This window comes from Pseudoalteromonas sp. T1lg22, from assembly GCF_002964645.1.
Classification (GTDB): Bacteria; Pseudomonadota; Gammaproteobacteria; order Enterobacterales; family Alteromonadaceae; genus Pseudoalteromonas.
The window spans coordinates 233,954-288,991 of sequence record NZ_PQBY01000023.1 but is presented as its reverse complement, the minus strand read 5'-3'; the positions used below and the strand labels follow the sequence as shown (position 1 = coordinate 288,991).

The 55,038-nt window shown below is 49.3% G+C and carries 67 protein-coding genes (2 of these 67 only partly in view); 39 read left to right on the top strand and 28 right to left on the bottom strand.

Annotated elements, in window-relative coordinates; genetic code table 11:
- Together C2M24_RS14360 and C2M24_RS14355 are read left to right on the top strand one after the other, a co-directional pair.
- On the top strand, window positions 1–613 hold the 3' portion of the coding sequence (locus C2M24_RS14360) for a DUF2971 domain-containing protein (RefSeq protein ID WP_158683779.1). 200 nt of this gene lie to the left of the window's left edge; 613 of the gene's 813 nt are visible here — the last part of the coding sequence; the start codon falls outside the window, past its left edge; it ends in the stop codon at window positions 611–613.
- Between the two features lie 72 nt (window positions 614–685).
- Complete coding sequence (locus tag C2M24_RS14355; RefSeq protein WP_105215761.1) at window positions 686–889, top strand: hypothetical protein; 204 nt, start codon at window positions 686–688, stop codon at window positions 887–889.
- 6 nt (window positions 890–895) lie between these two features.
- Here C2M24_RS14355 and C2M24_RS14350 read toward each other — a convergent pair whose 3' ends face one another.
- The 15 genes from C2M24_RS14350 to C2M24_RS14295 form a co-directional block, all read right to left on the bottom strand.
- Window positions 896–1,429 carry a KilA-N domain-containing protein gene (locus C2M24_RS14350; protein WP_105215759.1) on the bottom strand — a complete coding sequence of 178 codons (534 nt, stop codon included), beginning with the start codon at window positions 1,427–1,429 and terminating at the stop codon, window positions 896–898.
- Window positions 1,430–1,713: 284 nt separating this feature from the next.
- On the bottom strand, window positions 1,714–1,872 hold the full coding sequence (locus C2M24_RS16040) for a hypothetical protein (RefSeq protein ID WP_158683778.1): 159 nt from the start codon (window positions 1,870–1,872) through the stop codon (window positions 1,714–1,716).
- A gap of 75 nt (window positions 1,873–1,947) precedes the next feature.
- Entirely contained in the window at window positions 1,948–2,517 is a 570-nt protein-coding gene (locus tag C2M24_RS14345) for a 3'-5' exonuclease (protein ID WP_105215757.1), read from the bottom strand.
- Window positions 2,498–2,785 carry a hypothetical protein gene (locus C2M24_RS14340; protein ID WP_105215755.1) on the bottom strand — a complete coding sequence of 96 codons (288 nt, stop codon included), beginning with the start codon at window positions 2,783–2,785 and terminating at the stop codon, window positions 2,498–2,500. Before C2M24_RS14340 ends, C2M24_RS14345 begins: the two co-directional genes overlap by 20 nt.
- Window positions 2,785–3,315: a deoxynucleotide monophosphate kinase family protein gene (locus C2M24_RS14335; protein ID WP_105215753.1), complete on the bottom strand. Its 531-nt coding sequence runs from the start codon at window positions 3,313–3,315 to the stop codon at window positions 2,785–2,787. Before C2M24_RS14335 ends, C2M24_RS14340 begins: the two co-directional genes overlap by 1 nt.
- A gap of 9 nt (window positions 3,316–3,324) precedes the next feature.
- Complete coding sequence (locus C2M24_RS16105) at window positions 3,325–3,612, bottom strand: hypothetical protein (RefSeq protein WP_199775725.1); 288 nt, start codon at window positions 3,610–3,612, stop codon at window positions 3,325–3,327.
- A 102-nt stretch (window positions 3,613–3,714) separates the two neighbouring features.
- Window positions 3,715–3,918 (bottom strand): hypothetical protein, encoded by a 204-nt coding sequence (locus tag C2M24_RS14325; protein WP_105215751.1) that lies wholly within the window; start codon window positions 3,916–3,918, stop codon window positions 3,715–3,717.
- On the bottom strand, window positions 3,915–4,178 hold the full coding sequence (locus C2M24_RS14320) for a hypothetical protein (RefSeq protein WP_105215749.1): 264 nt from the start codon (window positions 4,176–4,178) through the stop codon (window positions 3,915–3,917). Before C2M24_RS14320 ends, C2M24_RS14325 begins: the two co-directional genes overlap by 4 nt.
- 51 nt (window positions 4,179–4,229) lie before the next feature.
- A complete protein-coding gene (locus C2M24_RS16035) occupies window positions 4,230–4,400 on the bottom strand; it encodes a hypothetical protein (RefSeq protein ID WP_158683777.1) in 171 nt (56 codons plus the stop codon).
- A complete protein-coding gene (locus tag C2M24_RS14315) occupies window positions 4,400–5,158 on the bottom strand; it encodes a hypothetical protein (RefSeq protein WP_105215746.1) in 759 nt (252 codons plus the stop codon). Before C2M24_RS14315 ends, C2M24_RS16035 begins: the two co-directional genes overlap by 1 nt.
- 66 nt (window positions 5,159–5,224) lie before the next feature.
- Window positions 5,225–6,007 (bottom strand): DUF2303 family protein, encoded by a 783-nt coding sequence (locus C2M24_RS14310; protein ID WP_105215744.1) that lies wholly within the window; start codon window positions 6,005–6,007, stop codon window positions 5,225–5,227.
- A 13-nt stretch (window positions 6,008–6,020) separates the two neighbouring features.
- Window positions 6,021–6,386 carry a hypothetical protein gene (locus C2M24_RS14305; protein WP_105215742.1) on the bottom strand — a complete coding sequence of 122 codons (366 nt, stop codon included), beginning with the start codon at window positions 6,384–6,386 and terminating at the stop codon, window positions 6,021–6,023.
- A 117-nt stretch (window positions 6,387–6,503) separates the two neighbouring features.
- A complete protein-coding gene (locus C2M24_RS14300; RefSeq protein WP_105215740.1) occupies window positions 6,504–6,782 on the bottom strand; it encodes a hypothetical protein in 279 nt (92 codons plus the stop codon).
- A 99-nt stretch (window positions 6,783–6,881) separates the two neighbouring features.
- The gene (locus tag C2M24_RS16030) at window positions 6,882–7,034 is read right to left on the bottom strand and encodes a hypothetical protein (RefSeq protein WP_158683776.1); all 153 of its coding nucleotides are present in this window, start codon (window positions 7,032–7,034) and stop codon (window positions 6,882–6,884) included.
- A 17-nt stretch (window positions 7,035–7,051) separates the two neighbouring features.
- Window positions 7,052–7,456, bottom strand: a complete 405-nt coding sequence (locus C2M24_RS14295; protein WP_105215738.1) for a helix-turn-helix transcriptional regulator — start codon at window positions 7,454–7,456, stop codon at window positions 7,052–7,054.
- A gap of 187 nt (window positions 7,457–7,643) precedes the next feature.
- Here C2M24_RS14295 and C2M24_RS14290 point away from each other — a divergent pair, with 187 nt between their 5' ends.
- On the top strand, window positions 7,644–8,006 hold the full coding sequence (locus C2M24_RS14290; RefSeq protein ID WP_158683775.1) for a hypothetical protein: 363 nt from the start codon (window positions 7,644–7,646) through the stop codon (window positions 8,004–8,006).
- Between the two features lie 30 nt (window positions 8,007–8,036).
- Here C2M24_RS14290 and C2M24_RS14285 read toward each other — a convergent pair whose 3' ends face one another.
- Entirely contained in the window at window positions 8,037–8,759 is a 723-nt protein-coding gene (locus C2M24_RS14285) for a S24 family peptidase (RefSeq protein WP_105215804.1), read from the bottom strand.
- 110 nt (window positions 8,760–8,869) lie between these two features.
- On the opposite strand from C2M24_RS14285, the gene C2M24_RS14280 reads away from it, so the two are divergent.
- The 29 genes from C2M24_RS14280 (at window position 8,870) to C2M24_RS14135 (ending at window position 32,933) form a co-directional block, all read left to right on the top strand.
- The gene (locus C2M24_RS14280) at window positions 8,870–9,118 is read left to right on the top strand and encodes a transcriptional regulator (protein ID WP_105215802.1); all 249 of its coding nucleotides are present in this window, start codon (window positions 8,870–8,872) and stop codon (window positions 9,116–9,118) included.
- Window positions 9,119–9,549: 431 nt separating this feature from the next.
- Window positions 9,550–10,596 (top strand): PriCT-2 domain-containing protein, encoded by a 1,047-nt coding sequence (locus tag C2M24_RS14270; protein WP_105215732.1) that lies wholly within the window; start codon window positions 9,550–9,552, stop codon window positions 10,594–10,596.
- Window positions 10,596–11,972 carry a virulence-associated E family protein gene (locus C2M24_RS14265; protein WP_105215730.1) on the top strand — a complete coding sequence of 459 codons (1,377 nt, stop codon included), beginning with the start codon at window positions 10,596–10,598 and terminating at the stop codon, window positions 11,970–11,972. The genes C2M24_RS14270 and C2M24_RS14265 overlap by 1 nt, the downstream gene beginning before the upstream one ends.
- Before the next feature lie 305 nt (window positions 11,973–12,277).
- Complete coding sequence (locus C2M24_RS14255; protein ID WP_105215726.1) at window positions 12,278–12,619, top strand: antiterminator Q family protein; 342 nt, start codon at window positions 12,278–12,280, stop codon at window positions 12,617–12,619.
- A 178-nt stretch (window positions 12,620–12,797) separates the two neighbouring features.
- Window positions 12,798–13,271 carry a lysozyme gene (locus C2M24_RS14250; protein WP_105215799.1) on the top strand — a complete coding sequence of 158 codons (474 nt, stop codon included), beginning with the start codon at window positions 12,798–12,800 and terminating at the stop codon, window positions 13,269–13,271.
- On the top strand, window positions 13,264–13,692 hold the full coding sequence (locus C2M24_RS14245; RefSeq protein WP_105215724.1) for a hypothetical protein: 429 nt from the start codon (window positions 13,264–13,266) through the stop codon (window positions 13,690–13,692). The genes C2M24_RS14250 and C2M24_RS14245 overlap by 8 nt, the downstream gene beginning before the upstream one ends.
- Window positions 13,586–13,870: an Rz1-like lysis system protein LysC gene (lysC, locus tag C2M24_RS16355; protein WP_442792520.1), complete on the top strand. Its 285-nt coding sequence runs from the start codon at window positions 13,586–13,588 to the stop codon at window positions 13,868–13,870. Before C2M24_RS14245 ends, lysC begins: the two co-directional genes overlap by 107 nt.
- A 7-nt stretch (window positions 13,871–13,877) precedes the next feature.
- On the top strand, window positions 13,878–14,147 hold the full coding sequence (locus C2M24_RS14235) for a phage holin (RefSeq protein WP_158683773.1): 270 nt from the start codon (window positions 13,878–13,880) through the stop codon (window positions 14,145–14,147).
- Complete coding sequence (locus tag C2M24_RS16350) at window positions 14,137–14,526, top strand: HNH endonuclease (protein ID WP_105215718.1); 390 nt, start codon at window positions 14,137–14,139, stop codon at window positions 14,524–14,526. The genes C2M24_RS14235 and C2M24_RS16350 overlap by 11 nt, the downstream gene beginning before the upstream one ends.
- 80 nt (window positions 14,527–14,606) lie before the next feature.
- Window positions 14,607–15,068 (top strand): P27 family phage terminase small subunit, encoded by a 462-nt coding sequence (locus tag C2M24_RS14225; protein ID WP_105215716.1) that lies wholly within the window; start codon window positions 14,607–14,609, stop codon window positions 15,066–15,068.
- Window positions 15,069–16,781 (top strand): terminase large subunit, encoded by a 1,713-nt coding sequence (locus tag C2M24_RS14220; protein ID WP_105215714.1) that lies wholly within the window; start codon window positions 15,069–15,071, stop codon window positions 16,779–16,781. It abuts the gene before it with no gap.
- The gene (locus C2M24_RS14215; protein ID WP_105215712.1) at window positions 16,781–18,019 is read left to right on the top strand and encodes a phage portal protein; all 1,239 of its coding nucleotides are present in this window, start codon (window positions 16,781–16,783) and stop codon (window positions 18,017–18,019) included. The genes C2M24_RS14220 and C2M24_RS14215 overlap by 1 nt, the downstream gene beginning before the upstream one ends.
- 2 nt (window positions 18,020–18,021) lie before the next feature.
- Window positions 18,022–18,765: a head maturation protease, ClpP-related gene (locus tag C2M24_RS14210; RefSeq protein WP_105215710.1), complete on the top strand. Its 744-nt coding sequence runs from the start codon at window positions 18,022–18,024 to the stop codon at window positions 18,763–18,765.
- A 67-nt stretch (window positions 18,766–18,832) separates the two neighbouring features.
- Window positions 18,833–20,077 (top strand): phage major capsid protein, encoded by a 1,245-nt coding sequence (locus C2M24_RS14205; RefSeq protein WP_105215708.1) that lies wholly within the window; start codon window positions 18,833–18,835, stop codon window positions 20,075–20,077.
- A gap of 59 nt (window positions 20,078–20,136) precedes the next feature.
- Window positions 20,137–20,382 carry a hypothetical protein gene (locus C2M24_RS14200; RefSeq protein ID WP_105215706.1) on the top strand — a complete coding sequence of 82 codons (246 nt, stop codon included), beginning with the start codon at window positions 20,137–20,139 and terminating at the stop codon, window positions 20,380–20,382.
- 5 nt (window positions 20,383–20,387) lie between these two features.
- Complete coding sequence (locus tag C2M24_RS14195; protein ID WP_105215704.1) at window positions 20,388–20,999, top strand: head-tail connector protein; 612 nt, start codon at window positions 20,388–20,390, stop codon at window positions 20,997–20,999.
- Window positions 20,996–21,325 (top strand): phage head closure protein, encoded by a 330-nt coding sequence (locus tag C2M24_RS14190; protein WP_105215702.1) that lies wholly within the window; start codon window positions 20,996–20,998, stop codon window positions 21,323–21,325. Before C2M24_RS14195 ends, C2M24_RS14190 begins: the two co-directional genes overlap by 4 nt.
- Complete coding sequence (locus tag C2M24_RS14185; protein ID WP_105215700.1) at window positions 21,318–21,818, top strand: hypothetical protein; 501 nt, start codon at window positions 21,318–21,320, stop codon at window positions 21,816–21,818. Before C2M24_RS14190 ends, C2M24_RS14185 begins: the two co-directional genes overlap by 8 nt.
- Window positions 21,815–22,201 (top strand): DUF3168 domain-containing protein, encoded by a 387-nt coding sequence (locus tag C2M24_RS14180; RefSeq protein ID WP_105215698.1) that lies wholly within the window; start codon window positions 21,815–21,817, stop codon window positions 22,199–22,201. The genes C2M24_RS14185 and C2M24_RS14180 overlap by 4 nt, the downstream gene beginning before the upstream one ends.
- A gap of 3 nt (window positions 22,202–22,204) precedes the next feature.
- Window positions 22,205–22,666, top strand: a complete 462-nt coding sequence (locus tag C2M24_RS14175; protein WP_105215696.1) for a hypothetical protein — start codon at window positions 22,205–22,207, stop codon at window positions 22,664–22,666.
- Between the two features lie 9 nt (window positions 22,667–22,675).
- Entirely contained in the window at window positions 22,676–23,011 is a 336-nt protein-coding gene (locus C2M24_RS14170) for a hypothetical protein (RefSeq protein ID WP_105215694.1), read from the top strand.
- Between the two features lie 44 nt (window positions 23,012–23,055).
- Window positions 23,056–23,250 carry a hypothetical protein gene (locus C2M24_RS16025; protein ID WP_158683772.1) on the top strand — a complete coding sequence of 65 codons (195 nt, stop codon included), beginning with the start codon at window positions 23,056–23,058 and terminating at the stop codon, window positions 23,248–23,250.
- Window positions 23,251–23,252: 2 nt separating this feature from the next.
- Window positions 23,253–25,367 (top strand): hypothetical protein, encoded by a 2,115-nt coding sequence (locus tag C2M24_RS14165; RefSeq protein ID WP_105215692.1) that lies wholly within the window; start codon window positions 23,253–23,255, stop codon window positions 25,365–25,367.
- Window positions 25,368–25,835, top strand: coding sequence for a hypothetical protein (locus C2M24_RS14160; protein WP_105215690.1), 468 nt, complete (start codon window positions 25,368–25,370; stop codon window positions 25,833–25,835).
- Between the two features lies 1 nt (window position 25,836).
- A complete protein-coding gene (locus C2M24_RS14155) occupies window positions 25,837–26,934 on the top strand; it encodes a hypothetical protein (protein WP_105215688.1) in 1,098 nt (365 codons plus the stop codon).
- Window positions 26,935–26,972: 38 nt separating this feature from the next.
- Entirely contained in the window at window positions 26,973–29,567 is a 2,595-nt protein-coding gene (locus tag C2M24_RS14150; RefSeq protein WP_105215686.1) for an SGNH/GDSL hydrolase family protein, read from the top strand.
- Complete coding sequence (locus tag C2M24_RS14145) at window positions 29,564–30,055, top strand: DUF1833 family protein (protein ID WP_105215684.1); 492 nt, start codon at window positions 29,564–29,566, stop codon at window positions 30,053–30,055. The genes C2M24_RS14150 and C2M24_RS14145 overlap by 4 nt, the downstream gene beginning before the upstream one ends.
- Before the next feature lie 3 nt (window positions 30,056–30,058).
- Window positions 30,059–30,454: a hypothetical protein gene (locus tag C2M24_RS14140; protein WP_105215682.1), complete on the top strand. Its 396-nt coding sequence runs from the start codon at window positions 30,059–30,061 to the stop codon at window positions 30,452–30,454.
- On the top strand, window positions 30,438–32,933 hold the full coding sequence (locus C2M24_RS14135; protein WP_105215680.1) for a host specificity factor TipJ family phage tail protein: 2,496 nt from the start codon (window positions 30,438–30,440) through the stop codon (window positions 32,931–32,933). Before C2M24_RS14140 ends, C2M24_RS14135 begins: the two co-directional genes overlap by 17 nt.
- 2 nt (window positions 32,934–32,935) lie before the next feature.
- Here the strand turns inward: C2M24_RS14135 and C2M24_RS14130 are convergent, their stop codons facing one another.
- The 9 genes from C2M24_RS14130 to C2M24_RS14090 form a co-directional block, all read right to left on the bottom strand.
- Window positions 32,936–33,352: a hypothetical protein gene (locus C2M24_RS14130; RefSeq protein ID WP_105215678.1), complete on the bottom strand. Its 417-nt coding sequence runs from the start codon at window positions 33,350–33,352 to the stop codon at window positions 32,936–32,938.
- Window positions 33,352–34,011, bottom strand: a complete 660-nt coding sequence (gene nth, locus C2M24_RS14125; protein WP_105215676.1) for an endonuclease III — start codon at window positions 34,009–34,011, stop codon at window positions 33,352–33,354. Before nth ends, C2M24_RS14130 begins: the two co-directional genes overlap by 1 nt.
- Window positions 34,012–34,050: 39 nt before the next feature.
- Window positions 34,051–34,752, bottom strand: coding sequence for an electron transport complex subunit E (locus tag C2M24_RS14120; protein WP_105200618.1), 702 nt, complete (start codon window positions 34,750–34,752; stop codon window positions 34,051–34,053).
- Window positions 34,752–35,390 carry an electron transport complex subunit RsxG gene (gene rsxG / locus C2M24_RS14115; protein WP_105215674.1) on the bottom strand — a complete coding sequence of 213 codons (639 nt, stop codon included), beginning with the start codon at window positions 35,388–35,390 and terminating at the stop codon, window positions 34,752–34,754. Before rsxG ends, C2M24_RS14120 begins: the two co-directional genes overlap by 1 nt.
- Complete coding sequence (gene rsxD, locus C2M24_RS14110; protein WP_105200616.1) at window positions 35,387–36,445, bottom strand: electron transport complex subunit RsxD; 1,059 nt, start codon at window positions 36,443–36,445, stop codon at window positions 35,387–35,389. Before rsxD ends, rsxG begins: the two co-directional genes overlap by 4 nt.
- Window positions 36,442–38,979 carry an electron transport complex subunit RsxC gene (rsxC, locus tag C2M24_RS14105; protein ID WP_105215797.1) on the bottom strand — a complete coding sequence of 846 codons (2,538 nt, stop codon included), beginning with the start codon at window positions 38,977–38,979 and terminating at the stop codon, window positions 36,442–36,444. The genes rsxD and rsxC overlap by 4 nt, the downstream gene beginning before the upstream one ends.
- A gap of 11 nt (window positions 38,980–38,990) precedes the next feature.
- Complete coding sequence (gene rsxB / locus C2M24_RS14100) at window positions 38,991–39,545, bottom strand: electron transport complex subunit RsxB (RefSeq protein WP_105215795.1); 555 nt, start codon at window positions 39,543–39,545, stop codon at window positions 38,991–38,993.
- A 2-nt stretch (window positions 39,546–39,547) separates the two neighbouring features.
- On the bottom strand, window positions 39,548–40,129 hold the full coding sequence (gene rsxA / locus C2M24_RS14095) for an electron transport complex subunit RsxA (RefSeq protein ID WP_105190380.1): 582 nt from the start codon (window positions 40,127–40,129) through the stop codon (window positions 39,548–39,550).
- Window positions 40,130–40,243: 114 nt separating this feature from the next.
- On the bottom strand, window positions 40,244–41,275 hold the full coding sequence (locus tag C2M24_RS14090; RefSeq protein ID WP_105215672.1) for a LacI family DNA-binding transcriptional regulator: 1,032 nt from the start codon (window positions 41,273–41,275) through the stop codon (window positions 40,244–40,246).
- 486 nt (window positions 41,276–41,761) lie between these two features.
- Here C2M24_RS14090 and pgi point away from each other — a divergent pair, with 486 nt between their 5' ends.
- From pgi to hemH, 7 genes are all read left to right on the top strand, one after another.
- On the top strand, window positions 41,762–43,405 hold the full coding sequence (gene pgi / locus C2M24_RS14085; RefSeq protein ID WP_105215670.1) for a glucose-6-phosphate isomerase: 1,644 nt from the start codon (window positions 41,762–41,764) through the stop codon (window positions 43,403–43,405).
- Between the two features lie 374 nt (window positions 43,406–43,779).
- Window positions 43,780–45,252, top strand: coding sequence for a glucose-6-phosphate dehydrogenase (gene zwf, locus C2M24_RS14080; RefSeq protein ID WP_105215668.1), 1,473 nt, complete (start codon window positions 43,780–43,782; stop codon window positions 45,250–45,252).
- Window positions 45,252–45,962, top strand: coding sequence for a 6-phosphogluconolactonase (pgl, locus tag C2M24_RS14075; RefSeq protein ID WP_105215666.1), 711 nt, complete (start codon window positions 45,252–45,254; stop codon window positions 45,960–45,962). The genes zwf and pgl overlap by 1 nt, the downstream gene beginning before the upstream one ends.
- Window positions 45,963–46,367: 405 nt before the next feature.
- Window positions 46,368–48,968, top strand: coding sequence for a TonB-dependent receptor (locus tag C2M24_RS14070; RefSeq protein ID WP_105215664.1), 2,601 nt, complete (start codon window positions 46,368–46,370; stop codon window positions 48,966–48,968).
- A gap of 397 nt (window positions 48,969–49,365) precedes the next feature.
- Window positions 49,366–50,073: a SapC family protein gene (locus C2M24_RS14065; protein WP_105200610.1), complete on the top strand. Its 708-nt coding sequence runs from the start codon at window positions 49,366–49,368 to the stop codon at window positions 50,071–50,073.
- 190 nt (window positions 50,074–50,263) lie between these two features.
- The gene (gene adk, locus C2M24_RS14060) at window positions 50,264–50,908 is read left to right on the top strand and encodes an adenylate kinase (RefSeq protein ID WP_105215662.1); all 645 of its coding nucleotides are present in this window, start codon (window positions 50,264–50,266) and stop codon (window positions 50,906–50,908) included.
- A gap of 364 nt (window positions 50,909–51,272) precedes the next feature.
- Entirely contained in the window at window positions 51,273–52,277 is a 1,005-nt protein-coding gene (gene hemH / locus C2M24_RS14055) for a ferrochelatase (RefSeq protein WP_105200608.1), read from the top strand.
- A 53-nt stretch (window positions 52,278–52,330) separates the two neighbouring features.
- On the opposite strand, the gene tpx is transcribed toward hemH, so the two are convergent.
- The 3 genes from tpx to C2M24_RS14040 all read right to left on the bottom strand — a co-directional run.
- Window positions 52,331–52,927, bottom strand: coding sequence for a thiol peroxidase (gene tpx / locus C2M24_RS14050; RefSeq protein ID WP_105215660.1), 597 nt, complete (start codon window positions 52,925–52,927; stop codon window positions 52,331–52,333).
- Between the two features lie 316 nt (window positions 52,928–53,243).
- Window positions 53,244–54,752: a SpoVR family protein gene (locus tag C2M24_RS14045; protein ID WP_105200606.1), complete on the bottom strand. Its 1,509-nt coding sequence runs from the start codon at window positions 54,750–54,752 to the stop codon at window positions 53,244–53,246.
- Window positions 54,753–54,766: 14 nt separating this feature from the next.
- Window positions 54,767–55,038, bottom strand: the end of a protein-coding gene (locus C2M24_RS14040; protein WP_105200605.1) for a YeaH/YhbH family protein. 1,015 nt of this gene lie beyond the right edge of the window; only the last 272 of its 1,287 coding nucleotides appear in the window; its start codon lies off the right edge, out of view; the stop codon is at window positions 54,767–54,769.

The window sequence follows — 55,038 nt, the reverse complement described above, 5'->3', positions numbered from 1 at the left end:
ATTGCAAAATACGATTTGGCCGGAGTTTAAAAGACGGCTAAAAGTGGCATGTTTTGTTTCTGAGCAGCAAAAAGACTCAGAGGAGCTTTTAAACTACAGCGGGCGTGGATTTGTAAATTCACCATTGTGGCATCATTATGCTAGTAAGGGCGAGGGCGTGTGTCTTGTCTTTAATAAAAGCATTCTATTAAAAGCGTTTGAAGAACAATTTCCTTCTAAAAGCTATCATGGAGAGATTGAATATAGGGCCATACCTGCCAACAAACAGACAACATTACCGTGGGCACAAATGAACATGGATATGATTGAAAATATAGGTTTGAAAGAATACGTAGATTGGCACATCGCCGAAAACCATAAGTCTATGTTTTTTAACAAGTCACCTGAGTGGGGCTATGAGAAAGAGTACCGTTTGGTCGTAACTTCAGATAAAGAAGGTATTTTTCTGAATATTGACAAATGTCTCGCAGGGTTGGTGTTTGGTCCCAATGCTAATTTAAGAGATAGAAGGAGGGTGTTAGAAATACCAGATAGACGGGGTTTTGGTAGTCCTATGTATAAACTTAATTATAAGAACTGCTCTCCAATTATTGACCATGAGTGGGGTAAATAGCACTTAAATTACTCTTGCTTTAGGTAACCAATAGTCAATACTTACACTGTAAACAAGACAAGGAGGTCGAGTATGCAGTATTCCTACTTCAAGCGCGGTCCCGGCAAAGGCTCACTTACGCCTTTGGCTACTCGGTGCGAGCAGGCCATTGATGTTGTGTCGCGAGAACTAATCACCCCAGGCGACATTAAGTACATTGAATCCAAGCTGCATGCCAAGTTCGTGCGCAAGATGGGTGAAATGCATTACTTATTCACCCGGTGCGCACGTTTTTAGGTTACGTTAGTGTTTAAGTATCATGCGGCTTAGCCGTTCGTTGGCGGCGCGCGCGATGGCTACCAATTGGTACGGCTGTATTGTAAAGCTTTCTTTTAGTATGTTGGGCAGCTTGTCGAACGAGGTCACCATGTCGTCTGGCCCCAGCGCTTGCGTGCGTGTGGTTTGTCCATTTTCAATGGTGAGCAAGATGCGTTGATAGTCGAGTGGGGCGGGCAGCTGCGCGTCGCTTCGTTGCTGCTCATCAAAAGCGCGGATCACCTGCAGGTGAAACTTAGGGCTGATCCACATGGCATAGGCATAAACCAGTTCTTTGCATACCCAGGTTCCCGCATTCACGCCACCTTTGTATACTTTATGGGCTAAGCCCATATTTGGGCTTAGCTCTATTTCATTAATCAGGTCATTGGTTTGTGACGTTCTAATAAACTTACTTGGCCTATGGTTAGGGCTTCCACCACTGGCTCTATGAAGGTCGTTTAGTGAATAGAGATCACCCTTGAGGCGGATCTGTTTGGATAATATGGATAAATTAGTCATGGTTGACTCCTTGGACAATGGTTTAAATCATCACCAAGGTCGCCAAACAGATGGTGATGACACGAGCAGGGTTGGCGAACCGGTTCCAAGGGACCGGCAGACCCGAAGGTCTCCCCACCCGTGCCACCATAATGTATGCGCACAGGTGTGCGGACACTAAAAAACACGCATAAATTTAGAGGCGTGTAGTGTCCTCTTGGAATATTCAGGTCGCCAAACCCGGCACCAGATTTTGCTGGTACGCGGTTAGTATGGGCTCAGCTAGGGGTATTGTCAATATCATGCTAGTCGGCCAGTAGTAGCCCGGCATTAAAGCCAATCCACATGGCGTTGATTAGCTCGTCGTGGTAACCGTCTTCGATATCAAAGCCTGCTAAGCGGCTTTGTATCTGGCTACCGAATTGCTGCAAGGCCCAGCGTTCAAATTTAGGTTTGTTTTCCATGCTTATGTTTCCTTGGTTTGATTTTGGTACCGTCATTAATGACGGTACCATCTGAGCTGATTCGAATGTTTCCTACTAAGCGGCTGCGGTCATTGGCTGCAATTTTTGGTAGATAGCTGACAGGTATTTCGCCTGGTGAATTGCGTCATCAACCGCGCTATGACGGACGCCATTAAATGGCATATCGGTTTTCGGGTCGAAACCGTGTAGGGTGCGGCCAAGGTCAACAAGTGTTCGAACATCACGATCCCCAGAATACGGCCATGGCTGTTTCATGCGGCAGGCTTTAAGCGCGTTACCCAGGATCACATTGTCGAAGGTGCAGCCATTACCCCAAACAACCCGCTCTTTCCATTCGGCGATATTGGTATCAAGCCAGGCGGTAAACTGCTCTAAGGCATTTTTGAGCACCACGGCATCTTTGCGTAACAATACCTGACGCGCTGCATCATCTTGCTCCATCCACCAAAGCACTGTGCCAGCGTCCATTTCGCCGTAATAAGCGGAACTTTTTAAGCTGACAATGGCCTCGAATTTTTCGCCAATCTCTCCCGTTACCGGGTTAAACAGACAGGCACCAATGGCGACTATGGCGGCCTTTGAACCGTTGCCCATAGTCTCCAAATCAAGCATTACGTTGTTCATAAATGTTTCCTATTTTGATTTCGCCGTGATTGGCGTGTTGTTTGACTGTTACTTGACCCTTGCTTGACTCAACCTGGTGGGCCTCAATCATCGCTTCCCAGTCGTCGGTTAGATAGTTAAAGTCTTCTGAGGTGTAGTTGCCCCCGGCAGCGGCCGCAGCCATGCTGTGTGTGATCTTTAGGGGCACCAGCTCATAGTCGTTTTTGTGCTCGACTAGCCAGTCAATTGCCTGGTGCGCATCAAGTTGCAATAACTGCTCTATTGTCATTATTGTTCCAAGCCCTCTAATCGGAGTATAAGTTCGCAGGCAGCAGCCCTTAGGTCATCCAGCGAACCGTCATTCACAATCACCTTATCCACTAAGTTTTCACCTATCCCGTCTTCTGAGCAGTGAGAGAGAATATGGGCCCACTCAGGCCTTATGATTTTTATCACGATGCCGCCCTGGTCTCGGATCAACTTAGCCTCATTCTCGAAACGAACATCGGTGATGATCAGCGCCTGGTGCGCAGCAATTTGTTTTTTGGCGGCCTGCAACCATAGCTCGCTGTTTATTAAGTTGCGCCCCCATTCTGTCCCCAGTGTCTGCATCGCTTTGCGGGGCGATACATTAAAGTGCGGATCCACTTCATCTTTCAGAGCACCGTTAACGTGATCGTCGCTCCACCCGAAAATTTCTCGGCAGGCATTCTTAATGGGCAAAGCAAAGGCGTATTGCTCAAATTGTTTAAACTCCCTCAAGAATGATGCAAATGTGTCTTTGCCACAGCGGGCCTGTCCGGTTAAACCTATAAGCATGGTTTCTTCCTATTTTTTAATTACTCTGGTGTCGTGTTCTGGGCTTTGCTCACAGTACAAAATCCAGTCCGGGTCTTCGCTATCAACCCAGTCACCTTCACCAATTTCTCGCCATTGGTAGGTGTATTGGTCAGGGTTAATCGCTGAATAAAGGGTGTGGCTGGGCTCCATATTGAGTGGCTTATGACTGGCTTCCCAGTCGGCGTAATCTGTTTCGATAAACTCATCCGGGTTACGCGTAACTTTAAGCTGCACCTGGATCTCTTCTTTACCGTCGAGCAGTACGCCCAAGGCCACTTAGTTATTGGCGTAATCACCTTCAAACATGTCTTGCAGCAGGGCCTCGATATTTTCGACGGCGGTGCCGGCTATTTCTTTGGCTGCACTCATCAGTCGCTCCTAAGCTGCTTTCTTAAAATCTGCTGGGTTTAGCGGCTTAAAGCGGCTGCAGAACTGGTCGATTACTTGCTGTGTCATGGCATCAAACACTTGCTGTTCAACGGCCTGACCTTGCTCTACCACTTGGCCGTGCTCGTTAATGATCGCCAGGCGGTGGCCGGGCGCCATAACCAGGGCGTTATTGGTTGCGCTAACTAAGCTCATACTGCCTCCTCAATTTCTTCGGCGCCGCGCCAGCCCGACAACACTGCAGCCTGGTGCCGCGAGTGGCCTTCATCGAGCAGGTCGAGATAGGTTTGGTAATCATCTTCAATGCCTGGGTAGTGGCACTGCTCGCAAAACGCAGTGGGCGATTGCTTGTTACAGCTGTTGCAGTTGGTCATAACGGCCTCTTGCTTACGTTGGTAGAACTGCCTGGTTCGGGTGCGCTGCTGGGCAACGCTATGGCGTTTAAATTTGTGCATTGCTTAGTTCTTCACTTAGTAAAATGGTGCATTCAAGGCCCACTCGGGCCGTTATAACCATGGGCGTAAGCCCATTTTTTGGCGCTGTTTATTCCATTTTTTAACCAAGGCGATGGCCTCGGCCTTGAGCTTTTCGCTAGTTAGTAACCGGCTGATCTCGTCATCATCTTTGGCTTTTTCACTGACCAGGGTTTCTAACGTGGCTTGCTCAAACTCGGTCATTAGTCGCTGCCTTGTGCCAGTGCTGCCAAGTCTTTTACATCGGTTTGCCAGTTATTGGCCTTGGCACGGCGCAGCCAGTTGCCACAGTGCTCCAAAGTGGCCTTGGTCGGGCGCAGGCCGCCTTTGGGTGCCTCAACCAGTTCGGCTTCGTCATCTTGGTTCAGCAGTATCAGGCCGCCGCGGCCGCTTTGGTGTAAATAGAGCAGGGGCGTTTGCCGCTCATCGTGCCCGGCCACCATGCCACCTAGGTGGTAGGGGTAGGTTTGGATAATGTCGGCGCCGTTACGGTAAATCTGGTTAATGCTGGCCACATTCAGGCGGTTTTCCAGCTCAGTAATGTGAGCCTGCAACTGCTTGGTGGTCTTTCGCTCGGCGCTATAGTTACGCTTGTGCTGCTCGGCGGCATCGCGCTGGCGTTCCAGACGCTGCTGATAGCTTTTTATCTTCTCGCGTAGCTTCTTCGGGGTACTGGCAATTTCTTTAAATGCGCCCAAGACAATATTAAGGTCTTGTAGTTTGGTTAATGCCTGGTCCCGTTCTCGGTTTGCCTGCGCCAGCTGTTGCTCGGCGGTTTCGGCATTTTTTAATACCACGGCAGCGCCTTGCTCATAATCTTTTATTAGCGTGCTAAGGCGGTCGTTCTCTGCCTGCAGATGTTCCAGCTCGTTCACCAGTGCATCATGATCTGCGGCCTCCTGGTTGTACGCAGCCGCCAGGCTGGTAATTGCATCTGCAACTGATAAATTCGGTGTGCTCATGTTCTCTATCCAAATTCGTAATAACTTCAATTCAGCCCACTTGGGGAAGTGAGCTGTCAGAAGTTACTAGGCTGTAGCTTCAATCATCAGCACCTTGTCGATGCCGTTGCGGATAACGGTTTTTACTTCGTTAAAGGCATCTTCAATCACTTTTTCTGGTTCAATGAGTTCGTACCAGATGGCCAGTTCACCTTCGCGCAGACGATAACGAAGGCGTGCTTCAATGCGGTATTTCTCGCCGTTCTGGAAAGGGGCAATACCAATGGCAATTTTTTCTGGTACTGTCACTGTGCCTTTGCTTTGGTTTTGCTCGCTGAATTGGAACTCGAACTCACCAGATTGCAGACGTACACCACTGCTAAATACTGCGGTGCGGATCACACTAAACTTGGTAGCTATTTCAAGGAGCTCGCCACCTGAAGGCTCGGCAAAGTCTTTGATGTTTTCCTCGATAAACTCGGCAAACCCTAACTGATTGAACTTCTTCTTGTTGTTGCTTAACCAGGTCGCCCATTCACGTGACTGTGGGCAAGCGTATTCAACTTGATGGTCGCACCAGCTGGCTTCAGTGGTGGTGTGGTAGTCCAGCATGCCAACAATGCGCTGTGAGTTATCGTTAAGCACCACTAAGCTGTCATCGTCACAAAACTTGTTGAAATAACGGATAAACGAGTCGGTCGATAACACGTTGAGATGTTTGCGGATCCGTGTTGGGTTATCTAAAAACTTCTCAACGTTCTCTAGGTGGTAACCACGGGGTACAGCTACAAATGGAACACCGCCATCTACTTTGTGTAAGTGTTGTGCAGCAGAGTTGTCGTATTGAATTCCTAGTTCTATATTTTCCATAATGCTCGGTCTCTTAGTTTTGGCCAGCGGCGTTCTTTAGCTCAGTTGGCCCAGTTGAAGTAGCAACAGTCTTTAGGTCTAAGGACTGTTGATGGGGATCATTTCTAATTAGGTCGCCATCATGCGTTGACCACATAATGGTTTGGGCACGGTCCAGCTGCGGCACCTTGTTGTTCACCGTGCTTTGAATGGTCACTGTGTCTTCACTGCCTTTCATCAGTGAAACTTTAAGCTGCAGCGTTAAGCTGCCCTGGCGGCCGGTTTCTCGAACGCCTTTAATTACTTCTGCTAACTGTTCAGTTAGCTCTTCATCCAAGCAGCCCTTTTCAAAGTAAGAAACGTGCTGGCTAAATGGAGTTATTAAGTGTCTTTCACTCATGGTGGTTTCCTCTCGTTGCTTTTACTTAAACCCAGAGCTCTAGGTTCTGTTCTATGATCAGCAGCGCGACCAGGGTGGTTACCCAGAGCGCTGCAATAAGGTTTTTCTTTAGGTTTTTCATGCCGCCAGCGCCATGGGGGCTTTGCGGGTGTTCTCAACCAGGCTTAAAAAGGCTTTGGTCAGGCACAGGTCTCGGCGCGCCGCGGCGTTAACGCCGAAGGTGGCCACGGCGGTGCGGGTTTTAGTGTTGAGCAGTACGATCACGCAGTACTGAGTACCCGACTCATACACGCACAGTTCTTCGTTACGCAGTTGTCTGTTAACCATGTGTACCCGCTGTTTGATCTGGTTGATCATCAGCTCGGCATAAGTGGGCGCTGTTGTTGTGGCTAGCATGTTATTTCTCCTGTTGTTGTTGGTTGGTTGCTTACGGCAACCACTCGGCTGGCTTGGTTGGGCAAGTGCGGCCAGCAGGCTGTGACAAAGTTATCCGGCTTAGGCTGCCTGTGGCGGCTCCGGCGGTGGGGTGTTGGCAACCTTTAGCGCCGGAACAACAAGTTCAAAGGGGTGATCTTGCTGCACCTGTTTAAGCGCATTGAGCGCGGCGGCGGTGCTTTTGGTGCCGGGAAATAAAAAGACCTTAGTCATGGTGCTCTCCTTTACCTTTAGGCTGCGAGTAAGTCGTTTTGCAGTTCGCGCAGGCGGCGAACCCGGGTCGTGCGAACTGTGCGGTTATTGCGAACAGTTCTAAAACTGCGCTCCAGATCACCATTGGCGGTGCTAAGCAGGCACAACAACAGGCACAGGGTGTAGCGCAGTACCCCTTGCTTTACGGCTTGATGCACGGTCTCGCGCATGGTGTGGGTGTTAAAGCGAAAGCCCAAATCACTGCAGGCTTTTTTTACTGTTGATACCTTTACGCCCATTGCCTCGGCAATGCGCTTTTGGGGCAGGCCTTGCGCAACAAACAACAGGGTTCTGGCCTGCTGTGTAGGCAAAGAAGAGAAGGGCTTTGTATCAACCTGAATATCTTCCAGTTGATAACCCGTTGCTGTCCGTGTTGTTTGCATGTTCACAATATCAAAAAATAACTTATGCTATTATCCTGATATAACTTTTATTGTTTGTAAATAGCTTTTGCTATTTTATTTGTGTTTTAAGGTCATCTTGTTGAGTATAGGAATTTATTTTTAATTTTTTCTTTAGGGAAATGATGTAGTGTGGTGAATGGAGATAAATAAACCGGAAGGAATCAAAATGAAGTTATTAAAAACAAGCGGGCTTTTCTTGGCTGCTGCCACCATGACTGGTTGTGTAAGCAACGCCGCCGATACAGCAACTCCTGCACCAACTAACCTGACGGGCATGTATAAGGCCTCGTTTTTTGGTGGATCTGTTGCTTGGAAAATAGAAAGTGATGGAACGGGTGTCGCGTGTGAGCAGCGCAATACTGTGGGGTCAACCCCGACACTACGCGATATGGTTATCAATGGCACTAAGGCCTACGATGTCTTTGAGTTCACTATTACCAATGTGACTGAGGATGGGTTTACTGCAGAGGGGATCAGCGATATGCAGTTTAAGAAGATCAGTAAGTTCCCTGTCGCCTGTAAAGTGTAGTTAATAGAGAAAGGCGCATAATGCGCCTTTCTACCTTAATACTGAATACCAGAACACTCGGCCTATTACTCTTACGTCTTGGGCTTCGTCACTGCTTAAGTTCTCGTCAGGATACTCATCTGAATTATAACTGCGGATTCTAAGGCCACCGCCTGGTTTGCGATTTAGCGTTTTAACGTAAAGGGCGCCATTCCAGTCTATGGCATACATATCGCCGTCTTTTATTTGGGTGTTGCCCGTATCTATACCAACCGTGGCACCATCGGGGATCACTGGCTCCATGGAATTTCCGCTTACTTTTACACAAGCGGCGCTTTGGTAATCTATCCCTTGCCGGCGTAGCGTTGCTTTAGAAAAACGCAGTTTTGGCCCAGCTGTTTCTAATTGCACTGTCGAACCATTGCCAGCTGATAACTCTACTTCCATATAAAAGGGTACTTCTACTTCGTCATCATTTAGTGGAGTGTTGTTATCCCAAGGCTCTATATCAATAATTTCCTTGATATTTGAGCTAGTTTCCACACTTGGTGCCCGGGCTGCATTATCCGGTGTGAGTGCATCATCGTCATATAAAAGCCAGTCTGCAGACACGCCTAATACCCGAGCAAAATCAGTCAGGTTTCTGGGCCGCCGTGTTCGACCATTTTCGATGTTCATCACCGAAGGTTGAGATACACCAACGCGCTCACCAAGTTGTTGTTGGGTGAGGCCTGCGTTCTCTCTGGCCTGTTTAAATCTATCTTTTAGTTCCATAAGTGCATTTTGATAACATTTGTTATTTTTAGCAAATAGCATTTCTTTTATTGTAAATAGCATTAGTTATGATACTTTATAATAAATGCTATAAACCAACCGAGGTTGCAATGAGCTTAGAAGCATTGCGAAAAGCTATTCAGGTCAGTGGCGGACAAGCCCCATTGGCCGAGAAATTAGGCAAAAAACAGGCCCATATTTCTGTGTGGCTAAATAGAGATAAGAAAGTGCCTGCCGATATGGTGCTTAAAATTGAACTGGCGACGGGCGTTCCCAGGCATGAGTTGAGGCCTGATATTTACCCGCCAGATGAATATGAGGCGGTAGCAGAGGTACTGCAGCAAAAGAAGGTCGCGTAGGTGATTCTTCATAATAATTCCCCGTGTTGTATGTGCTTACTGTAGTGGGCACACCAAAAACAAGAAATCACCGCATGTATATGTGTTTTTATACAGGTAATGACATGGTAACCAAAAGCCTAGAAATAAAATTAACGAGTGACACCTCGGCAGTTAGCAATTTGCTGGACAAGCTTACTCAGTGTCTAGAAAGCAAACCTGCCTACCTGGCTGCGCAAGTGGTGAAGCGTATAGAGGCGCTGCGAGCGCAGGGTGATTTAGTGCTTATGTTACAGACTGGGAGTCTAAATATGGAGGTGATCATGTACCCCACGCCTAGCTTTGTATATCTGGCTCAAGCCGTTTTTTCTAACAAATTTCAGGAGCTCTATCCACAAGGGTAGTACCTGGTTTGTAGTTTCAATCAGCAGTTAACAGCAGGAATAATAACAATGCAGCATGCAACAATGCAGGACTTACAGTCGGCTTTGCAGTATTTGGATCCCAATTGCCCCAGGGATGAATGGGTTAAAGTGGCCATGGGCATTAAAGATGAGTTTGGCGATGCCGGCTTTAATGAGTTTGACTCATGGAGCAGCAGCGGTGAGCAGTATAAGCCCAGCGAGGCCAAGAGTACCTGGCGCAGCATTAAGGCCGGTGGTGGTATTACTATTGCCACAGTATTTAAGATGGCGACTGACAATGGCTATAAACCCCAGCGTGAGTCGGTTGACCCAGCTGAGCAGGCCCGCCTTAAACAAGAGTTTGCCCAGCGCGCTAAAGAACGCGAAGCGCAAGCTGCAACAGAAGCCGCCGAGCGCCAGCAGTGGCATGGGGCGATCGCCAATTTTGCTACCAGCATTCTTGAGCAATTCACCATTCAAATTAAGTCCAATAAGTATTTGGCCACCAAGAAGGTGGATGCCTTTGGTGTGTACGGCATTAAAACGGCCTTTATTGCTGTGGTTCGGCCTAACTTTGTCACTGAGGTGATTACCGGCGGCAGCGAGATAAAGCGCTTTTTCGATACGTTGCCTGAGGGCGACTCCCGCGATTTCTCCTTTCTACATATTAAACGTGGCGATCTGGTTATTCCGCTTATCGATATCGAGAAGAAGGTGTGGAATATTCAGGTGATTAACGCCAGCGGTACCAAGCTGTTTTTAAAGCATGGCCGCAAATCTGGGTTGTTCCACTTTATCGGTAAGGCTAACTCGCATAATGTGCTGGCCGTTTGTGAGGGGTACGCTACTGGAGCGAGTATTCACATGGCCACAGGTTGGCCTTGCGCGGTAGCGTTGGACGCAGGTAACTTGCTGCCGGTTGCCAAGGAACTGCAGCAAAAGTTAAGCGATAAGAGTTTTATTTTTTGCGCCGACAATGATGTTCAGACCAAGGGTAACCCGGGTGTGACCAAAGCTAAAGAGGCAGCAGCTGCGGTTAATGGACTAGTTGCCGTGCCGGACTTTTCTGGTATTTTAAATAAGGAGGCTGCGTGATGGCCTCTCGCTCTTTAACAGATTGGAATGACTTGCATGTTAGCGCAGGGCTAGATGCTGTGAAGCAGCAGTTGCGCGCGGTGGTTGATAAACCCAGTGCCAATGATGGTGCTGTAGGGGATACCCCGGCGCCGCAAAACGCTGGCGCGCGACAGCGTTCGGTGGGGGATGAGCAATGGCACCGCCTTCTCCAGATGACTAAATCTGGCGCTTACCTGGCCAATATCAGCAACACTAAGCTGGTGTTGGAGAACGACCCGGCCTTTGCTGGGGTGCTGGGTTACTGCAACTTTAGCTACCGCATTATTAAGCGTAAGTTGCCGCCGTTTAGAATGGCGCGCTTGGGTGAGTGGACCGACACAGACACCGAGCGTTTACGTATTTACCTCTCTGAAACCTATGGTTTTACCCCAAAACCCAGCGATGTGGTTGGCGCGGTTCTGGTGCACTCCGAAGAGCATGCCTTTCACCCGGTGCAGGATTACCTTAATGCTGTTAAGTGGGATGGTACGCCCAGGGTGGCCACCTGGTTGCACAGCTATTTGGGTGTTGAGAACTCTGACTATGCCGCCTTGGTAGGTACCTTCTTTTTGGTGTCTGCTGTGGCTCGGGTTATGCGCCCGCCAGTGAAGGTGGACTCGGTGTTGATCCTCGAAGGTAATCAGGGCCTGGGTAAGTCGACCATGTGCCATAACCTGTTTGGCGATTGGTTTACCGATACGCCCATGGCCCTGGGTGAGAAAGACACCTTCCAGCAGATGCAGGGGATGTGGGGGATTGAGCTGGCCGAACTGGATGCGTTCAATAAGGCCGAAAACACCCGGGCTAAGCAGTTCTTTGGTTCGCAAGTGGACAGGTACCGACCGAGCTATGGCCGCATGGTGCAGGAGTTCCCGCGCCAATGTGTGTTTGTGGGCACCACGAACCAAGATAGGTACCTAAAGGACTCGACGGGTAACCGGCGCTACTGGCCGGTGATGTGTACGCGAATATGCCAGGAGGCAATAAAGCGCGATAGAGACCAGCTTTGGGCCGAGGCGCTGCACTTGTTTAATGAGGGAATGCCCTGGTGGCCAACCGATGAGTATAAGCATCTGTTTGAAGAGCAGCAGGAAGACCGCTTTGACAGTGATGTGTGGGAGGACTTGATACAAGACTGGCTCATGCGTAACCGGCGAGTGGACTACTCCAGTGCCGATATTATGGCTGAGGCTTTAAGTATGGACCCCCATGCTATGCGACCACCTGAGCAAAAGCGGGTGGGGCAGATAATGCACCGGCTGGGTTTTGAGAAGAAAAAGAAACGAGTGGGCGGCCAGCGTCCGGCTTTTTATGTGCCACCAGAGGGGTTTTGGGATGCGTTTACATCAGCCTAGTGTGACCATGACCACAGGGGGTGACCGCTGTAGGCCGCGTATTTACTGGGGTGGTCACGGTGGTCACGGTGGTCACGGTGTTTTTCCGCACACATACGCGCGCGCGGGCGAGCGGGCGGGGACGCGATTTCCCATTTCCCAAATATGTACCCTTGCTAATGTATGTAAAAACACTATGACCACTATGACCAGTATGACCAATGTAGTAATTACAAGGGTTGTAGCGGTCACACTGGGTGGTCACGGTAAAAAACAGGGTGACCAGACAAAATTAATAACGAACTGTGCGCTAACGGGGATTTAAGATGCAGCTGAATACGACGATAGACGATTTACTAAACGAGTGGGGTGCCTGGTCGCAGGCTGGCTTAGGGTTAACTTTAAATTCCCCGGCACAGACTGGATGGTCATCGCTTGATGATGACACAGGGTTGTTGATTGACAGGGCGGTGGCGATGTTAGGGATGTACGCACCGAAAACTAAAACGGTGGTGATGTTGAGCTACCGTTCGCAGCTTAGTTGCCGGCAAATTGCTAAGCGCTTGGATATTGGAGAAACCCAAACCAAGAAGTTACTTTTCAGTGGCGCTGCTTGGCTTGAGGGCCACTTAATAGCGAAAGGAATATTAATTAAATCAGCGGCCTAAATTTTAGTTGCAATCGGGCGCCCGATAACTATACTAGGTCAGGTAAGCTTAGCAAAGCTGCATCCAATAGCCCGAGGTTAACACCTTGGGCTTTTTTGTTTGTGCTTTGTGGTGCTTAATTCCTGTTGTTGTGACCCGCCTCGGCTTGTCCTGGCGGGTTTTTTATTTTGAGGCCGATATGAAACTAAGCAAACTGTTAGCCGCCGGTATGACCGGTGTACTGGCCTTGGCCGGTGTGATGGTTGCTGAGTTTGAAGGTGAGGTACGCACTGGGTATGTTGACCCAGTTGGTGTGGTTACCACCTGCTTTGGCCATACGCAAACAGCAGAGTTAGGTAAAACTTACACAGAATCTGAATGTTTAAACTTGTTTGCTGTGGACTTAGCTGTTCATAACGAGCAGCTGTTGGGCGCTGTGCGTGTGCCGCTGTCTATCAGCGAGCATGCGGCGTATTTGTCGTTCCATTACAACGTTGGTGCCGGGCAGTTCCGCAACAGTACGTTGCTGAAGTATTTAAACGCCGGCCAGCGAGTACATGCCTGTGATGAGTTATCGCGCTGGGTGTACGCCGATAGCCGTAAGCTAGGCGGCTTGGTTAAGCGCCGTGAGCTGGAGCGCCAATTATGCCTAAGCGAGTTAAGCGATGCTTAACCTAAACAACCTACTACCAGCGGCCTTAGCGGTTTCGCTGGGGTTGGTGGTGTTCAAGTATGCGGCACTAAAGACTGATCTTGATGATGCCCTACAGGCTAACGATACACTGGCCCAGTCGTTAGCGAGCCAGAAGAGTCACGCTGATTACCTGGCTCAAAGCCTGGCACTGGCCAACCAACAAAACCACAGGTTGGTTGAAGAACGTACCTTACTGAATACCCTGAGCGCCGACTACCGCCGCCAACTTAAATCTATTGAGCGTGAGCTTAGCGAATCACAAACAGAACTCGAAGCACTAAGGCTGTCACCTGATGAAACTACTAAACAATGGGCTAATGATTGTGTCCCTGGCGCTGTTGTCAGCGTGCTCAAGTACGCCACCAGTGGAGCCTGTAGTCAAAACGGTGGTACAGACTAAGTTTGAGTTTGTGCACATACCTGATGAGTACATTCAGCCTTGCGCTGTTGGCTTATCGGAGGTGGGTGACAACACATCGCTGGCCCAGTACGCGGGCAAACTGGAAGCAACAATCGATGTATGTAACGAGCAACTGCTAAAAGCGAGAGAATGGAACAATGCGAATCGAAGTAAGTGATGTCGCTATGCAGAAGGCAGTAAGTGGAGCGACCTACGGCGCTAGCTTTACGTCTTTTGTTAGTGGTGCATTGAGCCTTAACGAGTGGGCGATACTGCTCGGCATCATCTTCGCCGGCCTAACATTCCTCGCTAACTATTGGTTTCAGCACAAACGTAACCAACGTGAAGCGCGTAAGCATGAAGATGATCGCGAGTTTCATCGTGCTCGCATGGAGGCGCTGCAGCAAAGCGACCAGGCTCAGCTGCTTTGCCAGGAGAGTTTAAATGCCGACTAAGCCAGGTTCCTGGTGTAGCAAGTGCCGGTGTGTTCACCGCGACGAGCCCTGCCCCAAGCGGGTACCGTTCGAGCGTAAACGCAGTGGTGATAACCAGTCAGGTCGCGGCGGCCGAGCATGGCAAAGAACGAGAGAGTTCATCTTTCATCGTGACAACTTCCTTTGCCAAATATGTAAACACAAAGGCGAGCTGACATCTGTTGAGCTACACGGCCAATACCATGGTGTATGTGACCACATCGTTCCCATCTCTCAAGGTGGTGATGACCGGTTGGATAATCTTCAAACCATATGCCAGTCGTGCGACAAAAAGAAAACAGCACTTGAGTCTCAACATAGTTCTAACCCGGGGGTGGCAAAAGTTCAGCGCGCCCCCTAGGACACCGCCGCCTCAATGAGATTTTTATGCGGGGCAGAAATGAAAACAAAAAACCCATTTAGTGAGAATATTGATTAGTTATGGCAGGCCGGTACCCAGCAGTTGCAGAGGATCAGACCAATAAGGTCGTACAGTTCCCGAATTCTGCTGAAAACAAGGAAATTAGCGATAAAGAGGCGAAAAAAATCGCGACTCAATCGCGTCCGCGTGGAATGTCAAAACAAGAGCAGCAGGTGTGGAATAACGACATGCCTGAGTATGTGAAGATCAACCGCTTCAAGCCTCACTATATCCGCTTCTTTAAAGAGTACTGTGTAGTCATTGCGCGCATGGAAGCGGCTCTTATCTATCTGGAAGCCAATGGTTGGAAATATACAACCGAGGGACGTAACGGCATTCAGCACAAGACGCGCCCAGAGGCCAGCCAGTATAACGACGATTGGCGAAAGCTTAACAGCTTGATAAATCAGATTGGCGGCAGCCCTGCCACCGACCAGCGTTTTAATAACCTGCAGCCAGGGCTGTTCGATGACTTGTACTAAATGCGAAATAACTACCCAACATTCCAAAGAGATCATCTTGCCGATATTGAACAGTACGCGCTCAGCGTTCTGGACGGCACCCGGCCAGCCAATAAGTATGAACGGTTAGCCATAGAGCGAGAAAGTCGGGATCTGCAGCGCGTCGAAAATGACGACAGCTTCCCATATTACTTTGATGTTGAAGCAGCACTCAAAGTGATCAGGTTCATAGAAACATTTAACCACGTAAAGGGTAAATGGGCTCGAGCCAAAGGGCAGGAGTCCTTAATCAGTTTAAGCGGCTGGCAAAAATGGATCACTGCACAGGTGTTCGGATGGAAGCACAAAGAAACACTTCGCCGCCGCTTTCGTACTGCTTTTACTCTGGTACCGCGCAAGAACGGTAAGTCGACTTGGGTGGCGCCAATTGGTTTGTACATGCTGGCCAATGACGGCGAAGCGGGTGCCGAAGTGTATTGTGGCGCTACGACCCAAAAGCAGGCCAACGAGGTCTTCTCTCCGGCAAAAAAGATGGCTACTAAGCAGCCGAATTACCGCCGCCAGTTTGGTATTGAACTGTTCGCGCAACAAATTGAGCGCACTGTAGACGGCGGCAAGTTTGAACGCCTTATTGGTAACCCGGGTGATGGTGGTTCGCCAAGTTGTTATCTGTGTGATGAGTATCACGAGCATGACGATGATGACCAACGTGACACCATGATCACCGGGATGGGTGCTCGTGAGCAGCCATTAGAATGGATAATCTCGACCGCCGGCGCCAACTGGTTTGGCCCCTGTGGCCAGTATCAGAAAGAGTGCCAGGAAATACTCGAAGGCTCGCGCATAGACGAAACCGTCTTTGCCATGATCTACACCATAGATGCTGACGATGACTGGCAAAGCGAAGCGGCACTTGTTAAAGCCAACCCCAACTATGGGGTATCGGTAGAAAAGGAGTTTCTACTCAACCAATTGGCCAAGGCCAAGCAGTCAGCACGTAAACAGAACGCCTTTAAAACCAAACACCTTAACCTTTGGGTGGGGGCGCGTGAGTCATGGCTCAACCTGGAAGATTGGAAAGCCGCGGCTGATACCACGATCAGCATTGAGCAGTTCCATGGCTACGAGTGCACCAAGGGTGTCGACTTGTCGGAGTCAGACGACTTAACAGCTGACGTTACCTGCTTCCCCCAGGAGCGAGATGGCAAATTGCATTACACCTTTTTTGCCAACACCTATGTCACCGAGGCCAAGGCCGATGAAATCGACATCTATCGGGACTGGATAAACAAGGGGCACCTCAACCAGTGTGAGGGCAGCAGCATTGACTATGACGAAGTGGAACGTGGCATTAAAAACGACAATGAGCACATGCTTGTTACTGGGCTTTTTTATGATCCCGCCGGTGCCGCGCCCATTGCTCAACGAGTGCAAAACACCACTGGCATCGAGCCCATTAAAGTGGCCCAAAACTACACCAACTTTTCGCCGGCCATGCGTGAGTTTGAGAACCTGCTAAGGCAGGGTCGCATTCATCACAATGGTGATCCGGTACTGACCTGGTGTTTGGGCAACGTGATCGCCAAAGAAACCATGGACGGCAAATATATTCGCCCTGTTAAAGAGCACAAAGACAACAAAATCGATACCGCAGTCGCCATGTTGCTGGCCTTTATAGGCAGCTGGCAACCGGAAGAAGATGATGGTTCTAACCAAGAGTTTTTGGAATTCTAATGTTTAAACTCCCGTTTTTAAGTCGCAGCAAGAGCACTACACAAGTGAGCAACGCTGTAGAGCAACAAGAAGCCTCAGTGCAAAACATCAATGCACTGGCTGAGCTTTTTGGTGCCATGCCATCACTTGCCGGACCGGTAGTCACGCCCAAAACATCGATGAAGGTATCCATTGTTTTTGCCTGTGTCCGGCTTATTGCCGGCGCCATTGCCCAAATGCCGGTGCATATTTTTGAGCAAGGTGAGGGCAACAACAAGTCGCGGGTACCGAATCATCCAATGGCCAGCTTGCTTAACCTGCAGCCAACGCCAGCGTGGAGCGCCGCGACATTCTGGGAGTTTATCGTCTCAAGCATGTTACTTCATGGCGACGGCCTGGCAGTACTGCTGCGTGATCGCAACGGCGACGTAACAGAAGTACTGCCCATTAGCCCAGTTGGCGCTCATATAGAAAACAACAATGGCCGGCTAAATTACTTTTTTAACATCGATGGCATCTCCCGTGGTTTTGACCAGGATGACATTCTGCACTTCCCCGGGTTCGGCTTTAATGGCCTCAGGTCAATGTCGGTCATACAGTGGGGCGCGTTCAACAGTATTGGCCTGGAACTGGCCATGGAACAACACAGTGGCGAGTTCTTTAAATCAGGCTCAACGCAGCGAGTGGCCGTAGTTAAAAAAGGCAAATGGGATGAAGCACAACAAGACAAGTTCCGTAATGCCTGGGTAAAAGTCTATGGCGGAGTAGAAAATTCGAAATTCCCACTTGTTCTTGATGAAAGTACTGATATTAAGGCGTTGAGCTTATCCGCCAAAGACTCACAGCTGCTGGAATCAAGAGAGTTTCAAATTACCGACATCGCCCGTGCCTTTGGCTTGCCCAGTTTCATGGTAAACCAAGAGCAAAAATCAACATCATGGGGCAGTGGTATTGGTGAAATAGGCCTGTCGTTCCTGCGCTTTACGTTGGGCCCGCACCTAAACCGCTTTGAACAAGAGCTCAACCGCAAGTTGTTCCTGAACAAGCCCATGTTCGCTGAGTTTATCGCCGCGAACCTGATGCGCTTAACGCTTAAAGACCGCAACGAGGCTTATCGCCAAGCCATTGGCGGCTCACAGGGCCCAGGCTGGATGAGCATAGATGAAGTTCGCAAGCTGGAGAACCTGCCAGAGCTGGGAGGAAGCTACAGCCTTCCTTATGATCCAATTGCTGCCAACAACCCACAATCGGAAACCTAATTATGAATAACAACCGCAAACTAATGCAGTTAATCCAAAATAACTGCCAAAATCGTGATCAAATCGGTTACCAGGTTAAGCAGCAATCCCCGCTGGCCAATGCCGGTGATAGCCGCCCCGCTTTTTTAATTTATGATGTTATTGACCCATGGTGGGGTGTCTCAGCTGAGACGATTAAGCGCGACCTGCTTAGCATAACTGATGCCACCGACATCGATGTGTTTATTAACAGCCCCGGCGGTGATGTATTTGAAGCCACGGCAATTGCCGCCAGCTTTAAAGCGCACCCTGCCAAGATTCATGTGCATATCGACGGTATCGCCGCCAGTGCGGCCACACGTATTGCCTTGGCTGGCGACACCATTGAAATTGCCGAATCGGGCTTTTACATGATCCACTACGCCTGGACCTTGGCATTAGGTAACGCTAAAGAAATTCGTGATACCGCGGACATGCTCGACAAAGTCGACAATACTATTGTCACTGACTACGAGCAGCGTACCAATGCGGGAGAAGAGCAGGTGCGCACCTGGATGGAAGCCGAGACCTGGTTTACTGCCCAAGAAGCACTTGAGCATGGCTTTGTAGACAGCATTATGCAGGGCGCTAACACAGAGCCCACGAACAACAAAACCTGGGATTTATCCTCATATCACAACGCCCCCGAACCCCAGGCACCACAAAACAAATTTCCGCAGCGTGAGCGTTTAGAACGATTCGCGAACATGCTGCTAAAAACTGGCTAGCTCCGCTGGCTCCACTACCAAAGCACTTACGGGTGCTTTTTTTGTACTTAAAATTGAGGAAAACACTATGTCTATTCAGCAGAAGCGGGAGCAGCGCAAGGGTTTGGCTGTCACCTTAAACCAGTTAGTTTCGGAACATCCTAAAGATGAAGCCTGGACTGACGACAAGCAGAAGCAGTATGACGACTTGGTCACTAAGATTGATGCGCTTGACGGTGAGCTAGACCGAGAGCAAAAGGTGCTAGACCTTAACGCTCGTTCAAAGCAAACCATTCAAGACCGTGCCGATCAGCAAGGTATTTCTACTGATGAAGCCGAGCATCAAATCCATCAAGAGAAAGCAGCGTATGCCGCTTGGCTTCGTGGTGGTATGTCGGCATTGAGCGCAGAGCAACAAGAAGCTGTTCAAGCGCGCATCTCCAGCCCTAAAAACACCATGAGTACCGGTACCGGTTCAGAAGGCGGTTACCTAACCGCTGATGAAATTGCCCCGGGCATCTCTCAGGCGCTTAAAGCCTATGGTGGTATGCGTGAGCTGGCCACAGTAGTGCCTACTGAAACCGGCTCAACTATCCCTTGGCCAACGGCGAACGCCACGGCAGAGCAGGGCGAGTGGTTGGCGGAGAACGCCGCGGCTAACGATGAAGATACCTCTTTCGGTATTCGTAACATCGATACGCATATGATCAGCTCTAAGGTCATTGCCGTACCGTTCCAGCTGCTGCAAGACACCCAGTTCGACCTTGAAGGTTACATCAATAACCTTATTGGTATGCGTATTGGCCGCACCTCAGAAGATGCCTTTATCAACGGCACAGGTACGGGCATGCCGCATGGCATTTTGGCCGACACTGCAGCGGGTAAGGTCGGTGCCAATGGTCAGGTATCAACCATCTTGGTTGATGACCTCATTGACCTAGAGCACAGCGTGGATCCGGCGTATCGCCGCAGCATGCAGTGTGGCTACATGATGAATGACTCCACCTTAAAAGCCGTTAAGAAGCTTAAAGACAACCAGGGCCGCCCATTGTGGTTACCGGGTATGGAATCGGCGGAGCCCAACACTATTTTGGGCAAGCCATATGCCATCAACCAACACATTCCGGCGATGGCTGCCAACGCCAAGTCGGTACTCTTTGGTGACTTCTCTAAATACATCGTCCGCGATGTGTCGCAAATGCTGTTCTTCCGCTTTACCGACAGCGCCTACAGCCGTAAAGGTCAGGTTGGCTTCCTAGCGTTTATGCGCACCGGTGGCCGCTGCATCGACACCGGTGGTGCTGTTAAGTACTACCAGAACGCAGCCGCTTAATTAACTGGTCAATAGCCCCTGCACAGGGGCTATTAACACTCATTGTTAAGGAATTAATTATGACAACTCCAAAAAAAGATAAACAGCCAGAGCTAATTACTGCTCGTGTGCTTGTTGCCTGCACCATTGCTGATAAGCAATTCGAGCCTAACGCCTTGGTGAAAGGTGATGCTGAGTTGTTGGCACCGCTTGTAGAAGTGGGTGAACTGTCGGATGACAAAGCCGGCATCGACTATTGCAGCAAAGAACTGGAAGCCACCGTAGTTGACCTAAACGCGGCAGCTGAAAGCGACGACAGCGAGTAGTCACCATGAAGATGCTCCGAAAGTTAATACAGGCGCCGAGCGTTGAGCCAATCACGGTTGCTGAGCTGGCAGCACATACGCATGCTGATGATGATCACCATGAGTATTTGCAAAGCCTGGTACCGCGAGCGCGTAAGCGTTTTGAACAGCGCACAGGTCGGTTACTGGTGGAACAAACCTGGCAATTTGCCATGGCGAAGTTTGGCCAAGAAATCGTGCTGCCATACGCGCCGCTTCGGAGCATCAACTCAATTAAGTACATCAACAACCAAGGCCAGTTGGTGACGCTTGACCCCAGTGAATACCGCATCGTTGACCACGGGCTAACAGCGGTTATCACCCCCAAGCTCGGTGGCTCATGGCCAGCCGTGGGCTTTAAGGTGGCCGATGCCGTGCAGGTTGAATGTGTGCTTGGTCATGCCGCACTGGATGGCAGCGAGCAGATAGACCCCAACAGCATGATTGATCCGGACCGCTTTAATTTGGCCAAGCAGGCCATTTTGGTGTTGGCCGCAGACTGGTTTCGTAACCGTGAAGATACCGCCCCAGTGCAGCTTTACGATATGCCAAATGCCTTCACATCCATAGCCAACGAGCTAGCGGTGGAGCTGCTATGAAGTATCTACCGGCAGCCAAGTTTAATTGCAAGGCCAGTTTTGCCCGCGCCATTGAATCAGACGATGGCTATAACACCAAAAGCCATGAGCACGAATTTTTTAAGTGGGTGCATATTCAAACGGGCGCCGCCAAGGAGCTGGAGCAAAGCGGCCAGCTGATGGGTGAGCTTACCCACACCATTACCTGCCGCTATAGCGACAAGATTAAAGCCACTCATCAAATTAGCCATAAAGGGCGTGTGTTTGAAATTATCGGCCAGCCGGTAAACCAGAACTTTACCAATACGCTCACCATTATTGCTGCGAGGGAGATCACCCATGCTTGATGTAGGCATAGATATATCCGGCTTAAAGCAAATGGAAAATGCGCTGCTTGATATCGCCAAGGAAGTTGGCGCTAAAAAGGCCACCGGTATGATGACATTATCAATGAGAGATGGTGCAGAAGAGTTTAAGCAAGAAATTGAGCGAACTGCGCCTGTTTCCTCAAAGGTTAGGTCAGCAGCAAGCCGAGCGAAAGCCTTTAACAGACCAGGGTTTTATAAATCAAAGATAAAAATCAGATCTTCTACAAATAGAAACGCACAGATTAATAGAAAATTTGATAAAGGCGTCGTGTCTATTGTAAAGGTTGGTGTATTTAAGGTTTTCTACGCTCCATGGATTGAATTTGGAAATTCTAAATTACCCGCAAACCCAATTATTAGAAGAGCATTCATAAAGAAAACCAACCCTGCAATGCAAGTCATAAACCATCGACTGGCAAAACGCATTCTATTGGCCCAGCGCCGCATTGCTAAAAAGAACAAAGCAGCATGATAGAAAACAGCATTCGCAGCCACGCCCTAAAGAGTGTGGCGCTCACTACTCTTATTGCTCGGCGTTTTCACTTAACGCCGAACCATAACTCAGATTCCAGTTACGTTGTGCTGCAGGTGATCACCGATACCACCCCGGTAGAGATTCACCTGGAAGACAACCAAAGCGAGGCGCTCATTCAGTTCGACTGCTACAGCGCCTCGCCGCAAACGGCCAAGGCTATCGCCGCGGAGATTGAAGCCATATTCCACAAACAAGGCTTTGTGGACGATGCCGTCAAGGTGCAGCTCGCACTCAAGCAAAACCGCATACCAGATTTTGAAACCGGCTCGAGTTTATATCGCGAGTCATACGAGTACATCTTTAAATACAATGAGGTATAAACCATGCCAGATCCAACTCCAGTCACAGGGCCAGCTGCTGAAACCGTTGATTCGCACCTGTCCACGCTACAGTTCTGCACCACAGGTGTGGGTACTGTAGACGCATTTTTGCCAGGCCTAGACATCATCCCCCAAATTAACTCCGGCAAGGTCTATGAAGACGATACCGATATTGCCGCCGCACACCGTAGTTACAGCGAAAAGGCTCTACCGGAAGATCAGGACTGGGAGCTGGCATTTCGCCATAAGCCTGGTATCGCCGAGCAGAAGTCATTTACGGATCTGGTCAAAGCGGGTACGCCTATTTCAATTAAGGTGACTCGCGCCAGCGGTGAAGTGCAAGACGCGGTGTTTATACCGCACGACTACTACAGCGGCGAGTCGGGCAAAGACTCCGGCAAGCAGATGTTCGCCTGCATTGGTAAGTTGCAGCAGGTGCAGTTTACTACCCTGGCCGCGGTATAAGGTGACTCCATGATCACAGCAGCACAAATTATGGCGGGAGAGTTACCTACCTCCTCCCGCGAATTTACCGTAGAAGGTGTGGGTAAGCTCGTCTTGCATCGCTTGCCGGCAACCGAAGAAGTGAAAGCGCGTCAGCTTTTTACCGATAAAGATGCCGACCCAGCAAAGCTGGAAGAAATGGCCCAGCGCAACACCTACTACATGCTCCATGGCCAGTTTAATGACAAAGAAGCAGCCAAGTTGCCCCAGCTACTCGATGTACATCAGTTGGGGATGATCCACACAACCGGGCTGTTCTTCACCAACCTGACCCAAGAGCACCTCGAAGAAACGGAAAAAAACTAAAACGGCAACCCGAGTTACAGGCGCTCTGCAATCTGGCAGATAACTTGGGTTGCTCCATCTACGACCTGCATAAGCGCTTGTCTGCCGAAGAACTGGAGCTTCGCCTTGTCCATCAGGGGCTAAAAATGGGCTTCACCTTTGACCGCAGCGAGCACCGGAAAATACAAACCGAGCAAAAGCGCCGAGAACTAGAGACGTTTTTAAACACCTGCCCCTGGCGCAAAAACAAGAGAGATTAACCATGGCATCAATAGCAACGCTCACTATCGACTTGATCGGTAAAAGTGGCAAGCTGACTGCTGAGCTCAAAAAAGCCACCAAGAACACCAAATCGTGGGCCGACAAAACCCGCAAAATGGTAGGTACCAGCGCCACAGTGCTAACAGGGTTTGGTGCCGCGGGTGCCGCTGCTTTTGCCTCTATCTACGCGAAAAATGCTGAGTTTATTGATCAGCAAGCAAAAACTGCTGTTCGTCTTGGCATTACAACTCAAGCCCTTACTGGTCTACAACATGCGGCAGAACAAACAGGTGCCAGTACAGAAGTTTTAAACATGGGCTTACAGCGCATGACCCGCCGATTAGGTGAACAAAGCGCCGAGGCTAAAAAAGGTCTTGATATGCTTGGCCTTACCTTCGATGAACTTGAAGGAAAAAGTCCTGAACAACAGTTTGCATTAATTGCTGACAAAATGAAGGATGTTGAGGACCAAGGCAAAAAAGTTGCTGCAACACAAAAGCTATTTGATTCTGAAGGTGTGAAATTACTTAACACCTTGGAGCTGGGTGCAGATGGCATTACGGCTATGATGGAAGAAGCCGATGCCCTGGGCATGACCTTTGACCGCATCGATGCCGCTAAAGTAGAGATGGCCAATGACGCCTTTGATAAGGCGCAAAAAACCACGCATAGTTTTGGCCAAACTCTGGCCATAGAAACCGCGCCAATCATCGGCGCCATTGCTGATATGTGGACCGAATCGGCCAAAGAGGCCGGCGGTTTTGGCCAAATAGCCCAGCAGGTGGTCTCCAAGGTTGGCAGTGGTATCGGCTTTTTGGCTGATATGGGTCGAGGCCTACAAGTGACCTTTTTGCTAGTGCGCCAGGCGATGGCTGAAATCGTTGATACCGTGGTTCAACTGGGCACAATTGGTTCTAAAATCGGTGGCAAAATAGGAGACACGCTGGGCTTTGATACAGAAACATTAGACGAAATTAACACTTTCGCTGACTCTGTATCGAGAACCACGGATGACCTCGCCAAGGAGCTGCAAGACTTGGCCATGGAGCCCATGCCATCGGAGAAGATTAAAAACTGGGTCGCCGATGTACAGGAAAAGTTTGAGGCCGCTGCGCAAGAGCAGGTTAACAGCCCAACCAAACCCGACCTCAGCGATCTACTGGTATCAAGCGACCCCGCCAAAGTAGATGAAAAAACAACTCGCCTAGTTGATGCCGCGCGCAGTCAATACCAACAAATCTTTGATGCTCAGCTAGAGATGGAAGGCAAAGAGATTGAGCTTGAGAACCGTCGCTATGAGCGAATGTTGGCGGATATGGAGCGCGAGTTTCAGTTGCTGCGTGATAAAAACATGCTCACCACCGAGCTTGAGGCTGAATTCAACTTAGCTAAAGAGCAAGCCGAGGCGCAGCATCAGCAGCGCATCACTGAAATCAAACAAGAGCAGCTTAACCAACGCGAAGAAAAAGAGCGCGAGCATCAGGAAAAGCTCGCTGAAGCCGAGGCGCAGCGTAACCAAATGATGCAAGAAGGGTATAACGGCTTGCTTAATGTAATGGGTGGTTACTTTGATGGCATGGAAGGCAAAAACGCCAGCTATGCCAAATCGGCAATGGCGATTGGCGAAACCATGCTAGATGAAGAAAAGCGTAACTCCATTCAAAGTATTTGGACCAACACCTACGACACCGCAATGAAAGCGTATAACGCTTTAGCGAGTATTCCCTACGTGGGCCCAGTATTAGGTGCAGCGGCAGCTGGTGTAGTTATAGCTGCAGGTGGAGCGTATGCGGCTAAAGCCAGTGGTATCGCCTCCTTCGACGGTGGTGGTTACACCTGGGATGGCCCCCGCAGCGGCGGCTTGGACGGCAAAGGTGGCCAGTTGGCCATGCTGCACCCGCAAGAGACGGTAGTCGATCACACCAAAGGCCAAGGCTTAGGCGCCAATGTGACCGTTAATGTCATTGAAGACTCCTCCCGCGCCGGTACTCAAAGCCGCCGAAACGGTATGTCCGGAGAGGACGTCATCGATGTGTTTGTCAGCAACATCCGCCAAGGCGGCGAAGCCTCAGCCGTACTGGAAAGCTCCTACGGCCTGCAACGGCAGGGGGTGTAAATGCTTATTAGTTACCCAAAAGATTTAAAGCTGCCCTTGCTATCCAGCCATGGGCTGGCGCAAAAGCCGAATTTACTGCGTACAGAAATGAGCAGCGGCCGCGCCCGCCAGCGTAAACGCTTTCAATCTGTGCCCACCATCTTATCGGCATCATGGAAGCTTAACCCATACCAAGCACAACTATTTGAGGGCTTCGTTACCCATGGCACGGGTGACGCCGTAAACTGGTTTGTGATGCCTCTTCTCACCCCGCAGGGCGTGGTTGAGCATGAGGTGCGTTTTATCCAAAGTCCACTGGAATCATGCAGTTTCAGCGGCGGGTTTTGGAATTACAGCGCCAATATCGAGATTAAAAAACGCCAGGTGATCAGTGAGGAAGTCACAGCCACCCAACTTTTGGCACCCAACTCAATTCAACAATTTGTCGATGGCATCTCTGCCGCATTAGATACCTATCAGGAACAATAATATGAGCTCATTTTTTAGCTTAGTTGCAGAACTAGAAACCCTGCTTGGCCAACTTAATACCATACTTGCTGGTGATGATAACGAAACCGTTACGGTAAATGGGGTAAACAAAGACAGTATTTCTAAAGCCATTAAAGACAACTTCTCAGCCCTGCAGGCCATGGTGCAAGGGCGACTAGCGTTTGAAACTAAAGCGGCGATGGACTCCGCCGGTGCTCCACCATCGGGTGAGTTAGCCGAAGTATGGAATGATCCAACAGAAGCTAATAATGGGCTTTATGGTTTCTCTGAGGGTACCTGGGTGAAATCGACGTATGATATACCAACATATATTTCTAATTTGCAGCTAGCAATTAACGGCTTAACTTATGCGCTTACGAGCCACGGATTAGGTTTGTTAGCCAATGAGTTCCCAAATGGTAATTTATCTGATTTAGGTGAAGGTGTTCATCTCCATTCTGACTTATCAGTAAATGGCCATAGTGGCGATATATTTGAAGCCATTACTCATCCAGACCTGAATGCTATGGGCATAAACTACGCCTATAAATTAGATTTAGTGGTCAAGAATCGTCATTTTGTTCATGAATTGCCTGCATCAGCTAGTGGGAACTATGTAATAGCAACCTGGATCTCCTATGCCCCCAGTGGCATTTTAAGTGATCATGGTAATGATAGAGCATATACCGGTACCAACGGTGTTTTAGGGGATGGGATTAATGGGGCGACTAACATTCAGGAAGGGCACTTAGATTTTGGCGATAATTGTCGTCTTCATTGGAAGCGTTGGAAATACTGGGAATTTGACCCTGAACAAGGTGAATCAGCCCAAATCTGGGTTGGCTCTTCTGCAATTGGCAGTATTGATAACAACGTTTACTTAACTGGGTTTAATTATGCTATCTCAAAAAATGCGGTTGACTATACCAGCACAGCTTGGAGTAATTTTATTCCTTCAGGTGTGCTCGAAAACATTAAGGAACTAGATAGAGATATCTATAAAGAGTCTAAAAAGTTAAGTTCGCTTATCGCTCAGTCTGTACTTGGTGGTGAAAACCAGGAGTGGAATAATGCGGTTGTAGGAGATACGGTTCTATAGGTCATACTGTTAACGAACGATGGTCAGGACGAGGTGATTTGTCTTATGAAAAGCATGCAGGCTTATTAAGCGCAGAAGGTCATCGTAACGTTATAAGAGCGCACTCTAGTAATACAGCAGGCTACTATCCACTAATTGGGGTCCGAGTTGATCTAGAGGATTTAGCGAATGTTGGGATTATACCCGACGACAATACTCCTCCACTTATATCAATGAAAGCATGCTGGACACGCACCTATGAAAGCGATCATGACGGTATTCAAATATTCTATTTGTTACGGTACGGCACTAGCACCAGTGTTATATACAATAGCTCTCAAGACGTTTTGTTTAACAGTAGCTCTGGTAGCGGAGCTTATTTAGGAGCTGGGGACAATAGTTGGGATCATACCGTTACTGCCATTTCAACGGATGATAAACAGGGTTGGAAGCATGAGGGTATCCCGCTTCCTGCCACTTATAATGGCAAGCCACTAACGGCTGTTGTTATTAACTTACTTGGCAAGGCCAAAGCAGGCTATGCGGAGGATAGTATTAGTTTAGAGGGAGTTGACTTTGCTGTTGTACCGGGGGCAACGATAGACTCGCTAGACCCTTACCTAAATAAACCAGACGATTACCCAAAAGTTCAAAATATTGAAGAGTCACAGCTCTCTCAAACGTTGCGCAGTAAATTGGTATTTGTTGGTGAGGGTTCGCCTAACCTTATTACTATAAAGAACAGTGATAAAATCACGATCCTTGGTGATAGCTATTCAGCGAGTCACTACACACAAAAAGACAAGGCCTACATTAGCCGATTAGCCGAGCTTACTGATTGGCGAATAGAAAACTTCTCCCGTTCTGGTGATGATTATTCTGAGCTAAACGAACGTATTTTAACCAACATAGCCGAGTACCACCCTAGTTTGAGCTTCAAAGATTATGGCAGTACTTTCGCCCTGCTAATATCTTGGACAAACGATGCATACGCAAGAACTAGTGATACCTATTATTGGTTCGATAACATAAAACGTTTGATGGAAACGGTTAAAGCGTGTGGGGTTTATCCTTTATTATCCACAGAATTTGTGGGCGGCTCAATGTTTGAATTTGCGGGTATTGGTGCTCTTGCTCGAGAGCAAAATGTGCCTTTTTTCGACATCATGAGTAACGCATATACCTTCAATGAAACAAAATATAGTCAATACTGGGGAGGTGGTCACCCTGCGGTGCGAACTAACGGTTTAATTTATGAACCCCTTCTCAAGTACATCGATGCTCTACCTAGGCCCAAACAAAGCATTAAGCTATTCAGGAAAAGGCCTGTCTTTGCTCTAAGCTCAGATCAGGATTTACTTTATGATGACATCCCACAGCGCGTAAAACGCTGGCAGGAGATTACTGTTGGACATGTCTCATTAGTTGACCGTTTAGCGCCTTACTATGATCGAATGGATGACATTGTGACTACTCACGGAGGTTATAGTTACAGCAAGCAAAACAGTGAATATTTGCAACTTCAAAGCAATGATATCGTAAACTTTGGAGACTACATGCTGGTTGAAGTTATTTTACCAACCACAGCGGCCAAATGCTCGAGTGTGAAACTTAACTTTGGTGTAGTTGATGCGGAAGTTTATGTTCGAAATGCGCTGCCTGCTTTAAATTATTCTGCCTACACCAAACATCAAGTATTTGAAGTTAATGAACCAGTCGGAGTTGTTCCTGGGGACCAGTATGCAGTTAATGGAGAAACGTTAACCATTGTTGCAGAGGTGATGGACCATGACGGTACTTATTTAATTATTGCTTCTACTTATAAGTGGGATAATGGAGGTGCAGGGACGTTAACAAAAGTGTCGGGTACGGGACCATCCAGCATTAATTTCAATGCGACTAGATATGGTTTTGAGCCTGAGTACTATGACTTGATAGGCAAACCTCGTGGCGAGTGGATGGCCGTAGCTAATGAGGCTGGCAGTGCATTGCTATCACAATCCCATGTTCAAAAAGCAATGAGCTATGACAAAGTTATCTTCATGCTCAAAAAACAAGGCGGTCTACTTGTAAGTGATATTAATGTCGAGTGGGTTGGTATTGAGGGTAAGCCTCCAAAAATCAATCCCATGCTAGAGCCCAATAGTAGGCAAAGCCAGGTGCTGCAAAATACTAGCTTTGTTGATATGACGAACTGGAACATTGTTGGAGTGGTCAACCCAACGGTACCTCATGATGGAGTATTGCCGAAGGGTTTAACCAAAATGGTTAATGTATCTCAAGAAAACCGATTGTTACAAAATGTAGACCTAAGCCATGCTAGTCGTTATAGCCAAACTATAGACATTGTCGTTTGGGCTCGACGTTACCCTTTACATTTTAACCCAAGCTCTAATGAAGCTACCGCAGCGGTTGAATATCTAACGGCTCCAATTACATCTGAAAGTTGCGATTACACCGAACTCAGTGTTCGGTTGTTTGATGGCCAAAGGCGAGATGGTGTTATCTTTAAATCAATAGTTGGCCTCCACTGGCAGGAATGTAGGTTTCGAATTGATATTGGCTCTAACAATATTGCTAGAGACGGGGTTGATCTCGAAGTCTTCTGTGAAGATGATGAGTTAGAAATTGCATTAGTCGAGGTGTGGGTTTGAGCACCGTACTTCAACGCATCTACGCCAGCGCTCCGGTTGATGACCTGCCCATTCACACCCTAGAGCTGCAAGCCAGCTCTTTTGGTGTGATGCGCCTTTGCGATGGCTTTGATGACACTACCGCTGGCATTGAAGGGGGCGAGTTCGTCCTCTTCCAAGCCAGTGGCTTTGGTGTGTCATTGCCAGCAAAGGGAGTAAAAGGCCGGCAGGATCTGCAGTTTCAGATAGACAATGTGACCGGTGAGGCGCTGGCCAAAGTCAATCAAGCCATTGATGCAGGTGACACCATTAAAATTATCTACCGGGTCTACACCGCAAGCAACCTTGCAGAGCCGGCAGAGCCGCCCGTTGAAATGACCGCCGTCGATCTGCAAGCCACAGCCTTGAGCATCAACGTGGTCGCCTCTTTCAATGATTTAGTCAATAAAGCCTGGCCCAAACTCCGCTATACACCCAGCATAGCCCCGGGCCTCAAGTACTTTAGTTAAACCATGCCAACTATCAACGAATATTTAGCCGCCCCTTATGTGAATGAGGGGCGCGATATGGCTGGTTTTGACTGTTGGGGGATGACTCGTCACCGCCTACATCATCATCACGGTAAGCCCTTGTTTGAGTCCTTTGGGCACATCAACCCGGATAACAAAACAGCGCTCACCCAGGCCTACCAGCAAATCGTTAACCAGTTTGAATTATGCCAACCAAAGCCCGGCGCCATTGCGTGTGGCTTTAAGTTTGACAACCTAATCCACATGGGTACTTGCGAGCTAATTGATGGCCAGCTGCTCATACTGCACACATCGCGTAAAAAGGGCCCGTCGGTTGTGACCATCAATGATTTTAAGCGCCTATTTATCGAGGTTAAATTTTATGAATACCTGGGTTGATATCACAATTTACCCCAACAAGCTCGACCCTACTTTAATGGAGGTGTGCAAATGCCCTGTAGGCGCTACTTTATCTCAATGGCTTAAAGAAAATGTGCCGGCTTACTACGAAAGCGACGAGCCACTCTTTACCGTTGTTGTGAATAATAAGTTCCTTCTGCCTGCCCATTGGGCCACCTATCAGTTTGCTGCAGGTGATAGCGTTAGCATCGTCGTGGAACCCAAAGAGCCGGCCACCATTGCCTACGCCATTATTGCCATTGTTGCCGTGGGTGTTGCTATTTACACCGCCAATCAAATTCCCGACAACTACAACTCAACCACCCCCGATGGCAGCAGTATTTACGATGTCAACACCCAGGGTAACAAGCCAAGGTTAATGGGGATTATTCCTGAGGGAGCAGGCCGACACCTTATCTTTCCTGATTACCTCACCATGCCTCGGCGCGAGTACATCAACAACGAGCAATGGCTGTATATGATGATGTGTGTCGGCGTTGGGGAGTATGAAATTAAGCCCGAAGAGATCTTCATTGCCAACACCCCCGTCAGCCGCTATATCGGCGATGTTGATTATCAGGTTTTTGGCCCCGGGGAGGATGTCACCACCCATGAGGCGCATCGCAACGTATTCACATCCAGCGAGGTGGGCAGCACCTCAGGTCGTACTGGTATCGAATTAAAAGGGAAAATTTTAGATACAGGTGGCATGACGAGCCGATATGTTTACTCATTTGTTGGCGATAAAATCATTACATACCGAGAAGAGTGGGATGCAGAATCCGGCTCCCATATGCGGTTTAAGACCTTTCCCCCCTTTGAAGTCGGTGAGGTGCTGTCTGTCTTATATTCATATACAGGCCAAAACGATGGCTATTTTGAATTACTAACTAGAGAAAGCCAAGGCAGCCAGGTTAAAAAAGTCGATGGGCAATATCAGGACGACCCAAGCTGGACCGGGTTTGTGACCGAGTATGACTCTAATGCCAACGTATCTGTTGAAGATGGCGGTGGCGAGGGAGAATTTAACGGGCCCTTCTTTGCCTGCCCATCTGGCGAGCTCACAGATCAAATCTGGCTCGACTTTTCCATGCCGCAGGGGTTAGGTGAACTGGATGATGAAGGTAATTTCTTATTCCGTGCGGTAACCATCAAAGTGGAATATCGTAATGAAGGCGACCTGGAGTGGACGGCGTTTAATTCAGTAACCTTTTCAGGTAGCACCAATGACCAATTGGGTAAAACCAAAGCCTTCACTTTACCGCATAAGATGCGCCCTGAGATAAGGGTAAAGCGCGTCACAGAGGGCACTGATGATACGCGTATTTACGACGATGTATTCTGGACTGGTCTAAAGTGTGAGTTAGATGGTGCCTCTAGCTACGAAGGCCTTACCACTATCGCCGTAAAAATTCGCGGTACCAACGCCCTGGCCGGCACCGCTGAGAACAAATTCAACCTCATCGGCACCCGTATTTTACCTGTGTTCGAAAATGGCGCCTGGAGTGCACCTCGGCCCACAACAGATATCGCGCCATTCTTTGCCCATGTAATTAAAAGTGCGGGCCACGATGACAATAAAATCGGGCTTGATGATCTCGACACATTGCATGCGATTTGGAACGCCCGCAGCGACGAATTTAATGCGGTGTTTGACAGCGCCAGCACCATGTTTGAAGTACTAAAGCGGGTATCAGCGGTTGGCTTTGCCGAGCCTACTATTGACTACGGTAAAATAACCCCGGTACGAGACCAACCGCGCACTGTTTTCCGCCACATGTACCAGCCCGATAATTACGTTGGCCAGCTGCGGCGATCGATAAAACTCATCGATGACGATGAGCCGGACGGCATAGAAGTCGAATACTTCTCACCAATCACTTGGAAATCAGAAACGATACTGTGCTTGCTCCCCGGGGACCTTGGTATTAACCCCGAGAAAGTACGCGCGTTTGGTATTACCAGCAGAGATAAAGCATATCAGCTTGGCATGCGTAAACGCCGAGCCAGAAGGTACCGCCGCACCCGTTTTGACTTTAAAACCGAAATGGACGCACTAAACTCCCGGTACCTGGACTATTGCGCCTTGGCCGATGATATCCCAGGCTTTGAACAAAGCGGCCGCGTTGAATTCATCAATGGCCGCTCTATCTATGTTGACCATGACAGCCTTAACTGGCAAGAAGGTGAAAATCATGTCCTGGCATTGCGCAAACCCGATGGCACCCTGTCAGGACCCTATAACGCTAGCAAAGGCAACGCGATTAATGAAGTGATCATAGATGCAGACTTGGACTTTGCTCCCGTTCTGGACGGCTCAATGGAGCCGCCATTCTTCATGTTTGGGGTAAACGAACGCTGGTGCAACGGAGTCTTAATTCGCGATATAAAACCATCATCGACTGATCAGGTGAGTGTGACAGCCGAACTTGATGATGACAGGGTTTATTTGGACGATGACAGCCTAGCGCCCAGCTAGGCTTAGCTAATCACCTGAGCTATTAGCTGTAATGTGAAACCGATAATTAGTAGGCCAAGTCCACGTTTAGCCAAATCACTTTGTTTTAGTTTATCTACTACAGCGGGGTGGTTTGATGTTGAAGGATCTATATCCTTATAACTAGTCATTGAAAGGCCGCTAGTTTCAAAAGCTTTCTCTCTGGTGGTCATAACTGGGTAAGCGAGCATGAAGGCAGCTATGATGTCTGTTATCAGCCCAACAACAGTCAAAAATTTCGGAAGGCTAGTCCACGGTTCAAAGTAGTAACGCCCCAGCGCAAAAGACAACCCCATTAATATGAAAACCAAACATTGGAATTCCACGTAGGGGGGCTGTGATTTATCCAAAAGCTTTACAAAAAAATTTATTTTCTTGGGCTCAATCGATTCTGTTTCCACTATTCCGTTTTTTCCTTAAACTCACACAAATCTTCAATAATGCACGAGCCGCACTTTGGCTTTCTCGCCGTACACACATACCTTCCATGTAAGATAAACCAGTGATGCAGGTTAAACATGAACTCGGTTTTGTTAGGGGTGTTCTTAATGATCGCTTGCTCGGTCTGCTCGACCGTTTTGCCCTTGGCATAACCAGTGCGGTTTGCGAGGCGCTGGATGTGAGTATCTACCGCAATAAAGTATCTACCTTCATTATCTTTTAGCCAGCCAAAAGCGGTATTAAGGACCACGTTAGCGGTTTTTCTGCCTACGCCTGGAAGGGCTTCTAAGGCCTCGCGATTTTCCGGTACTTCGCCGCCATGCTGCTCCACCAGAATTTGGCACATCTTGTAGACATTATTGGCTTTAGAATTGAACAGGCCGATGGTTTTAATGGCTTCGCGCAGCTCTTCGAGGCCTAAATCAAGAATCGCTTGTGGCGTATTGGCACGCGGAAAAAGTTTGCGGGTAGCTTTGTTAACGCCCACGTCCGTAGCCTGCGCAGACAAGGTAACGGCAACCAGCAGCTCAAACGGCGAGCTGTATTCAAGCTCGGTTTCCGGGTGCGGATTGGCTTCGCGTAAGCGCTCTAAAATCAGGCGGCGTTTTTCTTTATTCATTTTCTGCCCTTGTTATTTTTATACAGTTTCGCGTGGACGCTAGTCTAAGCTGGTAACCCGAGCGCGAGGCCCTTTTACCTGCTCGGCATCCGGTGCCAGTTGCTTTGCCTTTAATTGCGCGTCAATCAGGTTTTTAGCGGCAATCAATAAACCCAAACCGATAAAGGCACCGGGCGGCAAAATAGCCAGTAAAAATTGATTATCAAAATGAATGATGTCCAGGCGCAGGCTTTGAGCCCAAGGGCCAAGGAGTAAATCGGCACCGTCAAACAAGGTGCCTTGGCCAATCAATTCGCGCATGGCGCCCAATACGCAAAGAATAAGGGCAAAGCCAAAACCCATCATCAAGCCATCCCAGGCACTGAGCAGGGGGCTATTTTTTGAGGCGAATGCCTCGGCGCGACCAATAATGGCGCAGTTGGTCACGATCAAGGGAATAAAAATACCCAGTGATTGATACAGGCCGAAGGTAAAGGCATTCATCAGCAATTGAATAATGGTTACAAAGGCGGCAATGATCATCACAAATACGGGAATACGTATGTCTTTAGGCACCCAGTTACGTACCAGGGACACGGTGACATTCGAGCCCACCAAGACCAGCAGGGTGGCAAGGCCAAGACCTAGGGCATTGGTGATGGTGCTGCTCACCGCTAGCAACGGGCACAGGCCAAGCAGCTGAACCAGGGCCGGGTTATTGGCCCAGACACCGTCTTTAAAAAGGGTTTTGAAATCGCTCATTATGACTCTCCCGGGTTGCAGCTATTCTCTGCCTGGGCTAGGGTATTGAAATTACGCTGCGCATAGAGCACGGTATTTTTTACCGCACCGACCACGGCGCGCGGGGTTATGGTGGCCCCGGTAAACTGATCAAAGGTGCCGCCGTCTTTTTTCACCGCCCAGCGTCTGTCATCCTGGCTGCGCACCTGCTGGCTGCTAAAGCTGTTGATCCACTCGCTGCGTTTGGCTTCTATCTTATCGCCAAGGCCGGGCGTTTCGTTGTGTTTGGTAACACGTACGCCCGCTACGGTACCGTCGGGGTAGATGGCGCTGAGCAGCTCGATATTGCCGCTGTAGCCATTCGGTGCCGTGCTTTGCATCACCAAGGCCACCACCTCGCCTTGCTGTCGGGCCCGGTAGACGGTATAGCTAGGCTGTGGGCCCAGCTCCTGGCTGCTTATCTGAGTGCAATCCAGATACAATTCGTTGTCATAGGCAGACTCGGGCAGTACCTGATGCAGCAGACCCTGTAGTTGTTTTTTCTCTTGAATGGCAATTTTAGGTGCGGTGAATTGCTGGACCAGGGTCACAGCACCTGTGGTGAGCAGCGCAAAGGCGGTCAAAATGGCGCCATTTTTTCCCATAGATGAGAGGATCATGATTTTGCTCCATGGCCATAGGTGCGCGGTTGGGTGTAATGGTCAATCAGCGGCACTGCCATATTCATCAGTAACACGGCAAAAGCCACCGCATCCGGGTAGCCACCGAAACTGCGGATCAGGTAAACGATCACGCCAATGGCGGCGCCATAAATCAGGCGGCCACGATTGGTAGTAGATGCCGATACCGGATCCGTGGCGATAAAGAAGGCGCCCAGCATGGTGGCGCCACTAAGTAAGTGGAATGCTAAGCCGGGCTGATTGCCTGAATCGAAGATATAGCCGATGCTGGCACACAGGGATAAGGCTGCGAGCATGGCCACGGGAATATGCCAATTGATCACCCGCTGTTGCAGTAAAAATAAGCCACCAAGTAAATAAGCGGCGTTAACCCATTGCCAACCCAAGCCGGCGGTCTCGGTAAAAACAGGCTTTGTCATGCTCTCGGCCACGGTCAAACCATGGCTGACATCGGTGCGCAGGGTATCCAAGGGGGTGGCCATGGTAATGCCATCGACGTTGGAGCGCAGTTGCTCCAAACTGTATCCAGATTGGCTATAGTTGCTGAAAATCATACTTAGCTCATCAAGCAAACCGACCTGATGATGCATCAATTCTGCCGGCGGTAACCAGGAGGTCATTTGCACCGGAAATGAAACCAGCAGCAAGACATAGCCCGCCATAGCCGGGTTAAATAGGTTGCCACCCAAGCCACCATAAAGCTGTTTAACAAAGACGATGGCGAAGAAAGTGCCGATCACTATCACCCACCAGGGCGCCAAGGGAGGAATACTTACCGCCAATAACAGTCCGGTCAACCAGGCGCTGCCGTCTTGCAGGGTGTGCCAAATTTTACGGCCGCGCAAATACAGCACACCGGCTTCAAACAGGGTGACACACACCAGGGCCAATGCCAGCTGGATCAGCACCCCAGCGCCGAAAAAGTAGCACTGCGCCAATATTCCCGGCACCGCAGCCAGGGCCACTAACATCATCACACTCGTGAGCGATTTATGGCTGTGCTTATAAGGTGAACTCATCATATTGAGATTCATGATGGATCCTCTTGATCTGGTTTATTTTGGGCATCGCGCGCTGCTTTTTTCGCTTTGGCACGAGCTATGGCTGCCGCAACCGCCGCTTTCTTTTTATCTTCCGCTGACGATTGCGCATCAAGGGCTTTCGCTCCTTCGTGAGGCTTGTCCTGAGTAGCTTCGCCTTGAGCAGTCTCGGTTTTAGCGGCGTCTGCAGCTTGGGCCGCTTTCTTTGCTTTGGCACGAGCTATGGCTGCCGCAACCGCCGCTTTCTTTTTATCTTCCGCCGAAGATTGCGCATCAAAGGCTGTCGCTTCTTCGTTAGGCTTGTCCTGAGTAGCTTCGCCCTGAGCAGTCTCGGTTTTAGCGGCGTCTGCAGCCTGGGCCGCTTTCTTCGCTTTGGCACGAGCTATGGCAGCGGCGACGGCGGCTTTCTTTTTATCTTCCTCGGACTGTGGTGCTGCGGCCGAGTTTGCGTCATCGTTTGTCTCTACCTTTGCTTCATCGGCTTCGGCTGCCTGTGCGGCCTTTTTCGCTTTAGCACGGGCAATTGCGGCGGCTACTGCAGTCTTCTTATCGTCTTGCGCCGGTGCGTCAGCATCTTCGGCTTGCGCCGCTTTTTTCGCTTTGGCGCGAGCTATGGCAGCGGCTACCGCGGCTTTTTTATCGTCCTGCGCTGGCGCCTCAGTTTCTGCAGCCTGGGCTGCTTTTTTCGCTTTGGCGCGAGCTATGGCAGCGGCTACCGCGGCTTTTTTATCGTCCTGCGCTGGCGCCTCAGTTTCTGCAGCCTGGGCTGCTTTTTTCGCTTTGGCACGAGCTATGGCAGCGGCTACCGCCGCTTTTTTATCGTCTGCTGCGACCGGCTCGGCAGTATCCGCTTGTTGCTTTTGCTCTTTATACAAGCGTGCCTGCTCTTTACGGGCGGCGCGCTCCTGCGCTACTTCGCTGTTATCCGGTTCAAGCTGTTCGCCTGCCTTTTTCGCTTTAGCACGGGCAATGGCGGCGGCGACCTTGTCTTTGTCAGCGCCTTTATCGGCTTGCTTGCTTTTAACCCGAGCTAGGGCTTCGGCCACCTTTTCTTTGCTTTGCGTGTCTTGCTCTTTGCTGCGACTAGGACGCTTATGGCGATTGCGACGTTCTTCTTGTTCGCGCTCTAAGCGCTCCTTACGGGCTTCAAAGCGCTCCTTGGCACGGTCCGATTTAATTTGTTCAATCTGCTGTTCGCGAATTTCCGCTTTGGCCACGCGATAATACTGCACCAGTGGGATTTCGCTGGGGCAGACATAGGCACAGGCACCGCATTCGATACAGTCGAATAGCTTGTGCTCTTCGAGCTTTTTGTATTCCTTGGTCTTGGCGAACCATTGCAACTGTTGCGGCAACAAGGAAGCCGGGCAGGCATCGGCGCAGGCGCTACAGCGAATGCAGGCACGCTCTTCACCCGGGAATGGCATCTCGGCTTCACTTGGCGCCAGGATACAGTTTGTGGTTTTCACCACGGGAATACGTACCGTGGGCAGGGTAAAGCCCATCATGGGGCCGCCCATAATCACCCTTTGCATCGGCTCCGGAGTAAAGTCTTGTTGCGCCAATAGGTGTTTGACTTCGGTTCCCAGCAAGGCCCAAACATTGCGCTGCTCGGCTAGGGTGTCACCGGTAACCGTTACCACACGCTCAATCAGTGGCTTACCCAGCTCAACCGCCTGTTGCACCGCGTACATGGTACCTATGTTTTGCACCAGCACGCCAATATCGGCGGGAATGCCGCCGGCGGGCACTTCTTTTGACGTTAGGATCTGTATCAGCTGTTTTTCCCCGCCGGATGGGTACTTGGTGGGGATGGCGCGCACCTGCATATCGTCAATGCTGGCACAGGCTTGCTCCATGGCCGCTATTGCCTTGGGCTTATCTTCTTCAATGGCGATCAGGGTGATCTTGGGCTGTAACAGATGGCGCAGTACTTCAATACCGCGCACGATTTCGTCGCTGTGCGCCTGCATCAGCACATCATCGGCGCTGATATAGGGTTCACACTCGGCGCCGTTGATGATCAGCACCTCGATTTGCTGCTTGGTCGACGCCTTAATATAGGTTGGGAAGCCTGCGCCACCCATGCCGGAAATACCGGCAAAATGCAGTATGTCGATTAAACGCTCGGCAGTCAGCTCGCGGTAATTAGGGTGGGGCACCAGCTCGCACCAACGGTCTTCGCCATCGGGCTCAATAATAATGCTGAGCTCCGGCAATGCCGACGGGTGTGCCGAGGGCATAGGAGTAATATCGACGATTCGCCCAGAGGTTGGTGCATGCACGGGCACCGACCAGTTGGCATGAGGCTTGGTTAAAGCCTGGCCTTTAAGCACCTGCTCATGGACATTCACCAGCAGGTGTCCTTGCGCCCCTATATGCTGTTTTACCGGCAGCACCAGGCGTGGCGGCAGCGGCAGAATATGGATAGGCAACGAGTTTGACTGGCTTTTGTTTACCGCCGGGTGAACGCCACCTGGGCTTGGCCAAAGTTGTCCGCGACTAATACGAGCTAATAAAGAGTCCAACACTGCACCTCTTAATCAATTTGTGTCACGGGGATGGCTTGCAACTGCCATTTCCACGTCTGTTTGGTTTGCGCTACCGGCACCATGTCGATGCAATCCACCGGGCAGGGGTCGACACATAAGTCACAGCCGGTACATTCATCAATCAGTACCGTGTGCATTTGTCGCGTGGCACCAACTATGGCGTCGACCGGGCAAGCCTGAATACATTTGGTGCAGCCGATGCACTCGTCTTCGCGAATATAGGCCACTTTCTTCTCCGGCTCGGCCTGTTCGCCACCTGCGAGCGGGGTCGCTTCAACGCCCATAAGGTCGGCTAATTTTTTAACCGTGGCTTCACCACCGGGCGGGCACTTGTTGACATCATCGCCATTGGCGATGGCTTCGGCATAGGGACGACAGCCTGGATAACCACACTGACCACACTGGGTCTGTGGCAAAATGGCATCGATTTGCTCGACTATGGGGTCGCTTTCAACGCGAAAACGCACCGCGGCAAAACCTAGGATGACGCCGAAGATTAACGCTAGGAGCCCTAAGGCACAGAGGGCGTAAAATAAAATCATCATTAAAACTTAACTAATCCGCTAAAGCCCATAAAGGCCATAGACATTAACCCAGCGGTGACCATGGCAATGGCCGCGCCTTTAAAGGGCACAGGCACATCGGCACCGGCTAAGCGCTCGCGCATTGCCGCAAACAGCACCAAGACCAAGGAGAAGCCCACCGCGGCACCGAAGCCGTAAACGGCCGACTCGACAAAACTATGCTGCTCTTTGATATTTAACAAGGCGACACCTAGCACCGCACAGTTGGTGGTGATGAGCGGCAAGAAGATACCCAGTAAGCGGTATAGTGTGGGTGAAGTTTTCTGCACCACCATTTCGGTAAATTGCACCACCACGGCGATCACCAAGATAAAGCTCATGGTACGCAAAAAGGTCAGCTCAAGAGGCAGCAGAATATATTGATTCACCAGGTAACTAGTGACGGACGCCAGAGTCAGTACAAAGGTGGTGGCCAGTGACATACCAACAGCGGTATCCAGTTTGCTGGACACACCCATAAAGGGGCACAGACCCAAAAATTGTACTAATACGAAATTGTTGACCAACACGGTACTGACAAGCAGTAAGAGATATTCCGTCATAGGCACCCAAGAAGCTGAAAAGAACCGAACTATTATCCTTATTTCTCGGCCATTTCACAACCATTGCGATGGTCAATCGCGAGAGAGTGGCGGCCAAGACCACCATGTTTGTGTTTAGGCGGTTTTGCCATCGGAGCTGCCGCGGATCACCAGGCTTGGGGTGAAGATACGGGTGATGTCTTTATCCTGATTGCGTGCGCCTCGGGTTTTGCTGAACAAGAGTCGTGCCGCATGCTGGGAGATCTCGTCATTATTCTGATGAGCCGTGGTCAACTTGGGCCAGGTTTGTTTGGAAAAGGGTGAGTCCTCAAAGCCGGTGATAGCCAGTTCGCCGGGGATGGCAATATTCATCAGGCGCGCGGCAAACAAGGCGCCGGCGGCGATTTCATCGTTACCGCCCATCACGGCTGTGATGCCAAGGGCATTATCGTTTTTGAGTAGCTCCTTGGCACCCTTTACGCCAGATTCAAAAGAATAGTCGCCGCGGTAGAGCAGGGCTTCGCTGGCTTTAACCTGATTGTCTGCTAGGGCTTGTTGATAGCCTGCTAAACGCTCGGTGGTGGACTTATGTTCCTGATCACCGCAAATAAAGGCAATGTTTTTATGGCCAAGCTGCAACAGGTGAGAGGTGATCTCGTAGGCCGCCGCATAGTCGTTAACATAAATACAAGCGCTGTTGTCCTTGTTATCGCCGCGACCTGAGAGAATGCGCACATAATGCATATTCATTTCATCGAGCTCATCGATAAGGTCTTGCTGTTCCGATAAAGGCGGGGTGAGCACTAGTCCGGCAATACGGGAGCGGCGGATCATGGTTTTCAGTTCGGTTTTCATATCGCTGTCGGCGTAGCTGCAGGGATGGATCACCAGCTCATAGCCTTCCTGACGGCAGCGCGACAAAACACCTTTTTGCATGTCGATTACATAGTAGGCGTTGGGGTTGTCGTAAACTAAACCTATGGCGTAGGAGGAAGTACCGGCTAGGTTGCGGGCGGCCAGGTTGGGCTGGTAATTGAGTTCTTTTACCGCGGCCATGACTTGGTCATGGGTTTTTTTGCGCACCGAAGGCTCGTTATTGATTACCCGCGAAACCGTTTTCATTGACACCCCGGCCAGTTTCGCAACGTCATTGATGGTTACTTTCATGAGCGTTTCTTATTATTTTGGCAGCGCTTGGCGGTGCCCGTATTTGTTATCTAATTAGCGTCTCTAATTAGTGACCTAGATGGTACTGTACACAGCAGAGAATCGAGTAAAGCTTAGGCCTATTCGCTTCCTAGTTTTGCCAGTTCCCACTCGCTGTTTCCAAAGAAAAATGACTGTAGGTCAAGTTTTCATTGAGTGTATCTAAAGTTATAAATAATTAGCAGGAATAATTTTAATTTTTCCTAATGATACCGGTGTCAAGGACGATAATATGCGCTATGATCCGCCCATAAAATTTCAAATAAGCAGTTTGACAGCGTTGTCATTTTAACTTAACGTTTACCGAAAATGGCAATTTTAAACGCAAGATTAGTGGGTTTGTCCTCGTACTTTCACAAAAATAAAGAAAAATGTGGTGATAGTGAGTGAATTCGCGCGCAACGGTCGCGAGTCTATTAATCTAGTTGGAAAGGTAAGGAATTAACAATGGTAGCAAGTCGTTCACAATTAACGAGCTGGCAAACGCTTCAAAAGCAGGCGCAAGGGTTAAAAAACACCCACTTAAAACACCTGTTTGCCGCGGACGCAAGCCGCTTCGATAAGTTGTCATTGGCTATTCCTGGAGTGCTGTTTGATTACTCCAAACAACTAATAGATGTACAGGTACGCGACACCCTGGTTGAGCTGGCAGAGCAATGCGACCTGGCCCAGTGGCGCGATAAAATGTTTGCCGGTGACAAGATCAATTTTACCGAGCAACGCGCGGTCTTGCATACGGCGCTGCGTAACCCAGGCACCCAGGCTATTAATCTTGATGGCGTTAATGTTGTTGAACAGGTACACAAGGAACTGGCGAAAGTAGCCGCTTTTGTTGACAAGGTACGCAGTGGTCAATGGCGCGGTTATAGCGATAAAGCCATTCGTGATGTAGTCAGTATTGGTGTGGGCGGCTCTAACCTTGGTCCGCAAATGGCGACCGAAGCATTGGCAAGCTATGCCGATGAGACCCTCAACATACATTATGTTTCCAATGTTGATGGGGTGCAGATAGCTCAGGTATTAAAGCAACTTAACCCTGAAACCACCTTGTTTGTGGTGTCGTCGAAAACCTTTACCACCTCGGAGACCATGACCAACGCCGCCACCGCGGTACGCTGGTTAACAGAGGCGGCCAAAGATGATGGCGCCGTGGCCAAGCATTTTGTTGCCGTGAGCACCAATTTGCAAAAAACCGCAGCCTTTGGCATTGCCGATGAAAACGTATTCACCATGTGGGACTGGGTTGGTGGTCGCTTTTCGATGTGGAGTGCGATAGGTTTGCCTATTGCCCTGTATCTTGGCTTTGATGCCTTTAGTGAATTACTGGCCGGCGCCTTTGAAATCGATGAGCATTTCCGCGACGCCCCGTTAAACGCCAATATCCCGGTACTTATGGGTTTGTTGAGCGTTTGGAATACCAGCTTTTTAGATCATAGAGCCCAGGCTATTTTGCCTTACGATCAAGCCCTGCATATGTTGCCTGCTTATTTGCAGCAAGGGGAAATGGAAAGTAATGGTAAGGCGGTAAATTTTGCCGGTGAGCCGGTGCCTTATACCACTGTGCCGCTGATCTGGGGGATGACGGGCATTAATGGCCAGCATGCCTTTTACCAGTATCTACACCAAGGCACGACTATAGTGCCGGCGGACTTTATTGCGTCGGTCGAGCCGCAAACCGAGGTTGATGGCCATCACCATGTTTTGATGTCGAACTTCTTCGCGCAAAGCGAGGCCATGATGAACGGGGTTGATGCTGAGCAGGTGCGTGCCGACTTACTGCAAAAGGGTGTCAGTGAGCAACAAATAGAGGAGTTGATCCCTCATAAGCTGCATCCGGGAAATCGGCCAACAACCTCTATTATTTTAGATAAGCTGGATGCGCGAGCGCTGGGGCGCTTAATCGCCTTGTATGAGCATAAGATTTTTGTGCAGGGGATCATCTTACAGATTTGCTCCTTCGATCAATGGGGCGTCGAACTTGGCAAGGGACTGGCAAAGAATATCGAGTCGGAACTGCGGGCACAGAGTGTTGGGGAGCACGATAGCTCAACGCAGGGACTGATGGCGTATTATTTAAATAAACGCCGATAACAGATTTAGCTGCATCGTCAGCAAAGCCGAGTTGCGCTTATCCCATGATGGGACGGCTTACAGAATACCTTTGAACGGGTAGCGCTGGAGTCTTTGGGGCCTGTATTTTTGTGAGAGGAATTACAGTGACCCTAAAGCTCATTTATTCCCAAGCTCCGATCGCTAGTTGTCTAGGGTCGGAGCTTTGCCTTTTTCGCAGCTAAGAATTCGTAAGAGCAGGCGTTAATGGCTATGTGCATCTCTGGGTGCGCACCAACATCAGGGTCACAGGCCATGGGCTTGTTATAATTCCCAATAAGAACAACGAATGTGACACTTACAGGCTCGGCATTGCTGGCTTGTCGGAACACACAGTAACAGGTAGAGAGTAAATCATGCTAAATCCTTTTGATATCATAATCTTTGGTGGTGGTGGCGACCTTGCTTTGCGCAAGCTGCTACCGGCCATGTATCGCGCTTATCAGGAAGGGAACCTGCCACAAGGAACGCGGATCTTACCTAGCGTACGCAGCGTAGAACAGCGTGACGAATACATTGAAACAGCTCACACAGCTTTAAAAGAGCACCTGGGCCAGGGCGAATATAACAATAAAGACTGGCAGGCTTTTGCCAACTACCTGGTACCCGTGGTGATCAATGTAACCGAGGCGGATGAGCATTGGGATGAGCTGAAAACCATACTGAGCGAGCATGATGAAGATAAATCACGTGTTTTCTATCTTTCTTTGCCGCCAGCCGTTTACGGTACCTGCTGTGAAATTTTATCCACCAAGGGTCTTATCACCGACACCTCGCGTGTGGTAGTGGAAAAACCTATCGGTTATTGCGGTGATTCTGCCGAGCAGATCAATGGCAAAATCGCGCAATACTTTAGCGAAGAGCAGGTTTTCCGTATCGACCATTACCTGGGTAAAGAAACGGTGCAAAACTTGATGGCGCTGCGTTTCTCTAACTCGGTATTTGAGAATCTGTGGGATGCCAAGACCATAGACAATATTCAAATCAGTATTTCCGAGACAGTCGGTCTGGAAACTCGCGCTGGCTTTTATGACAAGGCTGGGGCGCTGCGCGATATGATACAAAACCACTTGTTGCAGTTGCTGTGCCTAGTGGCCATGGAGTCACCGCATAAGCTCAATGCCAACTCCATTCGCACCGAAAAATTAAAAGTGCTTGAGGCGCTGCGCCCGCTGGTGGCCGAGCAGGTCGATGACAATATAGTTCGTGGCCAGTATGTGCCCGGCGATCTTGGCGGCAAAATAGTCCCGGGTTATCTTGAAGAGCTTGCGGACGGCCCAAGCAATACCGAAACCTTTGTCGCCATTAGGGCGCATATTGATAACTGGCGTTGGGCGGGTGTGCCTTTTTATCTGCGCACCGGTAAGCGCATGAAAAAACGTTGTGCCGAAATCGTGGTTGAGTATAAGCCAGTTTCTCATAATGTTTATGATGACAGTGTTGGCTCCATTCAGCCTAACCGTTTGGTGATCCGCTTACAGCCGGAAGAGAGCATTCAATTAACCCTGATGTCAAAGCGTTTGGATAATCTTGAGATGCAGCTTGAGCCGGTAACCTTGAACATTGAATTATCCGAGTCTTATGGCTCAGGTTTTCACTCTGATGCCTATAAGCGCTTGATGCTCGATGCGGCGGCCAATAACCCGGCCTTATTTATTCACCGTGACGAAGTACGCCAAGCCTGGCAGTGGATCGACCCTATTATTGAGCGCTGGCAGGAAAAAGGCGCGCCGGCTTTATACCGTGCCGGTACTTGGGGCCCCGTCGATGCCGATGAACTGCTGGCCGAAACTAATCACCGTTGGTTCAACACAGGAGAGGGTGCATAATGGCGACCATTACAGAGCATTTTTTTGACTCAAAAGAGCAAATGACACAGGCCCTGGCAGCTTCACTGGCGGAGCGTTTAACCAGCGCTTTAACTGAGCGTCAACGTGCGTCTTTAATGGTATCCGGCGGCTCTTCACCGGCACCGGCCTATAAATATCTGTCGGGCCTGGATATTGCCTGGGACAAGGTTGATGTGGCCATGGTTGACGAGCGTTGGGTTGATGCCGGCCATGATAAGAGCAACGAAAGCTTTATTATCAGTACCTTGTTGCAGGATAAGGCGGTAAGCGCCAACTTTATTACTATGAAAAATAGCGCTGAAACCGCCGAGGCCGGGGTTGAGCAGTGTGAGCAAATGTATGCACAGATCCAGCGTCCGTTCGATGTCACCATCTTGGGCATGGGTCCGGATGGCCATACCGCATCTTTATTTCCTCACGCCGAAGGTTTAGAAACAGGCTTATCTTCACAGCAATTAGTGTGTGCGATTAATGCCATCGAAAGCGAAGTGACCGGTGCTATCACCGAGCGTATGACTCTTACCCTTCATGCTATTGCCCAATCGCGAGTGGTTAAGTTGTTGATCAGCGGCGAGGAAAAACTGGCTGTCTACAAAGAAGCCAAAGCAGGTGGTGATGTGCAGGCGATGCCTTTGCGCGCTGTGTTACAGCATCCAGACATCGAACTGGAAGTATACTGGGCTCCGTAAATAATTCCCCATAAGGCTTGGCCTTTAAAATACAGAAAACGCAGCTTAGGCTGCGTTTTTTATGGCCATAGGTTTACCTATTTCATTTCGATATCCTTTTGTGATCAGCTCTTGCAACCGCGTATTAACTTTCACTTATCGCGTACTTTACTCTTGCTCTAGTATTTGTGTTATATTCGCCGCGATTCAATCCAACAAACCCCTAATGGCTCATAGTTAAATCAAATAAAATCAGTTTGTTACAGTTTAATTAGTGCTTTTTTTAAACTAAAAAGATAAAAAATGTAGCGAATTTGTAATTTTGAGTGTAAGGTTTGTTACTAGATGACAGCGTTGTCATCATCACTGGGCAGAAGTGATTTGATAATCAATAAAATGATTCAAGAATAATTAAAGGGGAATCCTGTGTTAGCTAAAAATTTTAAGAAAAGCTTATTAGCAGTGAACGTTACTCTCGCGCTCGGCGCCGGTTTTTCTGGTGTAGCCGTGGCGGCCGATACACAAACGCAAGTAAAAGAAGATGTTGAAGTAATTGAAGTTCGCGGTATTCGTCGCTCGCTTGCGGCGGCCATGAACACCAAGCGTTTCGCCAATTCGGTTGTCGATGCCGTATCCGCAGAAGATATTGGTAAATTTCCAGATAGCGATGTGGGTGAAGCCCTGGGTCGTATTTCCGGTATCTCGGTAAACCGCCAGTTTGGCCAGGGTCAACAGGTGTCTATTCGCGGTGCGTCGGCGCAGCTGACTCGCACCTTACTTAATGGTCACTCGGTGGCATCAACAGGTTGGTATGATCAGCAGTCAATCGACCGCAGCTTTAACTACACCTTGTTACCACCTGAGCTGGTTGGCGGCATTGAAGTAAGTAAGTCTTCACAAGCAGATACAGTAGAAGGCGGCATCGGCGGCACGGTGAACGTGAAAACACGCAAGCCGCTGGACTTGGATGCCAACACCATTTTCGGTGGCATCAAGGCGGACTATGGCACTATTTCCGAAGAGACGGATCCGGATGTATCGGGTCTTTATTCGTGGAAAAACGACAACGAAGACTTTGGCTTCCTAGTAGCCGCAGCCTATTCGGAAACCAGCTATCAGCGTAACGGTATCGAATCTCTAGTTGGCTGGGGTGAGATAGTTCCTACTACCTTCCAGCAAGAGCGTGAGCGCACCGCAATCAATGCCGCTTTCCAGTATCGTCCAAGCGATGCCCTTGAATTAGGCTTAAATATCATGAGCCTGGAACTTGAAGCAAACAACGCCAACACTTCGCTGTTCGCCGTATTCCCGGATGACAAAGCAGCGGCCTGTGAGCAAACCAATGCTTCAGGTACCTGTACTTTCTATCGTCGTAGTGCCGATGATACCAACCCGGGCTGGGCGCAAACCTGGGCTCGTGCAGGTTCAATGACCTCAGATACGGTTGATTTTGACTTTAAATATGTGGCCGACAACTTCGAAGTAACCGGCCGTATCGGTAATACCCAGTCGGACGGTGGTACCAACCTGACTTCAAACTATGGTTTCTGGTTGGGCACTCCGGCAGATTTCGCGGGCACCTATGATGCTACCGGGGATGTGATCAAGATAGATATCGCCAATAAAGAGTTTGATGCCAGCGACTTTAACGGCGAGCTGTCGCCGGCAGGTTGGTCACTGAAGAAACAACCCAACTCGGACGAAGAAACCTATGCCCAGGTGGATTTCACCTTCCCGGTAGATTTTGGTGCCATTACCGCTATTAAAACCGGTGTGCGCTGGGCTGATCATGAGGTTAAGCAGCTGACCTATTCGGCAAACCTAATTGATAATATCGCCGCTAAGAGCGCCGATCACTATTACTCAGGCACGGTTTCATCGGGCGCAGGTTTTACCCTGCCAGAGCCAAACCTGGATGCCATGATCACTGACGGTTACGCGGCAATTGCCAGCTTTGATAATACCTCTGACGTTTATCGCTCTGGTTACGGCACCATAAAGGAAGAAAACCTGGCGCTTTACCTGATGGCCGACTTTGAAGCCGAAGGGATGCGCGGTAATATCGGTGTGCGTTATGTGTCTACGGATGCCGAGTCTGACTACTATGATCTCGATGCCATGGGCAATTATGCGGATACTCTGAGCACCGACAAGGCGGACTATGATGAAGTCTTGCCGAGTGTGAACATTGCCTTTGACCTAAGCGAAGACGTGATCTTACGCGTGTCGGCGGCCCAGGTTATGTCACGCGCTAACTACGCGGATATGTTCTCAGCTTCCACTTTGGCCGGTTACAACGACGGTACCTCGGGTAACGAAGTGCTGAAAAAAGGTAATATCGGTCTTGAGCCATTCAAGGCAACTCAGGCGGACTTTGGTATCGAGTACTATTTCGATAACGACGCCATGTTCAGCGCCACTTACTTTATCAAGGATATCTCTAGCTTTACTAAAACCGATCAAGTGCTTAACCAAGGCATAGGTATTGTTGATAACGATTCGGGCGTAGATAACTGGACCATAGCCACCATGGGCACAGGTAGCGGCGGTGAAATTCAAGGTCTTGAGCTGCAATTGCAAGACGGCTTTGACAATGGCTTCGGTTACCAGGTGAACTACACCTTAGTAGATTCATCGGCACCGGCGGAAAACTTCCCGGATCGTGTATCCGTGTTTACCGATTCATCGGATCACACGGTTAATTTGGTTGGTTACTATGAGACAGACGACTTTAACGTGCGCCTTGCCTATAACTGGCGCTCTGAGTACATGATCCGTGAGTTGCCTGGTTTCTATGGCAACCGTGAGCACCAGGACTATGGCACTTTGGATTTAAGCGCCAAGTACTCGGTGACCGACAGCCTGGATGTGATCTTTGAAGCCGTGAACCTGACCGAAGAAGACAGTGTACAAATCGGTGTAGCCGAAGGCGATGCTCAGGTAGTACCTGAGCTGAAAGACGGCTACCCGGCGTGGTTCTTCGAAGGCGAAGCTCGCTATAAGCTTGGTTTACAGTTCCGATTCTAATTCCAATTCTGTTAAGTATGTGAGCAGATATAGCGCTGGATAAATGATGTGATAATAAGGCGGGGTTTTTTCTTATGTAGTTATTCTACATAGAAAAATTCCAACGCAGTGAGCATGATATTTAGCCCGCTAGAATGATTAGCTATTTAAGTGAATTGGTATAATTAAGCTGTGCGCTACAGCAAAAAGCCAGTGTTTGCGCACTGGCTTTTTTTATGCCCTTAATTTGCGGCGTTTTAAACAAGTCTAACCAAGGGCTAGGGCATTACCGAACCGCCAAAATAAGGGGAAAAGGGTACATCAAACTTTAATGTATTTTCACTTTCTTTTTGTCAACAAAACCGATAGCCTTAGGCCACAACAAGTAATAAATACGTAAATAGTATGGAGCAGTATCATGGCGGAACAACAAGTACAGCCTTTGCATAACGAAAAGCATGCCAACACAAAAATTAAACCTGGCCTTAACATCGAATTTTTAAAAACTCAGCATTTAGTGCCGGTAGTGGCGCACGAGTTTGGTCGTATCGCCAATGAATTCCCACTGGCATTTGTAAAAAACAATGAGTCTGGCAAATTCCAGGCGGTTGCCTTATTCGGTCTTGAGCCGGGCGAAAACCTGTTTATCAAAGACGACCAATGGCAGGCAGCTTTTGCCCCGCTAGCGGTTACTCGCTACCCACTAGGTCTGGTTAAGCACCCAGAGCAAGAGCAATACGGTGTGGTTATCGATGAAGCCAGCCCGCTAGTTGGCGAAGAAGAAGGCAATGCCCTATTCGAAAACGGTGAAGAGACGGAATACCTTAAGCGTCGCAAAGAAGCTTTGGTTTCTTTTATCGAGTTCAGCGGTGTAACCGATGCCTTCACACAGTACCTTGCCGATAAAGAACTACTGGTAGCACAAACGCTAACCGTTGATATCAAGGGCGAGAAAAAAGACATCACGGGTATCCACCTGATCGATGAGAAGAAGTTGCAAGAGCTTAGCGATGAGGACTTCCTTGAGCTACGTAAGCGCGGTTACCTGGCGCCTATCTACTCTTTCTTAACCTCGACTCATCAGGTTGGTCGCCTAGCTCGTTTGAAAGCTGAGCGCGATGCATAAGTAAATCGTTTAACAACGAACATAAGAGCCCGGTAAGAACCGGGCTTTTTTATGCCCGGCTGGTTACTAATTCGGCTGTTAACCATGTTGGACGAAAGTTTTACCTTTTTATCCTTGAGTAACACTCGTCCTTGTGAAAAAATTTGAGTTTATTTTATGACCCCAATAACGCAGACACGAGGATATGATTATGCGCATTATCTTATTAGGCGCACCCGGTGCTGGTAAAGGCACGCAAGCTCAGTTTTTAATGGACAAGTACGGCATTCCACAGATTTCTACCGGTGACATGCTACGTGCTGCTATTAAAGAAGGCACGCCGCTTGGTTTAGAAGCGAAGAAAGTGATGGATGCGGGCCAACTTGTGTCTGACGATATTATCATTGGTCTGGTTAAAGAGCGTGTAGCTAAAGCCGACTGTGAAAACGGCTTCCTACTTGACGGTTTCCCGCGCACTATTCCACAAGCCGATGCCATGAAAGAAAACGGCATTGCCGTTGATCATGTTATCGAGTTTGATGTTGCCGACGAAGTGATCGTCGAGCGCATGGGCGGTCGTCGCGTACACCCAGGCTCTGGCCGTGTTTACCACGTAGTTTACAACCCGCCTAAGGTGGAAGGTAAAGACGACGTGACCGGTGAAGACCTAATCATCCGTGATGACGATACCGAAGAAACGGTACGTAAGCGTCTGGCTATTTACCACGACCAAACCAAGCCTTTGGTTGATTACTACCAAGGTGAAGCCGATGCGGGCAACACTCAGTACCACAAGCTAAATGGTACTCAGGCGGTTGAAACCGTAAGTCAGCAACTAGCTGAATTACTAGGTTAAGCGCCGAAAAAACAAAAACCGCCGTCAGGCGGTTTTTTGATCCTAGCGCTGCTTTTATCGGTATAATCAGTATCCTAGGGTCTGTTTATCTTTGCGGTTTACTTTATGTTCAATCTAAACGCATTCTGATCGCGACGCTCGTTATGCAGCATAGTTATTCTATGTCAGTAACGAGCAACAAAGGGCAGAGGGCGTTTAGAAGAACCCCTAGGGCAGCGCTTGAAGCCTATTTCTCCCGTGTTGGCACATGTTTATGTAGAATTACTACACCACACATGTGCCGCCTTGTATAAATACGCTACAAACAGCTACAGAAACAAACAACAAAGGTCAACAGACCCTTGCAACGAAAGGAAATGAGTTTATGTCTTTAGCTTTGACGCAGCCAGCCAGTCGTTATGGTGTGTTGTTGGTCAATTTGGGAACTCCGGAGGCGCCGACGGCCGCGGCGGTGCGTGCTTACCTTAAAGAGTTTCTTTCGGACACCCGAGTGGTGGAGATCCCGCCTTTGCTGTGGTCCATCATCCTCAATGGCATTATTTTGCCCACACGTTCAGCTAAGGTGGCCAAGGCCTATGCCTCTATCTGGCAAAGTGAAGGCTCGCCGCTGCGGGTCATTACCGAGCGTCAGGCAAAGGCCCTCAAGCAAGCCATTCAAAGCCAAAGTGGTCAGTCTATTCATGTGGACTATGCCATGACCTATGGCCAGCCCAGCATTCAACGCAGAATTGCTGATATGCAGGCCCGCGGCATCGACAAGATAGCTGTCTTGCCTTTATATCCTCAGTATTCGGCAACCACCACGGCGGCGGTATTCGACAAGCTCAACCGTCATCTTGCTAAGGTGCGTAATATTCCCGAGATCCGTTTCTTAAAGCATTATTATGAGCGCGACAGCTATATTCATGCCTTGGCTGGGTCTATTGCCAAATACCGCCAAGTTCATGGTGACGCAGAAAAGCTGATTTTCTCCTTTCATGGTATCCCTAAGCGCTGCGTGAATAAGGGCGACCCTTATTACGAGCACTGCAAGTTTACCGCCGAGCGCTGCGCGCAGAAGTTGGGGCTCAGCGATGAGCAATGGCTGATGACCTTTCAGTCGCGCTTTGGCAAAGAGGAGTGGTTACAGCCCTATACGGATAAAACCTTAACCGAACTGGGTCAAGCTGGGGTGAAAAAGCTGCAGGTGGTGTGCCCGGCCTTTGCCGCCGATTGTTTGGAAACCCTGGAGGAAATATCGGTAGAAAATGCCGAGATTTTCACCGAAGCGGGCGGTGAACACTTAGGTTATATCCCAGCACTGAATGATGATGCCGAGCATATCGAGCTCTTGGTCGAGCTTGCCTATTCGCAGTTGCAGAACTGGTAATTAAAAAAAGCGCCCTCGGGCGCTTTTTTAATGTCTGATTTTTACCGCGGATATTAAAGTGAATCTAGAGCGGCGATGGCTTTTTTATAGTCCGGCTCTTGTGAGAGTTCACTGACCAATTCCTTGTAAACCACCTTGTGCTCTTTATCGAGGACAAATACGGCTCGGCTTAAAATGCCCATGTCTTTAATAAGTAGCCCATAATGTTCGGCAAAATCGCGCCATACAGCATCGGATAAGGTTTCCAGCTTGTCTATGCCTTCTGCGGCACAATAGCGTTTTTGCGCAAAGGGCAGATCGGTGCTGATGGTGAGCATGGCTACCTGCGGGTAATTGGCTGCCACCTGCTCGTTAAAATGTTTGGTTTGAATGCTGCACACCCCAGTGTCTAGGCTCGGCACTACGCTTAGCAGCACTGCCTGTTGTTGATAATCACTCAGGCCTTTGGCCTGGAATGCACTATCGACAACACGAAAATCAGGCGCCTTTTGACCAACGGCTACACCATTTCCGAGCAGTACCACGGGCTTGCCTTTGGCTGTAACCTTATTGGCATCTAGGGTGTTGATGGTGGTGCTTTGTTCTGCGAAGGCGCCGTAGCTGACACTGGAAGCCAGCACGAGGGCGCTGAGCAATACTTTATTTATCATATTCTTGCCTTAATTTTAATCTGTATGCTGTAAATTGTTTTGATAGAGCCAGTCTATATTTAAATTGAGTAATGTTAATACCACTATTTGTGGTTAGCTTTTGTAAAATAAGCGGTAATTATTATTTCATACCATTCTCAGGCCCTGGTGTCAGGTATTCTAAGTGATGAAAACATCAGTGTCGCGCAGCGGTAACTCGCCCGCTTTTGCCCACAGGCTGAGAAGTACAACTTATGCTCGCAACCCATGACTGAGAATGTCTGACTCTATTACAGACCGACAATCTAGACGTTTTATTTCTTCGTTTATTCTCGACTTAGTGCTCGAGTTCCAACTCTGAGTTGGGACAAGTGCCTAACTTGACTATGCTACCGTCAGCGTTTTCCTGCTCAAGGCGTACGGGGAAGCCCCATAACCTGTGCAGGTGTTTAAGCACCTCATCCTTGGATTCGGCCAATGGAATACCAAGATGAGGGATATAGCGCAGGGTTAGCGACCTATCGCCACGAATATCAATGTTATAGACCTGAATATTGGGCTCATGATTGCTGAGGTTGTATTGTGCTGACAGAGCCTGGCGAATTTTCTGGTAGCCGTTTTCATCATGGATCGCTGCGACTTCTAAATGCGGTTGCTGGCTGTCATCGACAATGGAAAAAAGTTTGAATTCACGAATGAGCCGCGGTGATAAAAACTGGCTGATAAAGCTCTCATCTTTAAAATTCTGCATCGCAAAATGCAGGGTTTCCAACCAATTACTGCCCGCATACTCGGGGAACCACTGACGGTCCTCATCGTCCGGATTTTCACAAATACGGCGAATATCCACCATCATATTAAAACCCAAGGCGTAGGGGTTGATGCCGGAGTAATAATTGCTGTTGTAGGGTGGCTGATAAATTACATTGGTGTGGCTTTGCAGCACCTCGAACATAAAACCATCGGTGAGTTTGCCCTCGTCATAGAGGTGATTAAGCAGGGTGTAGTGCCAGAAGGTGGCCCAACCTTCATTCATAACCTGGGTTTGCTTTTGCGGGTAGAAGTACTGGGATATTTTACGCACTATACGCACTATCTCACGCTGCCAGGGTTCCAGGAGAGGCGCATTTTTTTCGACAAAATAGAGAATATTTTCCTGCGGTTCTGAAGGGAAACGCGGGCGCTTTTTACTTTTTTGTTGCTCACTGGTGGGAATGGTACGCCACAGCTCATTGACCTGAGATTGCAAGTAATCGGCGCGCTCCTGCTGGCGCTTTTGCTCCTCATACAGGGATATTTGCTGCGGTCGTTTATAGCGGTCGACGCCATAATTCATCAGTGCATGGCAGGAGTCGAGAATATCTTCTACCTCATCTATGCCATATTTTTGCTCGCACTCGGCGATGTAGTTTTTGGCGAACAGCAGGTAATCGATAATGGAGCCGGCGTCGGTCCAGGTTTTAAACAGATAATTTCCCTTAAAAAAGGAATTGTGGCCATAACAGGCATGGGCCATCACTAAGGCCTGCATGGCCATGGTGTTTTCTTCCATCAGGTAGGCAATACAGGGGTTGGAGTTAATAACGATTTCATAGGCCAGGCCCATTTGGCCACGGCGGTAGTTTTGCTCTGTTTGAATAAATTTCTTACCGAACGACCAATGGTTGTAGCCTATGGGCATGCCGACGCTGGAGTAGGCGTCCATCATCTGCTCGGCGGTGATCACTTCAATCTGATTGGGGTAAGTGTCGAGCTTATAGTGCTCGGCGACCCGTTTGATCTCCTGCCGATATTCTTCCAGTAAATCAAAAGTCCAATCTGGGCCGTCACTTAAAGGCTTGGTCATAGTCACCCCTTATGCTAGGCGCGTTGCGCCGTAGTGCTTGCACTTTTTTTAAAGAGTTCGCGGAAGATAGGGTAAATGTCTTCCACCGAGGTAATGTGCTTAATGGCAAAGTTCCCGAAGTGCGCCGCTAATTGTTCATACTCGCGCCATAGGCTTTGATGGGCGCGATTGGTGATCTCCACATAGGCGTAGTAGCGCACCATGGGTAAAATCTTGTTGCTCAGCACCTCAGCGCATTGAGGGGAATCATCGGCCCAGTTATCGCCATCGGACGCTTGGGCGGCGT

What these genes read in the sequence shown, in the direction of transcription:
- C2M24_RS14355 (WP_105215761.1), top strand. Translation starts at nt 686, where the DNA reads ATGCAGTATTCCTACTTCAAGCGCGGTCCCGGCAAAGGCTCACTTACG.
- C2M24_RS14350 (WP_105215759.1), bottom strand. Translation starts at nt 1,429, where the DNA reads ATGACTAATTTATCCATATTATCCAAACAGATCCGCCTCAAGGGTGAT.
- C2M24_RS16040 (WP_158683778.1), bottom strand. Translation starts at nt 1,872, where the DNA reads ATGGAAAACAAACCTAAATTTGAACGCTGGGCCTTGCAGCAATTCGGT.
- C2M24_RS14345 (WP_105215757.1), bottom strand. Translation starts at nt 2,517, where the DNA reads ATGAACAACGTAATGCTTGATTTGGAGACTATGGGCAACGGTTCAAAG.
- C2M24_RS14340 (WP_105215755.1), bottom strand. Translation starts at nt 2,785, where the DNA reads ATGACAATAGAGCAGTTATTGCAACTTGATGCGCACCAGGCAATTGAC.
- C2M24_RS14335 (WP_105215753.1), bottom strand. Translation starts at nt 3,315, where the DNA reads ATGCTTATAGGTTTAACCGGACAGGCCCGCTGTGGCAAAGACACATTT.
- C2M24_RS14325 (WP_105215751.1), bottom strand. Translation starts at nt 3,918, where the DNA reads ATGAGCTTAGTTAGCGCAACCAATAACGCCCTGGTTATGGCGCCCGGC.
- C2M24_RS14320 (WP_105215749.1), bottom strand. Translation starts at nt 4,178, where the DNA reads ATGCACAAATTTAAACGCCATAGCGTTGCCCAGCAGCGCACCCGAACC.
- C2M24_RS16035 (WP_158683777.1), bottom strand. Translation starts at nt 4,400, where the DNA reads ATGACCGAGTTTGAGCAAGCCACGTTAGAAACCCTGGTCAGTGAAAAA.
- C2M24_RS14315 (WP_105215746.1), bottom strand. Translation starts at nt 5,158, where the DNA reads ATGAGCACACCGAATTTATCAGTTGCAGATGCAATTACCAGCCTGGCG.
- C2M24_RS14310 (WP_105215744.1), bottom strand. Translation starts at nt 6,007, where the DNA reads ATGGAAAATATAGAACTAGGAATTCAATACGACAACTCTGCTGCACAA.
- C2M24_RS14305 (WP_105215742.1), bottom strand. Translation starts at nt 6,386, where the DNA reads ATGAGTGAAAGACACTTAATAACTCCATTTAGCCAGCACGTTTCTTAC.
- C2M24_RS14300 (WP_105215740.1), bottom strand. Translation starts at nt 6,782, where the DNA reads ATGCTAGCCACAACAACAGCGCCCACTTATGCCGAGCTGATGATCAAC.
- C2M24_RS16030 (WP_158683776.1), bottom strand. Translation starts at nt 7,034, where the DNA reads ATGACTAAGGTCTTTTTATTTCCCGGCACCAAAAGCACCGCCGCCGCG.
- C2M24_RS14295 (WP_105215738.1), bottom strand. Translation starts at nt 7,456, where the DNA reads ATGCAAACAACACGGACAGCAACGGGTTATCAACTGGAAGATATTCAG.
- C2M24_RS14290 (WP_158683775.1), top strand. Translation starts at nt 7,644, where the DNA reads ATGAAGTTATTAAAAACAAGCGGGCTTTTCTTGGCTGCTGCCACCATG.
- C2M24_RS14285 (WP_105215804.1), bottom strand. Translation starts at nt 8,759, where the DNA reads ATGGAACTAAAAGATAGATTTAAACAGGCCAGAGAGAACGCAGGCCTC.
- C2M24_RS14280 (WP_105215802.1), top strand. Translation starts at nt 8,870, where the DNA reads ATGAGCTTAGAAGCATTGCGAAAAGCTATTCAGGTCAGTGGCGGACAA.
- C2M24_RS14270 (WP_105215732.1), top strand. Translation starts at nt 9,550, where the DNA reads ATGCAGCATGCAACAATGCAGGACTTACAGTCGGCTTTGCAGTATTTG.
- C2M24_RS14265 (WP_105215730.1), top strand. Translation starts at nt 10,596, where the DNA reads ATGGCCTCTCGCTCTTTAACAGATTGGAATGACTTGCATGTTAGCGCA.
- C2M24_RS14255 (WP_105215726.1), top strand. Translation starts at nt 12,278, where the DNA reads ATGCAGCTGAATACGACGATAGACGATTTACTAAACGAGTGGGGTGCC.
- C2M24_RS14250 (WP_105215799.1), top strand. Translation starts at nt 12,798, where the DNA reads ATGAAACTAAGCAAACTGTTAGCCGCCGGTATGACCGGTGTACTGGCC.
- C2M24_RS14245 (WP_105215724.1), top strand. Translation starts at nt 13,264, where the DNA reads ATGCTTAACCTAAACAACCTACTACCAGCGGCCTTAGCGGTTTCGCTG.
- lysC (WP_442792520.1), top strand. Translation starts at nt 13,586, where the DNA reads ATGAAACTACTAAACAATGGGCTAATGATTGTGTCCCTGGCGCTGTTG.
- C2M24_RS14235 (WP_158683773.1), top strand. Translation starts at nt 13,878, where the DNA reads ATGCAGAAGGCAGTAAGTGGAGCGACCTACGGCGCTAGCTTTACGTCT.
- C2M24_RS16350 (WP_105215718.1), top strand. Translation starts at nt 14,137, where the DNA reads ATGCCGACTAAGCCAGGTTCCTGGTGTAGCAAGTGCCGGTGTGTTCAC.
- C2M24_RS14225 (WP_105215716.1), top strand. Translation starts at nt 14,607, where the DNA reads ATGGCAGGCCGGTACCCAGCAGTTGCAGAGGATCAGACCAATAAGGTC.
- C2M24_RS14220 (WP_105215714.1), top strand. Translation starts at nt 15,069, where the DNA reads ATGCGAAATAACTACCCAACATTCCAAAGAGATCATCTTGCCGATATT.
- C2M24_RS14215 (WP_105215712.1), top strand. Translation starts at nt 16,781, where the DNA reads ATGTTTAAACTCCCGTTTTTAAGTCGCAGCAAGAGCACTACACAAGTG.
- C2M24_RS14210 (WP_105215710.1), top strand. Translation starts at nt 18,022, where the DNA reads ATGAATAACAACCGCAAACTAATGCAGTTAATCCAAAATAACTGCCAA.
- C2M24_RS14205 (WP_105215708.1), top strand. Translation starts at nt 18,833, where the DNA reads ATGTCTATTCAGCAGAAGCGGGAGCAGCGCAAGGGTTTGGCTGTCACC.
- C2M24_RS14200 (WP_105215706.1), top strand. Translation starts at nt 20,137, where the DNA reads ATGACAACTCCAAAAAAAGATAAACAGCCAGAGCTAATTACTGCTCGT.
- C2M24_RS14195 (WP_105215704.1), top strand. Translation starts at nt 20,388, where the DNA reads ATGAAGATGCTCCGAAAGTTAATACAGGCGCCGAGCGTTGAGCCAATC.
- C2M24_RS14190 (WP_105215702.1), top strand. Translation starts at nt 20,996, where the DNA reads ATGAAGTATCTACCGGCAGCCAAGTTTAATTGCAAGGCCAGTTTTGCC.
- C2M24_RS14185 (WP_105215700.1), top strand. Translation starts at nt 21,318, where the DNA reads ATGCTTGATGTAGGCATAGATATATCCGGCTTAAAGCAAATGGAAAAT.
- C2M24_RS14180 (WP_105215698.1), top strand. Translation starts at nt 21,815, where the DNA reads ATGATAGAAAACAGCATTCGCAGCCACGCCCTAAAGAGTGTGGCGCTC.
- C2M24_RS14175 (WP_105215696.1), top strand. Translation starts at nt 22,205, where the DNA reads ATGCCAGATCCAACTCCAGTCACAGGGCCAGCTGCTGAAACCGTTGAT.
- C2M24_RS14170 (WP_105215694.1), top strand. Translation starts at nt 22,676, where the DNA reads ATGATCACAGCAGCACAAATTATGGCGGGAGAGTTACCTACCTCCTCC.
- C2M24_RS14165 (WP_105215692.1), top strand. Translation starts at nt 23,253, where the DNA reads ATGGCATCAATAGCAACGCTCACTATCGACTTGATCGGTAAAAGTGGC.
- C2M24_RS14160 (WP_105215690.1), top strand. Translation starts at nt 25,368, where the DNA reads ATGCTTATTAGTTACCCAAAAGATTTAAAGCTGCCCTTGCTATCCAGC.
- C2M24_RS14155 (WP_105215688.1), top strand. Translation starts at nt 25,837, where the DNA reads ATGAGCTCATTTTTTAGCTTAGTTGCAGAACTAGAAACCCTGCTTGGC.
- C2M24_RS14140 (WP_105215682.1), top strand. Translation starts at nt 30,059, where the DNA reads ATGCCAACTATCAACGAATATTTAGCCGCCCCTTATGTGAATGAGGGG.
- C2M24_RS14135 (WP_105215680.1), top strand. Translation starts at nt 30,438, where the DNA reads ATGAATACCTGGGTTGATATCACAATTTACCCCAACAAGCTCGACCCT.
- nth (WP_105215676.1), bottom strand. Translation starts at nt 34,011, where the DNA reads ATGAATAAAGAAAAACGCCGCCTGATTTTAGAGCGCTTACGCGAAGCC.
- C2M24_RS14120 (WP_105200618.1), bottom strand. Translation starts at nt 34,752, where the DNA reads ATGAGCGATTTCAAAACCCTTTTTAAAGACGGTGTCTGGGCCAATAAC.
- rsxG (WP_105215674.1), bottom strand. Translation starts at nt 35,390, where the DNA reads ATGATCCTCTCATCTATGGGAAAAAATGGCGCCATTTTGACCGCCTTT.
- rsxD (WP_105200616.1), bottom strand. Translation starts at nt 36,445, where the DNA reads ATGAATCTCAATATGATGAGTTCACCTTATAAGCACAGCCATAAATCG.
- rsxB (WP_105215795.1), bottom strand. Translation starts at nt 39,545, where the DNA reads ATGATTTTATTTTACGCCCTCTGTGCCTTAGGGCTCCTAGCGTTAATC.
- rsxA (WP_105190380.1), bottom strand. Translation starts at nt 40,129, where the DNA reads ATGACGGAATATCTCTTACTGCTTGTCAGTACCGTGTTGGTCAACAAT.
- C2M24_RS14090 (WP_105215672.1), bottom strand. Translation starts at nt 41,275, where the DNA reads ATGAAAGTAACCATCAATGACGTTGCGAAACTGGCCGGGGTGTCAATG.
- pgi (WP_105215670.1), top strand. Translation starts at nt 41,762, where the DNA reads ATGGTAGCAAGTCGTTCACAATTAACGAGCTGGCAAACGCTTCAAAAG.
- zwf (WP_105215668.1), top strand. Translation starts at nt 43,780, where the DNA reads ATGCTAAATCCTTTTGATATCATAATCTTTGGTGGTGGTGGCGACCTT.
- pgl (WP_105215666.1), top strand. Translation starts at nt 45,252, where the DNA reads ATGGCGACCATTACAGAGCATTTTTTTGACTCAAAAGAGCAAATGACA.
- C2M24_RS14065 (WP_105200610.1), top strand. Translation starts at nt 49,366, where the DNA reads ATGGCGGAACAACAAGTACAGCCTTTGCATAACGAAAAGCATGCCAAC.
- adk (WP_105215662.1), top strand. Translation starts at nt 50,264, where the DNA reads ATGCGCATTATCTTATTAGGCGCACCCGGTGCTGGTAAAGGCACGCAA.
- hemH (WP_105200608.1), top strand. Translation starts at nt 51,273, where the DNA reads ATGTCTTTAGCTTTGACGCAGCCAGCCAGTCGTTATGGTGTGTTGTTG.
- tpx (WP_105215660.1), bottom strand. Translation starts at nt 52,927, where the DNA reads ATGATAAATAAAGTATTGCTCAGCGCCCTCGTGCTGGCTTCCAGTGTC.
- C2M24_RS14045 (WP_105200606.1), bottom strand. Translation starts at nt 54,752, where the DNA reads ATGACCAAGCCTTTAAGTGACGGCCCAGATTGGACTTTTGATTTACTG.